We start from the raw sequence: 56,778 nt of genomic DNA on the forward strand, positions 1-56,778 counted from the left end.
GAGTCTTTCGTCTCAACCGAGGCCGCGCATTCTACAGCAGCCTTTCTTTCCGTCAAGCTGTTTTTGAAGATTTTTCGTTTCTTCTCAACTGCTTGCGCCTCGGATCAGATTCTCTTCTCGTCAGCGGGAGGCGAATTCTACAGCGTTCAAAACCGCTGTCAACCACCTCTTTCAACCGCCTTCGATCAAAACCGACCAAAGCACTGACAGAGCAAAACCACCACCCTGCCAGCCCGGCACATTCTATCCGAATCAGCCGCCAGCGCAACCCTTTTATTCATCTAACTCGCTGATTAACAAGGAGTTTTCAGATCAGGCAGCGCTGTAAGAGGCGCGCATTATAGGCCCCAGAACTTACCCGTCAACGGCTTTTTGCGAAGTTTTCACTCCGACTTGATCGAGATACGAGCAAAAGCCTTCTTGCCAGCCTGACACACATGACTGGAGCCCAGCTTGAACATGAAACTGCGATCCACCACCTCGCCATCGACCTTGACGCTGCCAGCGCTAAGCAGATCGCGAGCTGCGGCGGCATTCTTCACCAGACCAGCCTTATTAAGAACAGCGGAAACCGGCATATCCTCAGCCGCAAGCAATTCAACCTCTGGCAGATCATCGGGCAGCTCGCCATCTTTCAAACGATTACCGGCAGAGCGGTGCGCTGTCGCTGCCGCCTCTTCGCCATGGAAACGCGCCACGATCTCTTCGGCCAGCTTGATCTTGATATCGCGCGGATTAGCGCCCTTTTCAACATCCGCCTTGAACTGTTCAATCTCTTCCATGGAGCGGAAGCTAAGCAATTCAAAGTAACGCCACATCAACGAGTCCGGCATGGAGACCAGTTTGTTGTACATGACGCCAGGAGCTTCCTGGATGCCTATATAGTTGCCCAGAGACTTGGACATCTTCTTCACGCCATCCAACCCTTCAAGCAAGGGCATGGTGACGATGCACTGGGACGGCTGGCCATACGAGCGCTGCAGCTCACGCCCCATCAGCAGGTTGAATTTCTGATCCGTACCACCGAGCTCAACATCAGCTCGAAGGGCTACCGAGTCATAGCCCTGCACCAGCGGATAGAGGAACTCATGAATGGCGATCGGCTGATTACCCTCGTAACGCTTCTGGAAGTCATCACGCTCCAGCATGCGCGCCACGGTGTACTGCGAAGATAAGCGAATGAAGTCGGCCGGCGTCAGCTTGTCCATCCAGGTCGAGTTGAAAGCGACCTCGGTCTTGGCCGGATCAAGAATTTTGAACACCTGGGTCTTATAGGTTTCGGCGTTATCGAGTACCTGCTCACGAGTGAGCGGCGGGCGGGTAGCGCTCTTACCGCTAGGGTCGCCAATCATGCCGGTGAAGTCACCAATCAGGAAAATCACCTGATGGCCGAGCTCTTGGAACTGACGCAGCTTATTAATAAGCACTGTGTGCCCCAGGTGCAGGTCCGGCGCAGTCGGATCGAAGCCCGCCTTGATGCGCAGCGGCTCGCCACGCTTGAGCTTCTCAACCAGCTCGGACTCAACCAGAACTTCTTCGGCGCCACGCTTGATCAGCGCCAGCTGCTCTTCAACCGACTTCATGACAGGACTCATGCCACTCGAAACAAAAGGGAGCCAACCATACAAGATCACTGACCAATTACAAGCTCCAGCACAGCGCCAACCACCCAGCCATTAACCCGACTCAAGGGTTGCCTATAGAGAAATTTGATTATATTTTAGACAGTTAATGCACTCTTCCAAGAAACACCCTGAGCCATGACGTATTCTGTACCCAAAGCCACGTCCTATCCGCGGAGCCATCTACTGGCAGCAAGCGGCATTGCGGCGCTGCTGAGCCTGGCCTTGCTGGTGTTCCCAACACGCGAAGTCGAAGCGAAGAAGACCTACCTGAGCCTGGAGCTGGACAACGGGGCCGAGCAGATCCTGCAGGAAAAGGACGATCTCCGACCTGGCCAGCCAGAGGTGGCGCGAGAGGCATCGCCATTCGCCGACACCAGCCTTGCAGACAACAAGAACAGCGCCGAACCAGACGCGGATCATAAGAAAAAAGAAGCATCTCTGAATCCATCTACCGACCCGTTGCAGAAAAGCGTCACCGTCGCCAGCGGCGATACGTTGTCGACTGTTTTTGCTCAGGTGGGTCTGGATGCAAATGCCCTTCATGAGGCATTGAATAGCAGCAAAGATGCAAAACGCTTTGGCCGCCTGCGCGCTGGCCAGGTGCTGGACTTCAAGCTGACCACCGACGGCCGACTGGAGAGGCTGAGCAGCAAGCTCAATGATCTGGAGAGCATCAGCCTCAACCGCTCAGCAAAAGGTTTCGACTTCAAGCGCGAGCTGGTCAAGCCTGATGTGCGTACTGCCTACGCCCACGGTGTTATCGATAGCTCGCTGTTCCTGTCTGCCAAACGTGCTGGTCTTTCGCACAGCTTGACGATGGATCTGGCCAACGTGTTCGGCTACGACATCGACTTCGCTCAAGACATTCGAGGCGGCGACGAATTCGAGCTGATCTACGAAGAGAAGGTCGTCGATGGCAAGCGCGTAGGGAGCGGTAATATTCTTTCTGCCCGCTTCACCAACCGCGGCAAGACCTATACCGCCGTGCGCTATACCAATAAGCAGGGCGTCAGCAGCTATTACAACGCTGACGGCATGAGCATGCGCAAGGCGTTTATCCGCACCCCTGTGGACTTTGCGCGCATCAGCTCACGCTTCTCCATGGGCCGCAAGCATCCGATCCTGAACAAGATCCGCGCACACAAGGGCGTGGACTATGCCGCGCCGCGCGGCACTCCGATCAAGGCGGCGGGCGATGGCAAGGTAATCCTGGCCGGCCGTCGCGGTGGCTACGGCAATGCCGTCATCATCCAGCATGGCAGCAGCTACAAGACGCTTTACGGTCACATGCAAGGCTTCGCCAAAGGCATCCGCACAGGTGTCAGCGTCAAGCAAGGGCAGATCATTGGCTACATCGGCACTACCGGTCTGTCCACCGGGCCGCACCTGCACTATGAGTTCCAGGTCAACGGGCGCCATGTCGATCCGCTCAGTCAGAAACTGCCGATGGCCGATCCGATCCCCAGCAGCGAGAAGCAGCGCTTCCTGCAGCTGAGCAAGCCATTGATGGCGCGCATGGATCAGGAGAAGGCCACCCTGCTGGCCGCCAACAAGCAACCCTGATATGCCGCGCTATCTGGGAGTGATGTCCGGCACCAGCCTCGATGGACTGGACATTGCCTTGATCGAGCAGGACGAGAACATCACGCTGCTCGCCCATCATTACCTCCCCATGCCCGCAGAGCTGCGCAGCGAATTGCTGAGCCTCTGCGCGCCCGGTCAGGACGAAATTGCCCGCGCCGCAATCGCTGAACAGCGCTGGGCAACGCTGGCGGCCCAAGGCATCAATGAGCTATTGCAAAGTCGCGGCATCGGACCGAACGATATCCGTGCCATCGGCAGCCACGGCCAGACCATTCGCCACGAGCCCGCACGCGCTTTCACTGTACAGATCGGCAACCCTGCCGTGCTGGCTGAACTGACCGGCATTGACGTAATTGCCGACTTCCGCCGCCGCGACATGGCTGCGGGCGGGCAAGGCGCGCCCCTGGTACCTGCTTTCCATGAGTCGCTGTTCGGCGCCACTCAAAAGCCTTGTGCCGTTCTCAATATCGGCGGTTTCAGCAATCTGAGCCTGATCAATCCCGACCAGCCAGTTCGAGGCTTCGATTGCGGGCCAGGCAATGCACTGATGGATGCCTGGATTGCACAGCACCAGGGTAAGAGCTTCGATCGCGACGGTGCCTGGGCTGCCAGCGGCACACTGCACGAAGGGCTGCTGAACCGACTGTTGAGCGATCCGTTCTTTGCTGGAAAAGGCCCGAAGAGCACCGGCCGCGAATTGTTCAATCTGCCGTGGCTGGAGCGCCATCTGGCTGCTCTGCCCTTCCTGCAACCTGCCGATGTTCAGCGCACCCTGCTGGAGCTAACGGCACGCAGCATCAGCGAATCGCTGCAACAGGCCCAAGCGCAGACCCAGGAATTGCTGGTTTGCGGAGGCGGCGCGCACAACTCGACACTGATGCAGCGCCTGCAGCAACTACTGCCCGAATGCCAGGTCGACAGCACCGCCAGCCGTGGTGTGCCACCGGACTGGGTTGAGGCCATGGCCTTTGCCTGGCTGGCTCATTGCTGCCTGGAGCGTATTCCAGCCAACCGCCCCAGCGTCAGTGGCGCCAAGGGACTGCGAATCCTCGGCGCCATCTACCCGGCCTGAACACAGAAATGAAAAAGCCGCGCAAATGCGCGGCTTTTTCTTATTCGACCCGCGATCAGATCGAGAACGACGAACCACAGCCGCAGGTCGTGGTGGCATTGGGGTTGTTGATCACGAAGCGTGAACCTTCCAGGCCCTCCTGATAATCGACCTCGGCACCGGCCAGGTACTGGAAGCTCATGGGGTCGACCACCAGGCTGACGCCCTCACGCTCGACGATGGTGTCGTCGTCAGCCACGTCTTCATCGAAGGTAAAACCGTATTGGAAACCGGAACAGCCGCCACCGGTGACGAATACCCGCAGCTTCAGGCGCGGATTGCCTTCTTCATCGACCAGGTTCTTCACCTTGTTCGCCGCACCCTGGGTGAAAATCAGGGGGGTTGGAGTGAAGGTTTCGACGCTCATCTTGCTGCTCTCCCGGCGCCAGGCGCCATGTTACGTACCACGCGGAAGCGGATTATCCGCTTATCCGAGTAAACTGGTCAATTATTGCGCACCAGCAGATACGCATAATCTGCTGGCTGGATGGTGCGTCCGCGGCGAGTTCAAATGTCCGGACGCACGAAGGATCAGGGCAGCAGCGCGGCGTGGGACAGACCCAGGCGCTCGTCCAGACCGAAGAGAATATTCATGTTCTGCAGGGCCTGGCCGGAGGCCCCCTTGACCAGGTTGTCGATGGCTGACAGCACCACCACCAGTTCGCCGCCCTGGGGCCGGTGCACAGCGATGCGGCAGACGTTGGCGCCTCGCACGCTGCGGGTTTCCGGATGGCTACCAGCCGGCATCACATCAACAAAAGGCTCATTTGCGTAGCGCTTCTCGAACAGCGCCTGCAGATCCACGCCACGGTCGGCGACAGTGGCGTACAGGGTCGCATGGATACCGCGAATCATCGGTGCCAGATGCGGCACGAAGGTCAGGCCTACCGGCCCGCCAGCCGCGCGACGCAACCCCTGGCTGATTTCGGGCAAATGACGATGCCCCTTGACTGAGTAGGCCATCATGCTCTCGCTGGCCTCGCACAGCAGCGAACCGACCTTGGCGCCGCGACCGGCACCGCTGACACCGGACGCGCAGTTGGCAATCAGTTGGCTCGGTTCGGCCAGACCGGCCTCCAGCAGCGGGATCAGGCCCAACTGAGTCGCTGTCGGGTAGCAACCGGGCACGGCGATCAGACGCGCGCCCTTGATCGCCTCACGGTTCACTTCCGGCAAGCCATATACGGCCTCAGGCAAAAGCTCAGGGGCGCCATGGGGCTGACCGTACCACTTGGCCCACTCCTCAGCATCCTGCAGACGGAAATCGGCGGACAGGTCGATGACCTTGGTGCCGGCCGCCAGCAGCTCGCCGGCCAGAGCATGAGCCACACCGTGCGGAGTGGCGAAGAACACCACGTCACAGGCGCCCAGAGTCGCCACATCGGGCACGCTGAAAGCCAGGTTGTCGTAGTGCCCGCGCAGGTTGGGGTACATGTCGGCAACCTTGACCCCGGCCTCGGAGCGCGAGGTGATAACAGCCACCTCGGATTGCGGATGCTGCGCCAGCAGGCGTAGCAGTTCCACTCCGGTGTAGCCCGTACCACCGACGATTCCGACCTTGACCATTGCCCGCCCCTCGCTGCGCAGTTGAGAAAGGCGCGATGATAAGCCAACAGCGCAGGTGACGCACGGGCACGGCTTTCTCTACTATCGCGAGTGAATCGTTAGAGGAAAGCCCCAATGCTCTATCTGTGGGTCAAGGCCCTGCACATCATCGCCATCGTCTGCTGGTTCGCCGGCCTGTTCTATCTGCCGCGCCTGTTCGTCTATCACGCGATGGCCGAAGACCAGCCCAGCCGGGAGCGTTTCACGGTGATGGAGCGCAAGCTGTACCGCGGCATCATGAACCCTTCGATGGTCGCTACTCTGCTGCTTGGTGGCTGGCTGCTCTATCTCAATCCGGGCTGGCTGCAGATGGGCTGGCTGCACGCGAAGTTGACCCTGGTAGCCGTGCTGGTCGGCTATCACCATGTCTGCGGCGCCCAGCTGAAACGCTTCGCTCGTGGCGAGAACGTACGCAGCCATGTGTTCTATCGCTGGTTCAACGAAGTGCCGGTGCTGTTCCTGCTGGCCATCGTGATCCTGGTGGTGGTCAAACCCTTCTGACGACGAGAGGAAATCCCATGTCCCTGCCCGCCCTGCTCGACAATCGTCTGCGCCTGCCGATCGTCGCGGCGCCGATGTTTCTGGTATCCGGCCCGCAACTGGTGCTGGCCTGCTGCAATAACGGCGTGATGGGCAGCTTCCCGGCCCTGAACCAGCGCGAGAGCAGTGGTTTCAAGGCCTGGCTGGAGGAGATCGAGACCGGCCTGGCTGCGGACGCCGCGCCCTACGCTGTCAACCTGATCGTGCATAGCAGCAACCCGCGCCTGCAGGCCGACCTGGCCATCTGCGTGGAGCACAAGGTGCCCGTGGTGATCACCAGCCTGGGCGCGGTCAAGGAAGTGGTCGACGCGGTACACAGCTATGGCGGCCTGGTCTTTCACGACGTCACCACACGTCGCCACGCCGAAAAGGCTGCCGAAGCAGGCGTGGACGGCCTGATCGCCGTGGCCGCCGGCGCCGGCGGGCATGCCGGCACCTGGAGCCCTTTCGCCCTGGTCGCCGAGATCCGCCAGTTCTTCGACAAGACCCTGCTGCTATCCGGCTGCCTCAACCACGGCCATGAGGTACTGGCCGCCCAATTACTGGGCGCCGACCTCGCCTACATGGGCACGCGCTTCATCGCCACCCGCGAAAGCAGCGCGGACAGCGATTATAAGCAGATGATCCTTGGCGCCCGCGCCGCCGATATCGTGCATACACCGGCGGTTTCCGGCGTACCGGCCAGCTTCATGCGCCAGAGTCTGGAGCGCGCCGGCTACGACCTGCAGCGCCTGCAGGACAAGGGTGACATCAACTATGGCGAGAAACTCAAGCCGATCAATGACGAAGCCAAGGCCTGGAAAACCGTCTGGTCTGCCGGCCAGGGCGTCGGCGGCATCGACGACCTGCCCAGCACGGCCGAGCTGATCGCCCGCCTGGATGCCGAATACCGGGCCGCCCGTGGGCGAGTCGTGCAATTATCCTGAGCCGCACACCCCCCGAAGAATGCCAACAACAACGACAAGGAAGCACAGATGACAGAGGCCCGCTACAAGATCATCTTCGACGGCCAACTCATGCCGGACATGGCTCTGGAGACCGTCAAGGAAAACCTCGCTCGCCTGTTCAAGAGCGAGCAGAGCCGTATCGACGCGCTGTTCAGCGGCTCCCCCGTGGCGCTCAAGCGCGACCTCGCCGAAGCCGAAGCCGACAAGTACCTGGCCGCGCTGCAACGAGCCGGTGCCCGGGTACGCAAGGAGAGCGAGGGGCCACAGCTCAGCCTGCTCGCCACTGCCGAGCATGACCAGACGGCCCAGCCCAGCGCCGCCGCAACCAGCATGAACTGCCCCAAATGCGGCCACACCCAGCCACAGTCAAGCGAGTGTTCGGCCTGCGGCATCGTCATCGAGAAGTACCTGGCTCGTCAGGCTCAGCTGGCCGCCAGTGCCCCCACAGCCGAAGCACAAGCGCCCGCGAGCGCGCCAGCTTCGCCCTACAGCACGCCCAAGGCAGAGGTAGGCGAAGCCTTGCCGGAGCACGGCCCGCTGAACATCTTCAGCGTACGTGGACGGATCGGCCGACTGCGCTACCTGGGCTGGTCGATGGGCATGATGCTGCTGTTCATGCTCGCCTATGCCATTGCCGCCGGCATCATGGCCGTTGTGCCCATGGTCGGCGGCCTGCTGATGATTCCCGTGGTACTCGGTTCGATCGTGGTCGCGGTGATGATCGGCGTGCAGCGCCTGCACGACATCGGCTGGTCCGGCTGGCTCTGGCTGATCAATCTGGTGCCGCTGGTAGGCTTCGTCTTCTCCCTGCTGATGCTGGTGGTGCCCGGCACTTCCGACGCCAACCGCTACGGCCCGCCGCCGCCGCCCAACAGCCGCGGCGTGATCGCCATGGCCTGGGGCGGACTGCTGCTGTCGATCATCGCGACCGTGGGCATCCTCGCGGCCGTGGCCATTCCGGCCTATCAGGAATACGTGCAGCGCGCACAGGACGCTCAGCAGTTCCAGATGCCGCAGGCCGAGGAGTAAACAGGTGAGCGGTTACGCCCTGATCACCGGCGCCTCCAGCGGTCTCGGTCTGGCCCTGGCCGAAGCGCTGGCACGGCGCGGGCGTAACCTGCTGCTGGTCGCCCGCCAGCGCGACGCGCTGGAAAGCATCGCCTGCGAGCTGAGCCAGCGCTTCGGCGTTGAGGCCCTGTTCCGTGTCTGCGACCTCAGCGAGCCCCTGCAGGTCAGCGGACTGATTCAGGAACTGGAAGACAGCGGCCGACAGATCGATCTGCTGGTGAACAATGCCGGTATCGGCAGCGCCGGCCTGTTCGTCGAGCAGGACTGGAGCCGCGAGCAGGAACTGATCGAGCTCAATGTCCTGGCCCTGTGCCGCCTGTGCCACGCCATTGGCGGGCATATGCAACGGCGTGGTGCGGGACAGATTCTCAATGTCGCGTCCCTGGCCGCCTTCCAGGCGGGGCCGCTGATGAGCAACTACTTCGCCAGCAAGGCCTATGTACTGCATTTCTCCGAGGCGCTGCGCAGTGAGCTGGCGCCTTACGGGGTGAAAGTGTCAGTGCTCTGCCCTGGCCCTGTGGCAACCGCCTTCTTCCGTCGTGCACACCTGCGCAGCGAGGGTTTGGCACGGCGCGAACTGCTGGCCAGCCCGGAGCAGATCGCCCTGCAGGCCGTACGCGGGCTGGAAAAGAACCGCGCCATTATCATTCCCGAATGGCGCCAGCGCCTGCTGCCGCAATTGCTGCGCCTGACCCCGCGGGCCCTGGCCAGACGCATTGCCATGCGCATGGTGCGCCCACTACTGCCCCGCGCGGGCGACGAGCACGCCTGATCAGCCAGCGCTGACCGTTCGCCCGGCTGCCCAGGCACGCAGGGCGGCCAGATCCTCGGCCATCACCACCGACAATGGCGCCGTGCCCTGGATGCAGCTCAGCAGCAAGGCCTGGTCGACCGTCTGTTGTCGCGCCTGCGCGGCATAGAGTGCGCTGACCACCGCCTGCTCGATCTCCGCGCCAGAGAAGCCGTCACTGATATCCGCCAGTTCGGCCAGATCAAAAGCCTCAGGCTGCAACTCGCGACGGCGCAGGTGGATGGCGAAGATGTCCGCACGCACCTGCGCATCCGGCAGGTCGACGAAGAACAGCTCGTCAAAACGCCCCTTGCGCACCAGCTCCGGCGGCAGGCGGTGAATGGCGTTGGCGGTGGCGACCATGAATACCGGTGCCTTGCGCTCGGCCATCCAGGTCAGCAGGGTCCCCAGCACACGCTGACTGACGCCGTCGTCGTTGTCACCGCTGGCCAGACCTTTCTCGATCTCGTCCATCCACAACACGCAGGGCGCCATCTGCTCGGCGAGCTTGAGCGCCTCGCGCAGGTTGCGCTCGGTCTCGCCGAAGAACTTGTTGTACAGGCTGGCGAAATCCAGACGCAGTAGCGGCAACCCCCAGAGCCCCGCGACGGCCTTGGCGGCCAGACTCTTGCCGCCACCCTGCACGCCGACCAGCAGCACGCCACGGGGGACATCTGTGCCCTTGGCATTGATGAACAGCTCCTGACGCTCGCCCAGCCAGCGCTTGAGGTTGGCCAGCCCGCCCACTTCGGCGAAGCGCGCGGTGTCGTACTCGAAACTGAGCACACCCTCCAGATCGAGTAGCTGGAACTTGGCCTTGTTCAGCTCCGGCAGGTCTTCCTGGGTGATGGCGCCGTCATCACAGATGACATTGCGCGCCAGCGCCCGAGCCTCCGCATGACTGGCGCCACGCAGGTTTTTCACCACCTGTTGCAACGTACGATTGTCGGTACGCACCCGCGCGCCGCGATTGCGCTCGCTCCAGCGCGTGGCCTCCTCGCGAACGATGGCCAGCAGCTCTTCTTCCGTGGGCAGCGCCAGGCTGAAGCGCGCGGCATAGCGCTGTACCTCGGCCGGCAGCTTGAAGGCATGGGACACCAGCACCAGGGTCGGCCTGTGCGCCGCCTCGCTCATGGCAATTTCCTTGAGCAGGCGCACCAGCTTGGGATTATCGGCAAGGAAGGGGTGCAAATCGCACATGACATACAGGTTGGGCAGCGGATCGGCCTTGATCAGGCGCAGCGCCTGCTCGGGCTCGCGGCTGTCCAGTTCGCCATTCGGCTCACCGCCAAAGGCCAGGCGCTGCAGCCCCTCGGTCACCGCCCAGGTATAAATACCAAGGCCACGCTTGATCGCCAGCGAGGTCAGGGTCTCCAGCACCCGCGGTTCATCCCAGGACTCGATCACCACCAGCTTGACCCGTGAGTCGAGCACCAGCCCCAGATCGTGGATATCGTTCTTCACACCTGCTCCCTGTGTTGCTCACCCTGTCTGACCTCGCAGAATACCCAAGGACGGAGAGGAAGCCCATGAACAGCCTACGGGCTGGCATGCACTCTTGCTCCCCGGTGGAACAGCGACCTGTTGTCGCCGGTCAAAATTCTGGCCGAACCTTCAGGTAAACTGCACGGCATGCTTTGCATGGAGAAGGCCATGAGCAACCAACGCCAGTTTTCCCCCGTCGACCGCCTGCTGATGCAGGCCGATGCCGCCATGCGCACCCTGCTGCCATTCAGCGGCGCCCCGGCGCGACCCTCGCCAGCCATCGTGCAGAACGAGGGGCAGCTGAGTGACGAGGAGGCCCGTCATGTCGCCGGCCTAATGCGTATCAACCACACCGGCGAGGTCTGCGCCCAGGCGCTCTACCAGGGCCAGGCGCTGACTGCCAGACTGCCTCAGGTACGCCAAGCCATGGAGCATGCCGCCGACGAGGAGATCGACCATCTGGCCTGGTGCGAACAGCGCATTCGCGAGCTCGGCAGCAGCCCGAGTGTGCTCAACCCGCTGTTCTATGGTCTGTCCTTCGGCGTCGGTGCCATGGCTGGACTGATCAGCGACAAGGTCAGCCTGGGCTTCGTCGCCGCCACCGAGGATCAGGTGGTCAAACACCTCGACGAGCACCTGGAGCAAATTCCGGCGGATGACGCCAAGACCCGCGCCATCCTCGAACAGATGCGCGAGGACGAGCAGCAACATTCCACCAGTGCCCTGGAGGCGGGCGGCCTGCGCTTCCCCGCCCCGGTCAAATTCGGCATGAGCCTGCTGTCCAAGGTGATGACCAAGAGCACCTACCGGATCTGAAGCAAAGAAAAAGGCGCCCAAGGGCGCCTTTTTCATATCAGCCGAACTCAGCCGAGTTCGACGATTTCGTAGTCGTGGGTGATCTCCACACCGGCGCGGCCGAGCATGATCGAGGCCGAGCAGTACTTCTCTGCCGACAGCTCCACCGCACGCTTGACCTGTGCCTCCTTCAGCCCGCGGCCCTTGACCACGAAGTGCAGGTGAATCTTGGTGAACACTTTGGGATCCTCGTCGGCACGCTCGGCCTCGAGGAAGGCTTCGCAGCTCTCCACCGGCTGGCGCGACTTCTTGAGGATGCTGACCACGTCGAAGTTGCTGCAGCCGCCGAGGCCCAACAACACCATTTCCATCGGCCGCACGCCCAGATTGCGGCCACCGGCCTCGGGCGGACCGTCCATGACCACGACATGGCCGCTGCCGGACTCGCCAAGGAACATGGCCTCACCGGCCCACTGAATGCGCGCTTTCATCGCCAGACTCCACTACCCGAAAAAATGCGCGCTAGCTTAGCACAGCGTCAAAACCAGCCCCGAGCAGCCGTTTCGTGGGCAGTGGGCCACCCCTAGTGTTAGCCACGTCGCATTTTGGCGTTACCCACTGCACCACGTCTGTTAAGCTGGCGGCGGTTTACTGGCACACTTGTTCGGATAACTAATAAGAAATACGCCTGCTGGACAGAGGCTTACTCACTTTTTCGGGACTCGGGCATGGTCGCTATTACCCTTACACCAAAGATAAAGAATCTCGACAAGCTGCTCGCGCACTGTCACCGCCGCCGTTATACGGCGAAAAGCACCATAATCTATGCAGGGGATCGCTGCGAAACCCTGTTCTTCATCATCAAAGGCTCCGTCACCATCCTGATCGAGGATGATGATGGCCGCGAGATGATCATCGCCTACCTCAACTCTGGGGATTTCTTCGGCGAAATGGGCCTGTTCGAGCGCGAGGGCACCGAGAAAGAGCGCAGCGCCTGGGTTCGCGCCAAGACCGAATGCGAAGTGGCGGAACTGAGCTATGCCAAGTTCCGCGAACTGACCCAGCAGGACCCGGAAATTCTCTACGCCCTGGGCAGCCAGATGGCCGACCGGCTGCGCAACACCACACGCAAGGTAGGTGACCTGGCCTTCCTCGACGTAACCGGCCGCGTGGCCCGTACCCTGCTGGACCTGTGCAAGCAACCGGACGCCATGACCCACCCGGACGGCATGCAGATCAAGATCACCCGCCAGGAAATCGGCCGCATCGTTGGCTGCTCCCGCGAAATGGTCGGTCGCGTGCTCAAGTCCCTGGAGGAACAGGGTCTGGTGCATGTCAAAGGCAAGACCATGGTGGTCTACGGCACTCGCTGACCGGCACCCACCAGAAAAAAGCCCGCCAATCGGCGGGCTTTTTTATTGCTGCAGCATCAGTCCGGGTCAGCGCCCAGCACCACTCGGTTGGAGCTCTGGAAAAACAGACGCTTGAGCTCGGCACCCGGATCCTCGGCACGCATGAAGGCCTCACCTACCAGGAAGGCGTAAACCTCACTGATCTCCATCAGCTCTACGTCAGCACGGGTGAGAATGCCGCTCTCGGTGATCACCAGGCGATCACGCGGAATACGCGGCAGCAGGTCGAGGGTGGTTTCCAGGCTGACCTCGAAGGTGTGCAGGTTACGGTTGTTGATACCCACCAGCGGGGTATCCAGGTGCTTGAGCGCACGCTCCAGCTCGTCGCCGTCGTGCACTTCCACCAGCACGTCCAGACCCTGCTCCTTGGCCACATTGGCCAGCTCGACCATACGCGCATCGTCCAGTGCGGAAACGATCAGCAGCACGCAGTCGGCGCCGAGGGCACGGGCTTCGACGATCTGATAGGGATCGACCATGAAGTCCTTGCGGATCACCGGCAGCGCACAAGCCGCACGCGCCTGCTGCAGGTACTCGTCGGCGCCCTGGAAGAAGTCGATATCGGTCAGTACTGACAGGCAGGCAGCGCCTCCATCCTCGTAGCTCTTGGCGATCTCGGCCGGCACGAAGTGCTCACGCAGCACGCCCTTGCTCGGCGAGGCCTTCTTGATCTCGGCGATCACCGCCGCCTGCTTGTTGGCAGCACGGGTCTGCAGGGCGCGGGCGAAACCGCGCGGGGCATCGGCAGCACGTGCCTGCACTTCAAGCTCGGCCAGGCTAACCCGCGCACTGCGCTCGGCCACTTCCTCGAACTTGCGGGCGATGATCTTCTCCAGCACGGTTGGGATACTCACCCTTCATTCTCCACGCGAAATACAGCGGTAAAGGAAACCAGCTCGTCCAGTTTCTCCCAGGCCAGGCCGGTGTGCAGGGCGTCCTGCGCCAGCTGCATGCCTTCCTTGAGACTAGTCGCCAGGTCGGCGGCGTACAGCGCAGCGCCGGCATTGAGCACGATCATGTCGGCAGCCTTCTGGCCGTTCTCGGTCTTGCGCTTGCCCAGCGCGTCGCGGATCAGCGCCAGCGAACCGGCCGCATCCTCGACGGTCAGGCCGATCAGGCTCTGACTCTTGATGCCGAAGTCCTCGGGTTGGATGCGGTATTCGCTGATCACGCCGTCCTTGAGTTCAGCAACATGGGTCGGCGCGGCCAGGCTGATCTCGTCCAGGCCATCGCTGGCATGCACCACCAGCACGTGCTGGCTACCCAGGCGCTGCAGCACTTCGGCCATCGGCCGGCACAGCGCCTGGCTGAACACACCGATCACCTGGTGCTTGACCCCGGCCGGGTTGGTCATCGGGCCGAGCATGTTGAACACGGTGCGCAGGCCCAGTTCGCGACGCGGGCCGATGGCGTGTTTCATGGCGCCGTGATGAGCCGGGGCGAACATAAAGCCCACACCGACACTCTCCACGCAGCGTGCCACCTGCTCGGGCTTGAGATTCAGATAAACCCCGGCGGCCTCCAGCAGGTCGGCACTGCCGCTCTTGCCGGATACCGCACGGTTGCCGTGCTTGGCCACCCGGCCACCGGCCGCGGCGACCACGAAGGCGGCAGCCGTGGAGACGTTGAACACGTTCATGCCGTCGCCGCCAGTGCCGCAGGTATCGACCAGGCGCTCGGCGTTGATCTGCACCGGCGCGGCCAGCTCACGCATGACGGTGGCGGCGCCGACGATCTCGTCGATGGTCTCGCTCTTCATGCGCATGCCCATGAGGAAGGCGCCGATCTGCGCGTCGGTGCACTGCCCGGTCATGATCAGGCGCATCACGTCCTGCATTTCGGCGGTGGTCAGGTCCAGCTGGTTGACCACCCGGTTGAGGGCTTCCTTGATGTCCATGTCAGCGCACCCCGCCTTGCTGTTTGAGGAAGTTGGCGAACAGTTCGTGGCCCTGTTCGGTGAGGATGGATTCCGGGTGGAACTGCACGCCCTCGATGTTCAGGGTCTTGTGGCGCAGGCCCATGATCTCGTCGACGCTGCCGTCTTCATGCTGAGTCCAGGCGGTCATTTCCAGGCACTCCGGCAGGGTCTCGCGCTTGACCACCAGCGAGTGATAACGGGTCACGGTCAGCGGCTTGTTGAGGCCGGCGAACACGCCCTTGTCCTCGTGGAATACCGGGCTGGTCTTGCCATGCATCACCTGGCGCGCGCGCACCACATCGCCGCCAAACGCCTGGCCGATGCTCTGGTGGCCGAGGCACACGCCGAGGATCGGCAGCTTGCCGGCAAAATGCAGGATGGCCTCGATGGACACACCGGCCTCGGTCGGTGTGCACGGGCCGGGGGAGACCACGATGCGCTCGGGCTTCAGCGCCTCGATCTCGGCGATGCTCAGCTCGTCGTTGCGGATCACGTGGACGTCGGCACCCAGTTCGCCCAGGTACTGCACCACGTTGTAGGTAAAGGAGTCGTAGTTGTCGATCATCAGCAGCATGTTGGCGTCTCCCTTACTGCACGGACTGTTCGGCGAGGCTGACCGCGCGGAACATGGCGCGACGCTTGTTCAGGGTTTCTTCCCACTCCAGCGCCGGCTGCGAGTCGGCAACGATGCCAGCGCCGGCCTGCACATGCAGCTCGCCGTCCTTGATCACCGCGGTACGGATGGCGATGGCGGTGTCCATATTGCCGTTCCACGCCAGGTAGCCCACGGCGCCGCCGTAGACGCCACGCTTGACCGGCTCCAGCTCGTCGATGATCTCCATGGCGCGTACCTTGGGCGCACCGGACAAGGTGCCGGCCGGCAGGATCGCGCGCAGGGCGTCCATGGCCGACAGGTTTTCCTTCAGATGGCCAGTGACGTTGGAGACGATGTGCATGACGTTGGAGTAGCGCTCGATCACCATCTGCTCGGTGACCTTCACCGTGCCGGTGCTGGACACGCGACCGACGTCGTTGCGCCCCAGGTCGATCAGCATCAAGTGCTCGGCAATCTCCTTGGCGTCGGACAGCAGGTCCTTCTCCAGCTCGAGATCGGCTTCCTCGGTGGCGCCGCGCGGGCGGGTACCGGCAATCGGGCGCACGGTGACCAGGTTGTCCTCGACCCGCACCAGCACTTCCGGCGAGCTACCGACCACATGGAAGTCACCGAAGTTGAAGAAGTACATATAGGGCGTCGGGTTGATGCAGCGCAGCGCGCGGTACAGATCGATCGGCGCGGCCTGGAACGGAATCGACATGCGCTGGGAGATCACCACCTGCATGCAGTCGCCGGCGAGGATGTATTCCTTAATCGCACCGACTGCGGCTTCGTAATCGTCACGCTTGAAGCTGGAGACGAAGTCCGGCTCCTGGCCCGCCGATTGGGACAGGTCCACCCCCAGGCGCGGGGTGATCGGCTGGCGCAGTTTGTTCAGCAGCTCGCGCAGTTGCGCCTGGCCCTGCTCGAAGGCGTCGGATTGCGCCGGATCGGCGAGGACGATGGCGTGCATCTTGCCGGCCAGGTTGTCGAACACCACCACGGCATCGGAGACCATCAGCAGGATATCCGGGGTGCCCAGCGGATCGGGATTCGGACACTGCGCCAGCTTCTTCTCCACGTAGCGCACGCTGTCGTAGCCGAAGTAGCCGACCAGGCCGCCGTTGAAACGCGGCAGGCCGGGGATGGTCGGGACCTTGTAGCGCGCCTTGAACTGCTCGACGAACTCCAGCGGGTCTTCGCAGTCGAGGCTCTCAGTCTCGACGCCGTCGACGCTGACACTGACGTGGTGACCATGGGCACGCAGCACGGTGCGCGCCGGCAGGCCGATGATCGAGTAGCGCCCCCACTTCTCGCCGCCTTGCACGGACTCCAGCAGGTAGGAGTTGGGGGTATCGGCCAGCTTGAGGTAGATCGACAGCGGGGTGTCGAAGTCGGCCAGGGTTTCGAAGGCCAGCGGAATGCGGTTGTAGCCTTCAGCGGCCAAACGCAGAAATTCTTCGCGGGTCATGCACACAGCCTCGTGAGGAGGGTAAACGGGAGTTGAGCAAACACGCCGGGGCGACCGGCCGGGAGGAAATCAGGCGCGCCAGCGCCAGCGGGCCAAGGCCTTGACCAGTTTCATCCAGTGTTTGTGGGCAACTACCACGATGCTGTCTCGTGCGAGGGGTAATCAGAGGAGTCCGGGGACATTACCCCAGCGCCCTCGCCCGTGCAACCAGGCAGCAGTTGGCGCAGGTCGTCGATGACCCGCGCCGGGTTTTCTTCGGCAATCGGCCGGCCATGGTTGTAGCCGTAGGACAGCGCCACGCAAGTCACGCCGGCGGCGTGCGCGGCCAGCACATCGTTGCGCGAATCCCCGATGAACAGGGCCTGCTCAGGAGCAACGCCGGCCAGATGCAGTACGTGCAGCAACGCCGCCGGGTCGGGCTTCTGTTGCGGCAGGGTGTCGCCGCCGATGATCCAGCGGAAGTAGCCACCCAGGCCCATCTCGTCGAGCAGCGGCGCAACGAAACGCTCCGGCTTGTTGGTGATCAACGCCAACTCCACGGCGGCGCCGCGCAGCCAGTCGAGCGAGCTGACCACGCCCGGATAGACGCGACTCAGCGCATGACTGCCGGCATAGGCCTCATTGAACAGCTCCAGCGCCTCAAGCGTTTCTGCCTCGCCGATGGCGCAATGCTCGATGTCGCCTGCCAGGGCGCGACGCACCAGCACACGCGCACCGTTGCCGACCCAGTGACGCACGCGCTCGACACCGGCCGGCTCGCGGCCCAGCTGCACCAGCATCTGGTCTACGGCGGCGGCCAGATCAGGCACCGAGTCGACCAGGGTGCCGTCGAGATCGAACATCACCAGACGCGGCAGCTCACCGCGAAACAGCTCCAGTATCACGTGCGCACCTGGGCCAGCTCGGCACGCATGGCGTCGATCACGGCCTTGTAGTCCGGCTGGTTGAAGATCGCCGAGCCGGCGACGAAGGTGTCGGCGCCGGCTTCGGCGATCTCGCGGATGTTCTGTACGTTGACCCCGCCATCGATCTCCAGGCGGATTTCGCGGCCACTGGCATCGATAAGCGCACGCGCCTCACGCAGCTTGTCGAGGGTACCGGGGATGAATTTCTGCCCGCCGAAGCCGGGGTTGACGCTCATCAGCAGGATCATGTCGACCTTGTCCATCACGTACTTGAGCACGTCCAGCGGCGTGGCCGGGTTGAACACCAGGCCGGCCTTGGCGCCGCCGGCCTTGATCAGCTGCAGGGAGCGGTCGATGTGTTCGCTGGCTTCCGGGTGGAAGGTGATGTAGCTGGCGCCCGCCTCGATGAAATCGCCGATGATGCGGTCGACCGGCTTGACCATCAGGTGTGCGTCGATCGGCGCGGTGATGCCGTACTTGCGCAGCGCCGAGCAGACCATCGGGCCGATGGTCAGGTTGGGCACGTAGTGGTTGTCCATCACGTCGAAGTGGACGATGTCGGCGCCAGCGGCGAGGACGTTGTCGACTTCCTCGCCCAGGCGGGCGAAATCGGCGGAGAGAATCGACGGGGCGATGGCGAAGGATTGCATGGTGGCCTCAGGGCTAAATCACGGTGACGCGATTGTAGCCTGAGAGCCTACCCACGATCTCCTGCGCGTCGGAAAAGCTGCGTTGAAAGCCCCTTCGGAATGCTCATTTACCTCTCGTAAACTGCGCTTCCTCAGGCACTTTCGCCTTGCTTTTCTCTAGCGCAGAAGCTCGTGGGCAGACTCTTCGCATCTATCGACTACTCCGGCAGCGACGTACGCATCTTCTCGCTGCGCCCACGCAGCCACTCCAGGGTCAGCAGCAGGACGATGGAGAAACCGATCAGCAGGGTCGCGGCGGCGGCGATGGTCGGCGACAGGTTCTCGCGGATGCCGCTGAACATCTGCCGCGGTAGGGTGGCCTGCTCGGGGCCGGCGAGGAACAGGGTCACTACCACTTCGTCGAAGGAGGTGGCGAAGGCGAACAGCGCACCGGAGATGACCCCGGGCGCGATCAGCGGCAGGGTCACCTTGCGGAAGGTCAGCAGCGGCGAGGCGCCAAGGCTGGCTGCAGCACGTACCAGGTTGTAGTTGAAGCCCTGCAGGGTCGCGGACACGGTGATGATGACGAAGGGTACACCGAGCACCGCGTGCACCAGGATCAACCCGGTGTAGCTGTTGCCCAGGCCCAGCGGGGCGAAGAACAGGTAGCTGGCGACGCCGACGATGACCACCGGGGCGACCATCGGCGAGATCAGCAGGCTCATCACCAGCGCCTTGCCGCGGAACTCGCCGCGGGTCAGGCCGATCGCCGCCAGGGTGCCGAACACCATCGCCAACAGGGTCGCCGCCGGGGCGACGATCAGGCTGTTCTTCAGCGCGCGCATCCATTCGGCGGAGCTGAAGAAGGTTTCGTACCAGCGCAGGGAGAAACCCTGCAGCGGGTAGACCAGGAAGCTGCCGGAGTTGAACGACAGCGGGATGATCACCAGCACCGGCAGGATCAGGAACAGCAGCACCAGCGCGCACAGGCTGCGATGGGTCCAGAACCAGGCGCGTTCGACGGGGGACTTGTAGGGGCTCAGCATATGCACTCTCCAGTCAACTCCCCTCTCCCGTTTGCGGGAGAGGGGCTGGGGGAGAGGGCTGCATAGGCTTCGCCCCTCTCCCGTCCTGCGGGCACCCTCGGCTTCGGCGTCCTGCGTCGCCCTATCTCCTGCATCCTTGCAGTCGTCTCCCCAAAGGGGCGAGGGTCATCAGTTGGCCTGCAACGCAGGCATTTTTTATCCCAGGCGCAGGCGGCTGGCGCCCACCAGCCAGCTGTACACCACGTAGAGCAGCATGGTGGCGAGCAGCAGCAGGCCGCCGAGGGCCGTGGCCATGCCCCAGTTGATGGTGCTGTTGGTGTAGAAGGCGACGAAGTAGCTGATCATCTGGTCGCTCGGGCTGCCCAGCAGCGCCGGGGTGATGTAGTAGCCAATCGACAGGATGAACACCAGCAGACACCCGGCGCCGACCCCGGCCAGGGTCTGCGGGAAGTACACCCGCCAGAAACTGGCGAACGGATGACAGCCGAGGGAAATCGCCGCGCGCATGTAGCTGGGCGAGATGCCCTTCATCACGCTGTAGATCGGCAGGATCATGAACGGCAGCATGATGTGGACCATGGAGATGTACACGCCGACGCGGTTGAACACCAGTTGCAGCGGCTCATCGATGATGCCCATGGCCATCAGCGCGCCGTTGATCAGGCCACCGGATTGCAACAGCACGATCCACGCCGCCACGCGCACCAGAATCGAGGTCCAGAACGGCAGCAGCACCAGGATCATCAGCAGGTTGCTGGTACGGGTCGGCAGGGTCGCCAGCAGGTAGGCCAGGGGATAGGCCAGCAGCAAGCAGATGACCGTGATCACTGCGCCCATCCAGAAAGTACGGGCGAAGATGTCCAGGTAGATGGCCTGGTCCGGGGTGGCAGCCGCCAGCTCACCAAGGTCGTCGATGCGATGGTCGAGGGCGGCCAGCAGGTAATAGGGGGTGAAGGCGGAGCTGTTGCGACGGATCACCTGCCAGTAGGCCGGGTCGCCCCAGCGCTCGTCGAGGTTTTCCAACGCATCCTTGTAGGACTCCGGCGGTTGTTTGAACGGCAGCGCGCGGCCGGTCTTGGCCATCAGACTGCGGTAGCCGGCCAGCTCCATGTTCAGGCGCTTGGACAGATCACCGATGGTCTGTTGCTTGCGCGCTTCAGCCAGGTCGTCGGCCAGGGCGCGATAGACCGGCTCATCGGGCAGACCACGGCCGTCCCAGGCGGATATGGCCTCGACTGTGCGCGGCAGGCTGCCAACCACTTCGGGGTTCTCCACGCTCTTGTACAGCAGGATGCCAATCGGCAGCAGGAACACCGCGAACAGGAACACCAGCAGCGGCAGGATCAGGCCCTGGGCCTTGAGCCGGTTGAGGCGCTCGGCGCGCGCCAGCTTCTGCTTCAGGGTCAGGCCGGAGGCGTCAGTGAGAGTAGCGGTAGTGGCCATCGCAGGCTCCAGAAAACCGGGATAAAGCACCCTCGCCCAAGCGCGGGCGAGGGTTCGAGAGGAACGGGGGAACGTTCCTCCTACCAAACCCCTTCATGCGAAGGGGGCACTGCACGGAAGACTTACTTCGCGGCCCAGGCGTTGAAACGCTGTTCCAGCTGCTCGCCGTAGTCGGCCCAGAAGGTCACGTTCATCGGCACCTGCCCGGCGATGTTTTCCGGGGTGGTCGGCATATCCTTGAGCAGCGCCGGGTCGAGCAGCTCGACCGCCTTCTTGTTGGCCGGGCCGTAGGCGATGTTCGAGGAGTAGACCTTCTGCTGCTCGGGCTGCACGCTGAACGCGGCGAAGGCCTTGGCGGCGTCGGCATCCTTGGCGCCACGCGGGATGGCCCAGGAGTCGAAGTCGTAGATACCGCCGTTCCACACCACCTGCAGGTTGCTTTCCTTCTGCACGGCGGCGATGCGGCCGTTGTAGGCGGAGCTCATGACCACATCACCCGAGGCGAGGAACTGCGGCGGCTGCGCGCCGGCTTCCCACCACTGGATGCTCGGCTTGATCTCGTCGAGCTTCTTGAACGCGCGGTCCTGGCCTTCCTTGGTGGCCAGCACGCTGTAGACGTCCTTGGCCGGTACGCCGTCGGCCATCAGGGCGAATTCCAGGGTGTACTTGGCGCCCTTGCGCAGGCCGCGCTTGCCCGGGAATTTCTGCACATCCCAGAAATCGGCCCAGCCGGTCGGGGCGCTGGCCAGCTTGTCGGCGTTGTAGGCCAGCACGGTGGACCAGACGAAAAAGCCGATGCCGCAGGGCTGGATCGCGCCTTCGATGAAGTCATCGGCATTGCCGAACTGCTCGGGATCGAGCTCCTCGAACAGGCCTTCGTCGCAACCACGGGCCAGCTCCGGCGACTCCACTTCGACCAGGTGCCAGGACACACTGTTGGTATCGACCATGGCTTTCACCTTGGCCATCTCGCCGTTGTACTCGCCCGCGATGATCTTGCCTTTGCCGGCCGCTTCCCACGGCTGGTAGAAGGCCTTTTCCTGGGCGGTCTTGTTGGCGCCACCGAAGGAAATCACCGTCAGATCGGCGGCCATGGCCTGGGTCGCGCCGGCCAGCCCCAGGGCCAGTGCAGTGAGGCGGAAGGTACTGCGAACAGCTGTGCTCATTGTTGTTCTCCAGAGTGCAGGGTTGGTAATGCCTGGCGCGTTATTCCGCGGCTTGCGGGTCAAGCGCCCTGACGTGCTCCACATGCCAGCCGAGCGGCACCACATCGCCCACGCTCAGGGCGGGGTCGAGCTCGGCGATCGGCTGCTTGACGAAGAAACTGGGGTTGCCACAGACCTCCATGCGCACGCGCACGTGGTCACCCAGGTAGATGAACTCGGCCACGCGGCCGCTGAAACGGTTGGCGCAGCTCTCGCTGGCGCCATTGATACGCACCCGCTCGGGGCGAATCGACAGACTCACCGGTTCCCCCGGCTTGCCAACCTTCACCGCCAGCGCCTCGACCTGCTCGCCACGCGCCAGGCGCACGGTGCAGCGCTCGCCATCGCGAGATACCAGCTCGCCGGCCAGGCGGTTGTTCTCGCCAATGAACTGGGCGACGAAGGTGTTGCTCGGTGCCTCGTACAGATCACGCGGCGGGGCGATCTGCTGGATCTCGCCCTGGTGGAACACCGCCACGCGGTCGGACATGGTCAGCGCCTCGCCCTGGTCGTGGGTCACGTAGACCACGGTCACGCCCAGCCGCTGGTGGATGTGCTTGATCTCCATCTGCATGTGCTCGCGCAGCTGTTTGTCCAGCGCGCCGAGTGGCTCGTCCATCAGCACCAGCTGCGGCTCGAACACCAGCGCGCGGGCCAGCGCCACACGCTGCTGCTGACCACCGGAAAGCTGCGCCGGGTAGCGGTTGCGGAAGCTGTCGAGCTGCACCATGGACAGCGCACGCTTGACCCGCTCGGTGACGTCGGTTTTGTTCATGCTACGCACGCTGAGCGGGAAGGCCAGGTTCTCGGCCACCGTCATGTGCGGGAACAGCGCGTAGTTCTGGAACACCATGCCGATGTCGCGCTTGTGCGGCGGCACGTTGTTGATCGAGCGCCCGGCCAGGAGGATCTCCCCGGCGGTGGGCGTCTCGAAACCGGCCAGCATCATCAGGCTGGTAGTCTTGCCGGAACCGGACGGGCCGAGCAGGGTGAGGAACTCGCCCTTGCGGATGTCCAGATTGAGGTCTTTGACGATCAGGCTTTCGCCGTCGTAGCTCTTCTGCACGCCCTTGAAACTGACGAGCACATCGCTGGAAGCATTCTCGGCCATTGCCGCACCCTTGTTCTTGTTGCCGTGCTGTAAGACTAGGAAGTCGTGCAGGCGGCGCAAATCGGGCGCTATGAGAGATTGCTATAAGGCAGCAGGACGACGGGGTGTAGGGATCGCCCTACATGCCTTTTTTGTGGGAGCGGATTCATCCGCGATCAGGGCAAGCGCTCAGTGGCCTGCTTATCGCGGATAAATCCGCTCCTACAACTCAGCTTCAGAGCAGCTTGTGCTCCACCGCGTACTTCACCAGATCCGCCACCGAGTGCACGCCCAGCTTCTGCATCAGGCGCGCCTTGTGGGTGCTGATGGTCTTGCTGCTGACCGACAGGTGCAGGGCGATCTCGTTGACGCCCTCGCCACGCACCAGGCGTTCGAACACCGAGAACTCACGCTCCGAGAGCAGCGCATGCGGCGGCCTTGAGTCGGTCAGGCCCACCTCGAAGACCATGCGGTCGGCCAGCTCCGGATCGATATAGCGACCGCCACCAGCCACCTTGCGGATGGCGGTGAGCAACAACGCCGGATCGCTGTCCTTGGTGGCGTAGCCGGCGGCGCCGATCTTCAGCGCCCGCGCCGCCATCTGCGCCTCGTCGTGCATGGACAGCACCAGCACCGCCGGCGGGTTGGCCAAAGCGCGAATCCGCGGAATCGCCTCCAGGCCGTTGACACCGGGCATGGAGATATCCAGCAGCACCACATCGCAGGGCGTGTGGCGCAGGGTTTCCAGCAGCTGCTCGCCGTTGCACGCCTCGCCCGCCACCTGCAGGTCCTTGGCCAGGCCGATCAGTTGCTTGATGCCCTCGCGGACGATGGTGTGGTCTTCGGCCACCAGTACTCGAATCATGCGATTACCTCTTCTTTCAGCGCCACTCGCACGCTCAGCGTGGTGCCCTCGCCCGGCTGGCTGTCGATGCTCAGGCTGCCGCCGAGCATGAGCACGCGTTCGCGCATGCCGACCAGGCCGAAGGATTGTGCGCGCGGCGCGCGGGTGTCGAAACCCCGACCATCGTCACTGACCCGCAGGCACAGCTCATCACCCTCGACGCTCAGGGCGATCTCGACCGTGTGCGCCTGGGCATGGCGCAGCACATTGGTCAGCGCCTCCTGCAAAACGCGGAACAGGCCCACGGCCTTGGCATCGGCCAGCTTCGGCAACAGTTCAGGCACCTGCACCAGGCAGGCGATGCCGCTGCGCGCCTCGAAGCGCCGCGCCTGCCACTCGATGGCCGAGCCCAGGCCGGCGTCGAGAATCGGCGGGCGCAGTGCGGTGGCCACGTCGCGCACCAGCTGGAACAGGTTGGCGATCAGTTTCTTCATGCTGTCCAGGCGCGCCTGCAGGCCCGGGTCGAGCCCGGCGAACGCCAGCTCGCACATCGAGGTCTCCAGTTTGAGCACGGTCAGCACCTGGCCCAGCTCGTCGTGCACTTCACGGGCGATGCGCGCTTTTTCTTCCTCGCGCACGCTCTCCAGGTGCGCCGACAACTCGCGCAGCTGCGCCCGCGATTCGGCCAGCTCAAGTTCGATGGCCTTGTTCTCGCTGATGTCCCAGACCACGCCGTCCCACACCACATGGCCATCGCCCAGCTGGCGGGCGCTGGCCTTGATGTCCGCCCAGCGCACCCGACCATCACGGGTGAGAATGCGCCCCTGCCACTGCCAGTCGCCGGCCGCGGCGATGGCCGCATCCTGGGTACGGTGGTAGGCCGCACGATCGTCCGGATGGACCAGGCTGCGGATGCCGAAGTCATGGGCCATGATGGCGGCCGGCGGATAGCCCACCAGCTGCTCGCTGCCCTCACTGATAAAGGCGAAGTCCGACGGTGCCTCCGGGCTGGGCCGTTCAAGGCGGAACACCAGACCCGGGACGTTGCCGGCGATGCCCTTCAGCCGCGCCTCGCTTTCCTCCAACGCGGCCCGTGCACGGCGCCGCTCGGTGGCATCGCTGAGGTACACCACCAGGTACTCGGTCTCGCGAAAGCGCAGAAAACCCAGCGTCACATCGACGGGCAGGTCACTGCCATCGGCGCGCTGACAGAAGCTCTCGAAACTCAGGGCGCCATCCACCTGCTGACGCACCCGCCGCCACAGGTTGAGCCAGCGGTCCATGCCCAGCGTGCGTTCGAAGTCCTGCACCGGCCGGTCGACCATGGCGGCCTCGCTGTAACCGAGCATGCCCGCCACCGCCTGGTTGGCATAGCGCACCCGCCCGTCCCAGCTGACCCAGAGGATGCCCACCGTGCTGTGGTCGAGGGAGAACTGCGCCAGACGCAGCGCTTCCTCGGCCACCTCGCGCTGATTGAGGATCTGCCGCGCTTCGAGCAGGCGCTTTTCCAGCTGGCCACGCTGACGACGCAGCACAGCGAGCAATAGCAGGCTGACCAGCAGCATGAGGCCGAGCAGCACACTGAGACTGCGCCAGAAGCGCGGCGAGTCGCCGAGCCCGGGGGTGCGCGCCGTCAGCCAGCGGCGTTGCAGGTTGTCCAGCTCCTCGGCCGGCATCTCGCGCAAGCCCTGCTGCACGATGCTGGCCAGCTCCGGCCAGTCGCGGCGGGTAGCGAAGCGCAACAGCAGCGGCAGGCCGACATCGGCCAGCACGCGCAGGTTGGCAAACTCGCTCTCCTGGGCCAGGCGGCTGAGCTGGGCCTGGTCGATGGCGGCGAAGCGCGCCTTCTGCTCCAGCACCGCACGCAAGGCCTCGCGTTCGGACGGCTCGGCCTGCAACTGCAGGTTGAAGTAGTTGCTGCGCAGGTAGTCGGCCACCGCACTGGGGGTGCGCACGGCAATTACATCCTGTTCACCGAGTTGCTCAAGCTCCAGCCCCACCTCGCCCCCCGGCTCGCCGACCAGCAGATGGGGAATGCGCATGTAGGGGTCGGAGTACTGCCAGAGGCGCAGACCGGCGCGGCTCTGCTGAAGGCCTGGCGCCAAGTCGATACGTCCGGCACGCAGCGCCTCCTGCAGCGCGTCCAGGCTGTCGAAGCTGCGCCAGCTCAGTTCGACGCCGAGACGCTTGGCCAGTTTCTCGGTGAGCTCGATGCTCAGCCCGCTCAACTGCTGCTGACGGCGCCGGTACTCGGCATAGGGGGCCTGCAGCACCACACCCACGCGCAGCCGCGGGTGCTCGGCCAGCCAGGCCTGCTCGGCCGGCGCCAGGCGCAGCGGCGCGGCCTGGACGCTCAGCACACCCAGCAACAGCAGCCCACAGAACACTCGAATCATGCGCACGACAGCGACCTCCGGCCTGCTACCTTACCTGACAAACCTTCACGCAGCGCTTAGGCTGCTAGAACCCTTATCCACGCCGAGCCCCTGAGATGCGCCGTCCAGTCCTCTCGACACTCATCGCCCTGCTGCTGAGCCTTGCACATCCCGCCCTGGCGGAGGAAGAAACCCCCGCCGCCAGTCCAGACACCGCCGTCGCAACGCCGGAAACCGAGGAGGCAACCCGCCAGCCGCTCGAAGAACGTAGCGAGGACAATGCCCAAGCCCTGGAACGGCAACTGCCCAAGGGCGAGCAGCAGATGCTGCAGGCCGATGGCGGCAGCTTTCTGGCCTTGTGGAAACCGGCCAATGCGCCGCAAGCCAAGGGGGTGGTGATCCTCGTCCCCGGCGCCAATGAAAGCGCCGACTGGCCGCAGGCGATCAATCCTCTGCGCAGCAAACTGCCCGATGTCGCCTGGAGCAGCCTGAGCCTGAACCTGCCCGACAGCCCCAACGAACCGCTGCCCGAGGCCGTGCTGCCGCGTACGCCGGAGGCGGTCACGGTCGATACCGCCGACAGCGTCGCCGAGCCCGCAGCAGAGGCGCCAGCCAGTGAGCCCACGGCCGCTGCCCCTGCCCCGGCGCCGGTCGATCCCTCTCAGCGAGTCTTCGCCCGTATCGACGCCGCCATCACCTTTGCCGAGCAACAGGATGCGAGCAACATCGTGCTGCTCGGCCACGGTGACGGCGCCTACTGGGCGGCGCTCTATCTCAAGGAGCGCCAGCCTGCACAGGTCAAGCACCTGGTCACGGTCGCCGCGCAACTGCCTGCCGGGCAGTCCCCCGCGCTGGAAGAGCTGATTCCCGGCCTCAAGCTGGCTACGGGCGACTTCTTCTACAAGGACCAGGCTGCCGATCGCAGCGCCGCCGTGCGCCGCCTGCAGGCCAGCAAGCGCCTGGCTCACGACAGCTACACGCAGGTTGCCCTCAAGGCCTTGCCAGGTAATCAGGATGCCGAGCAGGAGCAGCTGTTCCGCCGCGTCCGGGGTTGGCTGGAGAAGCAATAGGCGTCAGCGGAAACCGTGCCGTCGGCGGATCAGCTCGTAGGCGGCGTGCAATTCACGGGTCTTGTCGGTGGCCGCACGCAGTTGCGCGGCACTGGCGCCGGCACCGGCCAGTTTGTCCGGATGATGACGACTGAGCAGGCGTCGGTAGGTCTGCTTGATCAGCCTGGGCTCGCTGTCGGCGCGCACGCCCAATAGCCGCAAGGCCGCCTGGTAATCCCCCCCAGGCGTGTCCGGCACCGACGGTTGCGGCCGATATTCCTCGGCCATGGCCTGCAAGACCGCACGCGGAAAGCCAAGCCAGCGCGCCCACTGCTCGATCAATAGGCGCTCTGCCTCACTCAGTCGGCCATCGGCCCAGGCCATGCGCCAGCAGGTTCGCAATACCACTTCCGCCCGTTCCGGGCGCGCCTGCAAGGCACGCAGGGGGCCGCGCAACTCCTTGTCCGCCTGCTTGCCGCGCGCGAAGGCCTGCATGGCACGACGACGCGACAGTTCATCCAGCCCCAGCCGCTGCATCTCGCCGGCAGCCATCTGGATATGACTGTCGAGCACACGCCCATCACTCTTGGCCAAGCGCCCGAGCAGCATGAACAGCAGATCCTCGTCGTCCATCTGAGACCGCTGCAGCCCCAGGAGCTGACGCAGGTGCTCCAATGAGCGCAAACGCATGCGCCGGTCGAGCATCTGGCCAAGCAAGCCGCCCAGCAGTGCACCGGGGATGCTGGCCAGGGCCAGCCCCGCCGCAGCGCCAAGCAGGGTCGCCGGCCAGAGCATGTCAGCCCGCTACCTGCAGCAAACGCTCGACCTCGGCCAGGCGCTCGTGAGTGCCGACATCGACCCAGCGACCGGGAAAATGCTCGCCACTGACCTGGCCCTCAGCCATGGCCGCGCGCAGCAAGGGCGCCAGCTTGAAGGCGCCCGGCTGGCAGTCGGCGAACAGGTGCGGATGCAGCACGGAGATACCGCTGTAGGTCAGTGCATCAGCACCGCCGACCACATCACTGACCCGCCCGGCCTCCAGCCGGAAGTCGCCGCCCTGGTGGTGGGCCGGATTGTCCACCAGCACCAGATGGGCCAGACCCGCCAGCGGGCGGCGCAGGGCAGCGAAGTCGAAGTCGGTCCAGATATCGCCGTTGACCACCACGAATGGCGCGGCGCCCAACAAGGGCAGCGCTTTGTAAATGCCGCCGCCGGTTTCCAGCGGCTCGCCCTCGGCCGAGTAGGCGATGCTCACGCCAAAGCGCGAGCCATCACCCAGATAATCCTCGATCTGCTGGCCGAGCCAGGCGTGGTTGATCACCAGCTCGGTGAACCCCGCCGCGGCCAGGGCGCGCACATGAAACTCGATCAGCGGCGTGCCGGCGGCGCGCACCAGCGGCTTCGGTGTATGCAACGTCAGCGGACGCAGACGCTCGCCCTTGCCCGCCGCCAGAATCATCGCCTTCATGCCGGTTGCGCCTCGTGCTGCGGCAGGCTGGCCAGCAGCTCGCCCAGTACAGCCAACTCTGGCCGGCGCGCCAGCACGGCCTCTATATATGTGAAGAAGCGCGGCACATCGCCCAGGTACTTGGGCTTGCCGTCGCGATGGCAGATGCGCGCAAAGATGCCAATCACCTTGAGGTGACGCTGCACACCTATCAGGTCGCTCATGCGGTGGAACTCGGCGAAATCCTCCGGCACGGCGATGCCCGCCTCGCGGGCCAGCTGCCAATAACGCTGCAGCCAAACCTGCACGCGCGCCTCCGGCCAGCTGAGAAAGGCATCCTTGAACAGGCTGGTGACGTCGTAGCTGAGCGGGCCCTGCACCGCATCCTGGAAATCGAGAATGCCGGGGTTGGGCTGGCTGAGCATCAGGTTGCGCGGCATGTAATCGCGGTGCACGAACACCCGCGGCTGGGCCAGGGCGCTGTTCACCAGCAGGTCACAGACCTGTTGCCACTGCGCCTGCTGCACGGCATCCAGCTCGACGCCCAGGTGGCGCTGCAGATACCAGTCGGGGAATAGCTGCAACTCGCGGCGCAGCAGGGCATCGTCATAGGCCGGCAGCTGACCGTCGACCGGCAGCTGCTGGAACCTCACCAGCGCCTGCAGAGCCCGCTCGAACAGCTCGTCAGCATTATCGGCATCGAGCACTTCCAGCCAGGTCTGGTTGCCCAGATCGTCCAGCAGCAGGAAGCCACGCTCCAGGTCCTGGGCCAGAATACGCGGCACATGCACGCCAGCTTCGGCCAGCATAGCCGCGACCTTGACGAAGGGACGGCAGTCTTCCTGGGGCGGCGGCGCGTCCATCAGGATCAGACTGCGACCATCGGCTTGCCAGCGGAAATAACGACGGAAACTGGCATCACTGCTGGCCGGTGTCAGGCCGCCAGAGGGCACCTCACCCCAGCCCTCGCGCTGAAACAACACAGGTAAAGATTCTTCCAACCAGCTCTGCAGGAGCTGAAGACGCACATCTTGATCAGGCATTACAGGGGTCTCCGACGGCGCTAGCCGTTGCGCGGGTCATGCTTTATTATCCAGCATCTTTTTCAGCCCATCGAGAGGCGTGCGGTCCCTGCGGGGCCGGAGGCGCGCAGGAAGCCCGGACTAACAAGATGGCAGTAAAACTCCCCGTATTCCGTAAAAAATTCCCGTTGTTGATGACCAGTGGCCTGCTGGCGCTACAACCTCTTGCCACCTCTTTCGCTGTCGCTGCCGAGCAATTCGACTGTGCCGCCTCCGCTTCCGGCGGTTGGGCCTGTACCCCGAAAGCTGTCACCACCAGCCAACTGCCACGCCCACAGCACACCGCCACAGCGGTCAGCGCCGTGGCCGGCACAGCCGCCGTATCCGGTGAAGCTGAACGCACCACCCTGGTCACCGAAAGCGAGGGCCTTGGCCTGCAGAGCCGCAGCGCTGATTTCAGCCATCTGGACTGGGTGCCGCGCGAACAACTCACCGAGGCCCAGCTGGCCGAAGTCGGTCCTTACTGCGCCGGCTCCTACGTCGAGCCGCTGCGACCGGGCATGAGCGACGACACACCGATGGACGAAGCGCCACTGTTCGTCTCGGCCAAAGCCTCACGTTATGAGCAGGACAAGGAAGCCGCCACCCTCGCCGGTGATGTGGTGCTGCGCCAGTCCAGCATGCAGGTCGAGGCCGACGAAGCCACCCTGCACCAGGCCGAAAACCGCGGTGAGCTGAAAGGCAATGTCCGCATCCGTGACAACGGCATGCTGGTGGTTGGCGACCGCGCCGAGATCCAGCTGGACAATGGCGAAGCCAAGGTCGAGAACGCCGAGTACGTGATCCACAAAGGTCACGTGCGCGGCAGTGCACTGTATGCCAAGCGCGAGGAAAGCGCGGTCGTCCGCCTCAAGGACGGCACCTACACCCGCTGCGAGCCGGGCAGCAACGCCTGGCACCTGAAGGGCAACAACGTCAAGCTGGACCCGGCCACCGGCTTCGGCACCGCGACCAACGTGACCCTGCGGGTGAAGGACATTCCTGTGTTCTACACCCCCTACATCTACTTCCCGATCGACGACCGTCGCCAGTCCGGTTTCCTCGCGCCCAGCCTGAGCTCGTCGAGCGACAACGGCTTCACCCTGTCGACACCCTATTACTTCAACCTGGCGCCGAACTACGATGCCACCCTCTACCCGACCTACATGGCCAAACGCGGCATGCTGCTCGAGGGTGAGTTCCGCTACCTGACCAAGGGCAGCGAAGGCCAGGTCGGCGCAGCCTGGCTGGACGACCAGAACGACGACCGCGAACTGCAGTCCGAGTATGAAGACCAGCGCTGGATGTACAACTGGCAGCACAAAGGCGGCCTCGACGAGCGCCTGCTGGCCGAGGTGGACTACACCGACATCAGCGACCCCTACTACTTCCAGGACCTCGACAGCGACCTGGAGAGACTCGAAACGCCTGACTTCCTCAACCAGCGTGGCACCCTGACCTGGCGTGGCGACAGCTACACCGCCCGCCTCAACGCCCATGCCTATGAGCCGACCAGCGTCATCGATATCACGCCCTACGACCGCCTGCCGCAGCTGACGCTGGATGGCCAGCTGCCGTTCCAGCCCGGCGGGCTGAACATGTTCTACAGCACCGAATACGTCAGCTTCGACCGCGACCTGCGCAGCGGCAACTTCGTCGATGAGGATGGCAATCCCGAGCCGTGGTATGACAACAACGTCTTCGGCCTTGACCGTGCCACGGGCGACCGCGTTCATGTCGAGCCGGGCATCAGCCTGCCGGTCGAGCGCACCTGGGGCTATCTCAAGCCCAGCCTGAAGTACGCCTACACCCAGTACGATCTGGATCTGGACTCCAAGGGCAAGACCCAGATTGGCAGTGACTTCGAAGACTCGCCGGATCGTGGCGTGGCCATCGCCAGCGTTGACAGCGGCCTGTACTTCGACCGTAACACCACTTGGTTCGGCAACAACTACCGGCAGACCCTGGAACCGCGCGCCTTCTACCTCTATGTACCGGAGGAAGACCAGGACGACATCCCGGTGTTCAACACCAGCGAGCCAAGCTTCAGCTATTCCTCGCTGTGGCGCGACAACCGCTTCAGCGGCCGCGACCGCTTCGGCGACGAGAACAAACTGTCCCTCGGCGTGACCAGCCGCTGGATCGAGAGCAACGGCTTCGAGCGCCAGCGCTTCAGCATTGGCCAGGCCGTGTACTTCGCCGACCGCAAGGTCACCATGCCGGATCGTACCGGCACCCTGAAGGATCGCGACGACTATCAGTCGGACGTTTCGCCCTACGCCCTACAGTATCTCTACCGCTTCAACCGCGACTGGCGCCTGAGCTCGGACTTCAACTGGGATCCGGACAGCCACCAGACCCGCTCCGGCAGCATGATGTTCCACTACCAGCCGGAAGACGAACCGAACAAGGTGGTCAACCTGGGCTATCGCTATCGCAACGACACCATGCGTTACGACCAGGCGACCGGTAGCTGGGTATATGGCAGCGACTTCGGCGTCGAAGGCCAGCCGAACTACGTCGAGGACTACTACAAGATCCAGCAGCACGATTTCTCGGTGATCTGGCCGATCGTGCCGCAATGGAGCGTGATTGCCCGTTGGCAGCATGACTATGCACAGAGCCGCACCCTGGAAGCCTTCGGCGGCTTCGAGTACGACAGCTGCTGCTGGAAACTGCGCCTGATCAACCGCTACTGGGTCGACTACGACGAGACCACCCTCAACCCTGATCTCAACGAGGAAGGCGATCGCGGAATTTTCCTGCAGATCGTCCTCAAGGGCCTCGGCAATGTGCTGGGCGGCTCGACCGAGACTTTCCTCGACCAAGGCATTCAAGGTTACCGTGAACGTGAAGAACAAGCTTTCTGATTGCCTGCGCCCGCTGTTGTTGGGCGCAGTTTTCCTCGGCTCGGCCGCACAGGCACAAGTACAGTCTCTTGATCGCGTCGTCGCCATCGTCGACAACGACGTGATCATGTACAGCCAGCTGGATCAGCGCCTCAACGAAGTCGAAAAGACCCTGAACAAGCGCGGCGGCCAGCTGCCGCCGCAGGACGTTCTGCAACAGCAGGTGCTGGAGCGCCTGATCGTCGAGAACCTGCAGCTGCAGATCGGTGATCGCTCGGGCATCCGCATCACCGACGAAGAACTGAACCAAGCCATGGCCAGTATTGCCCAGCGCAATAACCTGACCCTGGATCAGTTCCGTGCCGCACTGGCCCGCGATGGTTTGTCCTACGAGCAGGCTCGCGAGCAGATCCGCCGCGAAATGGTGATCAGCCGTGTGCGCCAACGCCGCGTGGCCGAGCGCATCCAGGTCACCGACCAGGAAGTGAACAACTTCCTCGCCTCCGACCTGGGCCAGATGCAGCTGGCGGAGGAATACCGCTTGGCCAACATCCTGATCCCGGTGCCCGATGCGGCTTCGCCGGATCAGATCCGTGCCGCCGCACAGAAAACTGCCGAGGTCTACGACAAGCTGCGCGCTGGCGCCGACTTCGCCCAAATGGCCATCGCCAACTCCGGCAGTGAGAACGCCCTGGAAGGCGGCGACATCGGCTGGCGCAAAGGCGCCCAGCTGCCGCCGGCCTTCGCCGAACTGATTCGCAGCCTGTCCGTTGGCGACATCACCGAACCGCTGCGCACTCCAGGCGGCTTCATGATCGTCAAGCTGCAGGAAAAACGCGGCGGCGATACCCAGATGCGCGACGAAGTGCATGTGCGCCACATCCTGATCAAGCCCAACGCCATCCGCAGCGAAGCAGAAACCCAGCGCCTGGTCGAACGCCTTCACCAGCGCATCCTGGCCGGTGAAGATTTCGCTGAGTTGGCAAAGAGCTTCTCCGAAGACCCGGGTTCGGCCCTCCACGGCGGCGACCTCAACTGGATCGACCCGAACAGTCTGGTGCCGGAGTTCCGCGAGGTGATGGCGAAGACCCCCAGCGGCCAGCTGTCCGAGCCGTTCAAGAGCCCCTATGGTTGGCACGTGCTGGAAGTCCTCGGCCGCCGCGCCACCGACAGCAGCGATCAGTTCCGCAAGCAGCAGGCCATGAATGCCCTGCGCAACCGCAAATACGACGAAGAGCTGCAGGCCTGGCTACGCCAGATCCGCGACGAGGCCTACGTCGAGATCAAGCTGTAAGCACTGCCGCATGAAGAGCCCGGCCTGGCGCCGGGCTTTTTTTCGCCCGTAAACTGAGCATTCCGCACCAAGAGAATCTGCCCCATGAGCCTGTTCGCCCTGACCCCTGGAGAGCCCGCCGGCATTGGCCCGGATCTGTGTCTGCTGCTAGCCCAGGAGGCCCAGCCGGCAGCGCTGGTCGCCATCGCCAGCCACCAGCTGCTGGGCGAGCGCAGTCAGCAACTGGGGCTGGGCATCACTCTATTGAGTGTCGGCCCAGACAGCTGGCCTAACACGCCTGCACCTGCCGGCAGCCTGTACGTCTGGGATACCCCGCTAACAGCAGAGGTGCAACCCGGCCAACTGAACCAGGACAACGCGGCCTACGTGCTACAAACCCTGACCCGCGCCGGGCAGGGCTGCCTCGACGGCACCTTCGCCGGGATGATCACCGCCCCGGTGCACAAGGGGGTGATCAACGAGGCTGGCATCCCCTTCTCCGGTCACACCGAGTTTCTCGCCGAGCTGACCGCCACCGAGCAAGTGGTAATGATGCTGGCCACCCACGGCCTGCGCGTGGCACTGGTGACTACACACCTGCCGCTCAAGGACGTCGCCACGGCCATCACAACCGATCGCCTGACGCGGGTGACCCGCATCCTGCATGCGGACCTGGTGGAGAAGTTCGGCATCGCCCGGCCGCGCATTCTGGTCTGCGGCCTCAACCCGCATGCGGGCGAAGGCGGTCATCTGGGCCGAGAGGAAATCGAGGTGATCGCGCCGACGCTAGACCAATTGCGCACAGAAGGGCTGAACCTGATCGGCCCGCTGCCAGCCGACACCCTGTTCACCCCCAAGCACCTGGAACACTGCGACGCCGTGCTGGCCATGTATCACGACCAGGGCCTGCCGGTGCTCAAATACAAGGGGTTCGGCGCGGCGGTCAACATCACCCTGGGCCTGCCGATCATTCGCACATCGGTCGATCATGGCACCGCACTGGACCTGGCCGGTACCGGCAAGGTCGATACCGGCAGCCTGCGCGTCGCCCTGGAAACGGCCTACCAGATGGCTGCCGCGCGCAGCGCGTAGGCTGGGGAGGCGCAGCGAAACCCAGCAGCGCCATGAACAAGACGCAGGGTTTCGGCGCCAGGCGCCTCTGCCCAACCTACGGCTGGCGTCGGCGATGCTGTTAAACTGCCGTTCTTTAGCATTGCGCTTTAAGCTTGTGGCTTGAAGCTTGGAGCCGTACCCATGAGTGACTACCAACACCGCGCGCGCAAGCGCTTTGGCCAGAACTTCCTGCACGATGCCGGCGTAATCCACCGCATTCTGCGCGCCATCCACGCCAAGGAAGGCGAGCGCCTGCTGGAGATCGGTCCGGGCCAGGGCGCCCTGACCGAAGGCCTGTTGAATAGCGGTGCCCAGCTCGATGTGATCGAACTGGATCTCGACCTGATCCCTATCCTGCAGGCCAAGTTCGGCGACAATCCGCGCTTCAAGCTCAACCAGGGTGACGCCCTGAAGTTCGACTTCAGCCGCCTGGATGCCGCGCCGCGTAGCCTGCGCGTCGTCGGCAATCTGCCGTACAACATCTCCACCCCGCTGATCTTTCACCTGCTGGACAACGCCCCGCTGATCCGTGACATGCACTTCATGCTGCAGAAGGAAGTGGTCGAACGCCTGGCTGCCGAGCCGGGCGGCGGTGACTGGGGCCGCCTGTCGATCATGGTGCAATACCACTGCCGGGTGGAGCATCTGTTCAACGTCGGCCCAGGCGCCTTCAACCCGCCGCCCAAGGTCGACTCGGCCATCGTTCGCCTGGTGCCGCACGAAGTGCTGCCGCACCCGGCCAAGGATCACCGCCTGCTCGAACGTGTGGTGCGCGAGGCCTTCAACATGCGCCGCAAGACACTGCGCAACACGCTCAAGCAACTGCTGCCAGCCGAAGCCATCGAGGCCGCCGGCGTGGATGGCGGTCTGCGCCCGGAGCAACTGGACCTGGCCGCCTTCGTGCGCCTGGCCGATCAGCTGGCCGAACGCCAGCCCGCCAGCCAAGCCGACTAAACTGTCTATCCAGCCAATCGAGTTCATCCAGATGGCCGCCTCGCCCTATCAGATCGACGTCAGCGTCGAGACCCGCTACCTGCCGGAGCAGTCCACTCCGGAGCAAAACCGCTACGCCTTCGCCTACACCGTGACCCTGCACAACAGCGGCGCGGTGGCCGCCAAACTACTGAGCCGCCACTGGATCATCACCGACGGCGACGGCCGCGTGCAGGAAGTGCGCGGCGCTGGCGTGGTCGGTCAGCAGCCACACCTGGAGCCCGGCCAGAGCCACACCTACAGCAGCGGCACGGTGATGGCGACCAAGGTGGGTAACATGCACGGCAGCTACCAGATGGTCGCCGACGACGGCACCCGCTTCGACGCCCCCATCGCCCCCTTCCGTCTGGCCATGCCCGGATCCCTGCACTGATGGCCACCTATGCCGTCGGTGACCTGCAAGGCTGCCTGCAACCTCTGCAATGTCTGCTAGATCGGGTCACCTTCGACCCCGCCCGGGACAAGCTGTGGCTGGTTGGCGACCTGGTCAACCGCGGCCCGGCATCGCTGGAAACCCTGCGCTTTCTCTACGCCATGCGCGATTCGCTGGTCTGCGTGCTGGGCAATCATGACCTGCACCTGATCGCCGTCGCGCACAACATCGAGCGCCTGAAGAAAAACGACACCCTGCGCGAAATCATCGAGGCGCCAGACTGCGCCGAGCTGATCGACTGGCTGCGCCAGCAGAAGCTGATGCACTACGACGAACAACGTGACATCGCCCTGGTGCACGCCGGCATCGCCCCGCAGTGGACCGTCAAGAAAGCCCTCAAGCGCGCCGCCGAAGTCGAGGAAGTACTGCGTGACGATGCGCGCCTGCCGCTGTTCCTCGACGGCATGTACGGCAACGAACCGGCCTGCTGGGACGGCGAACTGCACGGCGTCACCCGCCTGCGGGTGATCACCAACTACTTCACCCGTATGCGTTTCTGCCGTGCAGACGGCAGCCTGGATCTGAAGAGCAAGGAGGGTGTCGGCAGCGCCCCCCCCGGCTATGCCCCCTGGTTCAGCTGGCCGCAGCGCAAGACCCGCGGCCAGAAGATCATCTTTGGTCACTGGGCGGCCCTGGAAGGCAAGTGCGAAGAACCCGGCCTGTTCGCCCTCGACAGTGGCTGTGTCTGGGGCGGCGCCATGACCCTGATGAATATCGACAGCGGCGAACTGTACCGCTGCAGCTGTGAGGACCTGAAATGAGCGAATTCAAACGCATTCCCCCGGAGCAGGCTCAGGCGCTGCGCGAGCAGGGCGCCGTGGTCGTCGACATTCGCGATCCACAGAGCTTCGCCAATGGCCATATCAGCGGCTCCACGCACCTGGACAACCACAGCCTGGCAGGCTTCATCGCCGCCGCCGACTTCGACCAGCCGCTGATCGTCACCTGCTACCACGGCAACTCCAGCCAGAGCGCGGCAGCCTACCTGGCCCATCAGGGCTTCGCCGAGGTCTATAGCCTGGACGGTGGCTTCGAACTGTGGCGTAACCAGTACCCGGACCAGGTGGCCGCCAGCGACGCCGAATAAAAAATTTCTGCGCGGTGCAAAGCCGCGCCGCATACCGCCTGCAGAGAAATAACCGACCAGCGGCAACATACTGTCACCTGTTTGCAGCCCTTGCGCCGGACGAAAGCGAACTACGCTTAGGACGAGGCCGTCCAAAAGGAGAACCGGTCCACCGGTTCCGGGCCATCGGTAGCGTCTCTTGGTGTTCTGGGGGTTGTTCCACGGCGTTTACGCCGCCTTCCCATGCACCCGCCCGAATGCCCCGCGCCGACTCCACGTAAGCCAGCGAGGTGCAGTCATGAGCATATTCAGCCACTTCCAGCAAAGGTTCGAAGCTACTCGCCAGGAGGAGTACTCCCTGCAGGAGTACCTGGAGCTGTGCAAGACGGACCCCAGCGCCTATGCCACCGCGGCAGAGCGCCTGTTGCTGGCCATCGGCTCGCCGGAACTGGTGGATACCTCGTCCGACTCGCGGCTGTCACGGATCTTCTCCAACAAGGTCATTCGCCGCTATCCGGCTTTTGCCGACTTCCACGGCATGGAAGAGTGCATCGACCAGATCGTGTCCTACTTCCGCCACGCCGCGCAGGGCCTGGAGGAGAAGAAACAGATCCTCTACCTGCTCGGCCCGGTGGGTGGCGGCAAGTCGTCCCTGGCCGAGAAGCTCAAGCACCTGATGGAAAAGGTGCCCTTCTATGCCATCAAGGGCTCGCCGGTGTTCGAGTCGCCGCTGGGCCTGTTCAATGACGCCGAGGACGGCGCCATCCTCGAGGAGGACTACGGCATTCCGCGGCGCTACCTGAACAGCATCATGTCGCCCTGGGCGACCAAGCGCCTGCAGGAGTTCGGCGGCGACATCAGCCAGTTCCGCGTGGTCAAACTCTACCCCTCGATCCTCAACCAGATCGCTGTGGCCAAGACCGAGCCGGGCGACGAGAACAACCAGGACATCTCCGCCCTGGTCGGCAAGGTGGATATCCGCAAGCTGGAAGAATTCCCGCAGAACGACGCCGATGCCTACAGCTACTCCGGCGCGCTGTGCCGGGCCAACCAGGGCCTGATGGAGTTCGTCGAGATGTTCAAGGCACCGATCAAGGTGCTGCACCCGCTGCTGACCGCCACCCAGGAGGGCAACTACAACAGCACCGAGGGGCTCGGCGCGATTCCCTACAGCGGCATCCTGCTGGCCCACTCCAACGAGTCCGAGTGGCACAGCTTCCGCAACAACAAGAACAACGAGGCGTTCATCGATCGTATCTACATCGTCAAGGTGCCCTACTGCCTGCGCGTGTCGGACGAGATCAAGATCTACGACAAGTTGCTGGTCAACAGCTCACTGGCCAAGGCGCATTGCGCCCCCGACACCCTGAAGATGCTCGCCCAGTTCTCCGTCCTGAGCCGCCTGAAGGAGCCGGAAAACTCCAACGTTTATTCGAAGATGCGTGTCTACGACGGCGAGAACCTCAAGGATACCGACCCCAAGGCCAAGTCGATCCAGGAATACCGCGACGCGGCCGGCGTCGACGAGGGCATGAACGGTCTGTCGACCCGTTTCGCCTTCAAGATCCTGTCCAAGGTCTTCAACTTCGACCCCCACGAGGTCGCCGCCAACCCGGTGCACTTGCTCTACGTGCTGGAACAGCAGATCGAACAGGAGCAGTTCCCGGCCGAAGTGCGCGAGCGTTACCTGCGTTTCATCAAGGAATACCTGGCGCCGCGCTACATCGAGTTCATCGGCAAGGAAATCCAGACCGCCTACCTGGAGTCCTACAGCGAATACGGGCAGAACATCTTCGACCGCTACGTGCTGTACGCCGACTTCTGGATCCAGGATCAGGAGTACCGCGACCCGGAGACCGGCGAGATCCTCAACCGCGTGGCCCTCAACGAGGAACTGGAGAAGATCGAGAAGCCGGCCGGCATCAGCAACCCGAAGGACTTCCGCAACGAGATCGTCAACTTCGTGCTGCGTGCCCGCGCCAACAACAACGGCAAGAACCCCACTTGGCTCAGCTACGAGAAGCTGCGGGTGGTCATCGAGAAGAAGATGTTCTCCAACACCGAGGACCTGCTGCCGGTCATCAGCTTCAACGCCAAGGCCAGCAAGGAGGATCAACAGAAGCACAACGACTTCGTCAAGCGCATGGTCGAGCGCGGCTATACCGACAAACAGGTGCGCTTGCTCTCCGAGTGGTATCTGCGGGTTCGCAAATCGCAATAAGGTGGCCTGACGCGACCGGCCACAGGCACGGGTTGAGCGCCGCCAAAGCGCTTGGTCCTGGCCTGCGGCCGATGCCTGCAGCGCACGGAGGGCAGTTATGAGTCATGTGATCGACCGACGCCTGAACGGCAAGAACAAGAGCACGGTGAACCGCCAGCGTTTTCTGCGGCGCTACCGTGACCACATCAAGAAGGCGGTCGAGGAGGCCGTCAGCCGCCGTTCCATTACCGACATGGAGCACGGCGAGCAGATCAGCATTCCCGGCCGCGACATCGACGAGCCGGTGCTGCACCACGGCCGAGGCGGCCGGCAGACCACCGTGCACCCGGGCAACAAGGAGTTCAACGCCGGTGACCATGTGCAGCGGCCGCAAGGCGGTGGCGGCGGCCGCGGCGCCGGCAAGGCGAGCAACTCCGGCGAAGGCATGGACGAGTTCGTGTTCCAGATCACCCAGGAAGAGTTCCTCGATTTCATGTTCGAGGACCTGGAACTGCCCAACCTGGTCAAGCGCCACCTGACCGGCACCGATACCTTCAAGACGGTGCGCGCCGGCATCAGCAACGAAGGCAACCCTTCACGCATCAATATCGTCCGCACCCTGCGCTCGGCCCATGCCCGACGCATCGCCCTGTCCGGCACAAGCCGGAGAAAGCTGCGCGAGGCCAAGGCCGAGCTCGACAGACTCAGGCGCGAAGAGCCAGACAACTTCGGCGATATTCAGGAAATCGAGGCGGAAATCGAACGACTCAGCGCGCGCATCCATCGCGTGCCTTTCCTCGACACCTTCGACCTCAAGTACAACCTGCTGGTCAAACACCCCAACCCCAGCTCCAAGGCGGTGATGTTCTGCCTGATGGACGTGTCCGGCTCCATGACCCAGGCCACCAAGGACGTGGCCAAGCGCTTCTTCATCCTCCTGTACCTGTTCCTCAAGCGGAACTACGAACGCATCGAGGTGGTGTTCATCCGCCACCACACCAGCGCCAAGGAAGTGGACGAAGAGGAGTTCTTCTACTCCCGCGAAACCGGCGGCACCATCGTTTCCAGTGCACTCAAGCTGATGCAGGAGATCATGGCCGAGCGCTACCCGACCAACGAATGGAACATCTACGGCGCCCAGGCCTCGGACGGCGACAACTGGAACGATGATTCACCGGTGTGCCGCGATATTCTGATCAACCAGATCATGCCGTTCGTGCAGTACTTCACCTACGTCGAGATCACCCCGCGCGAGCACCAGGCGCTGTGGTTCGAATACGAACAGGTCAGCGAGAGCTTCGCCGAGAGTTTCGCCCAGCAGCAGCTGGTCTCCGCCGCAGACATCTACCCGGTGTTCCGCGAGCTGTTCCAGCGCCGCATGGTCACCTGAGGGTCACCGTATGAATGCCCCCGCCAAGAAACGCCAACCCATCTCCACAGGCTCGGAATGGACCTTCGAGCTGATCCGCACCTACGACCGCGAAATCGCGCGCATCGCCGAGCGCTATGCGCTGGACACCTACCCCAACCAGATCGAGGTGATCACCGCCGAGCAGATGATGGACGCCTACGCCTCGGTCGGCATGCCGCTGGGCTATCACCACTGGTCCTACGGCAAGCACTTCCTGGCTACCGAGAAGGGCTACTCGCGCGGGCAGATGGGCCTGGCCTACGAGATCGTGATCAACTCTGACCCCTGCATCGCCTACCTGATGGAGGAAAACACCATCTGCATGCAGGCGCTGGTGATCGCCCATGCCTGCTACGGCCACAACAGCTTCTTCAAGGGCAACTACCTGTTCCGCACCTGGACCGACGCCAGCTCGATCATCGATTACCTGGTGTTCGCCAAGCAGTACATCATGCAGTGCGAGGAGCGCCACGGGATCGACGCCGTAGAAGATCTGCTCGACTCCTGCCACGCCCTGATGAACTACGGCGTCGACCGCTACAAACGGCCCTACCCGATCTCCGCCGAGGAGGAGCAGCGCCGACAGAAGGATCGCGAGGAGCACCTGCAGCGGCAGATCAACGACCTTTGGCGCACCATTCCCAAAGGCAGCGGCAAGGACCGCGAGCACGACAGCAAGCGTTGGCCCGCCGAGCCCCAGGAAAACATCCTGTACTTCCTGGAGAAGCACGCGCCGCTGCTGGAGCCCTGGCAGCGCGAGGTGGTGCGCATCGTGCGCAAGATCGCCCAGTACTTCTACCCGCAGCGTCAGACCCAGGTGATGAACGAAGGCTGGGCCACCTTCTGGCACTACACCCTGATGAACGACCTGTACGACGAAGGCCTGGTCACCGACGGCTTCATGCTGGAATTCCTGCAGTCGCATACCAGCGTGATCTACCAGCCGAGCTTCGACAGCCCCTACTACAGCGGCATCAACCCCTACACCCTGGGCTTCGCCATCTACAGCGACATCCGCCGCATGTGCGAACACCCGACCGAAGAGGACAAGCGCTGGTTCCCGGACATCGCCGGCGGCGACTGGCTGTCCACCCTCAAGTTCGCCATGGCCAACTTCAAGGACGAGAGCTTCATCCTGCAGTTCCTCTCACCCAAGGTGATCCGCGACCTCAAGCTGTTCAGCGTGCTCGACGACGACCTGCAGGACGACCTGGTCATCCCCGCCATCCACGACGAGTTCGGCTACCGGCAGATCCGCGAAACCCTGGCCGCCCAGTACAACCTGGGCAACCGCGAACCCAACGTACAGATCTGGAGTGTCGACCGCCGTGGCGACCGCTCCCTGACCCTGCGCCACCAGCAACACGAGCGCAAACCGCTGGGCGACTCCACCGCCGAAGTGCTCAAGCACCTGCACCGCCTGTGGGGCTTCGACATTCACCTGGAAAGCATGCGCGGCGACCAGGTGGTCGGCATACAGCACGTTCCGCCCAAGCGTGAAGCGGAGAGCGAGAACGAATATCCGCGCCTGGATCTGGTGATACCACCGATCTAGGGCGAGCGCTCGGAGACGAGGAGCGCCAGACGGCGCTTTTCGCTTATCCTCCGCCGCAACGGAGGAATCGACATGCAGATCTACAAGGTTGGCGGTGCCGTGCGCGACCGCCTGCTCGGCCGCCCGGTGGCAGACATCGACTGGGTGGTGGTGGGCGCCAGCGCCGAAGCCATGCAGGCTCAGGGCTTTCGTCCGGTCGGCAGCGACTTTCCGGTGTTTCTCCATCCGCAGAGCGGCGAGGAATACGCCCTGGCGCGCACCGAGCGCAAATCCGGCCAGGGCTACGGCGGCTTCATCTTCCACGCCAGCCCGGACGTCACCCTGGAAGAAGACCTGATCCGCCGCGACCTGACCGTCAACGCCATGGCCGAGGACGAGCACGGCAATGTGATCGACCCCTATGGCGGCCTGCAGGATCTCGAAGCACGTCTGCTGCGCCATGTTTCTCCCGCCTTCGCCGAAGACCCGCTGCGCGTGCTGCGCGTGGCGCGCTTTGCTGCTCGCTACGCACCACTGGGCTTCCGGGTTGCTGAAGAAACCCTGGCGCTGATGCGCCAACTGGCCGAGTCCGGCGAACTCAAGACCCTGACCGCCGAGCGCAGCTGGAAGGAAATCTCCCGCGCCCTGCTGGAGCCGCGCCCGGACGTGTTCATCCAGGTGCTGCGCGTTTGCGGCGCCCTGGCGGAGCTGCTGCCGGAGCTCGATGCCCTGTTCGGCGTACCGCAAACCGCCAGCCATCACCCGGAAGTCGATACCGGCGTGCACTGCCTGATGGTGCTGCAGCAGTGCGCCCAGCACGAACAGCCGCTGACCGTGCGCTGGGCCTGCCTGCTGCATGACCTGGGCAAAGGCCGCACTCCGGAAAGCGAATGGCCACGCCATATAGCCCACGAAAAACGCGGCCTGAAGCTGATCGATGCGGTCAACCAGCGCTGCAAGGCTCCCCGGGACTGCGCCGAGTTGGCCCTGCTGGTCGGCGAATACCACACCCACGGCCACCGAGCCCTGGAGCTGCGCGCCGATACCCTACTGGACCTGCTGCAAGCCTTCGACGTGTACCGCCGCCCGCAGCGCTTCGAGGAATTCATCGCAGCCTGCGAAATGGACGCACGCGGCCGCCTGGGTTTCGAGGAGCGCGACTATCCACAGGCCACTTACCTGCGCGGCGCCATGCAGGCGGCACGCGCGGTAGCCGTACAGCCCCTGCTGGAACAGGGTTTCAAAGGTGCCGAGCTGGGCGAAGCACTCAAACGCGAGCGCCTCAAAGCCCTCAAGGCCTATAAGGAGTGCGCTGCGCCAAAGTAGCCTCGACCATCGGACTACCGCGAGGGCGTCGTAGGCTGGATAGAGGCGCTATGCGCCGAAACCCAGCATGGGCCGTGCGCTGGGCTTCGCAGCACATTAAAGAGCAGTAGGCTGGGTCGGGCCGCGCAGGTTGAGCGCAGCGAAGCCCAACAAGCTAGCCCTCAGAAAACTTCGCTGTTGGGCTTCGCTGCGCTCAACCCAACCTACATGCATGCAGGCTATTACCCCTAAGAAGAGATAGGAAAAGCCTGCATCAGCTCGGCCGGGGTCAGCTCTACGCCACGCCACTGGAAAGCCACGGGCCATAGCTGCTGATCAATGCGCGCCTCACGCCAAAGCTCGGCGAACGGCTTTCCTACCTCAGGATGCGCTACCGCGGGCGCGAGCAGCGCCAGCGGCCAGAGCACAAAAGCGTTTTTAAGAATTTCCGCGCGCGGCAGCACCAAGCCATCGAAGCGGCCAACCTGCTGGCCATACAACAGCACGTCGATATCCAGTGGCAACCCAGTACGCTCCGGCGCATAGCGGCCATTGTCAGCCTCAATGCACTTGAGCCGACGATCCAGCTCAGCCAACGGTAGGTCGGTGTGCGCACTGATGACCAGGTTATAGAAGTGGGCACTCTTGATCCCCACCGGTGCACTCTCGAACACCGGGGAGCAGCGCAGATCCTGCAGGAAGCTGGCAAGCGCATCGAGACCGGCACGCAGGCGCACGTCCCGCTCGGTATTGCTGCCCAGCCCGAGAAATATCCTGGTCATCGCGAGCGCTCGATTTCCACACCCACACTGCGGGCCAGAGGATTGGCGCCCGGCTTGGTCACCCGCAGGCGCAGCCAGGGCGCGCCAAACTGGGCCAGCAGGCTCTCGGCAAGACGCTCGGCGAAGGTTTCCACCAGCTCGAAGCGAGCCACCGCGGCAAAGGCCTGGATGTGCTGATTGACCGCCGCGTAGTCGAGCGCCTTGGCCAGGTCATCGTCCACCGCAGCCGGGCGGATGTCCCAGGCGAAGGTCAGATCCAGGCGCAAGCACTGGCGAATACCGCGCTCCCAGTCGTAGGCGCCGATCAGGGTATCGACCTCCAGCCCCTCGATGAAAACCTTATCCACCTGTTCACTCCACTCGTCACGCCGCTAGAATCGGGACTCCCTCGCCCCGGAATGGACACCATGTTCTGGCTGTTGGTCCCACTCGCCTACCTGCTTGGCTCGCTGTCCTTCGCCATCCTGCTCAGCCGCCTTGCCGGCGGGCCAGACCCACGCGCCAGTGGCTCGGGCAACCCCGGCGCCACCAACATGCTGCGCGTCGCCGGCAAGAAGCTGGCCATCCTCACCCTGCTTGGCGATCTGGGCAAGGGTCTGCTGCCGGTACTGGTCGCCGATCTGCTCGGCCTCGGCATTCAACAGCAGGCCTGGATCGGCCTGGCCGCCGTCGTCGGCCATCTCTACCCAGTCTACTTTCGCTTTCGCGGCGGCAAGGGCGTGGCGACGGCAGCCGGCATGCTGTTGGGGCTCTATCCACCAGCAGCCCTGCTGGCCCTCGGCGCCTGGGCTTTAGTGTTCTTCCTGACCCGCACCAGTTCACTGGCATCGCTGATCGCTACGCCGCTGACCCTACCCTTGCTGGCCTGGCAGCAACCCGGCGCGCTGCTGCCGATGTGCGTGCTGACCGGACTGATCGTCTGGCGCCATCGCGGCAATCTACGCGACCTGCTCGGCGGGCGCGAACGGCATTTCTAATCCGTCACCTGAGCCCGGCTCATATGGCCGGCAGTTGCTCCATCGGCCAGCGCGCCTGCACCTTGATCTGCGGGCCCTCGTGCTGGCCGGCCAACAGCCGTTGAGTCCCCGCATAAGCGATCATCGCGCCGTTATCCGTGCAGAAGCGCGGGCGCGCATAGAACACCTTGCCTTTCAGGCCGGCCAGCATGCTCTCCAGCGAGCGGCGCAAAGCCTGGTTGGCACTGACACCACCGGCGATCACCAGGCTGTTCAGGCCGGTCTGCTTGAGCGCGCGTTTGCATTTGATCGTCAGCGTATCGACCACTGCATCCTGGAAGGCGCGAGCGATATCGGCGCGGGTCTGCTCGCTGGCATCGCCGGCATCGCGGCACTGTTGCCAGGTATTGAGGGTGAAGGTCTTAAGGCCGCTGAAGCTGAAATCCAGGCCTGGTCGATCGGTCATCGGCCGCGGGAAGATAAAGCGCCCAGCCACACCCTGTTCCGCTAGCCGCGCGATTTCCGGACCACCGGGGTAGTTCAGGCCCATCAGCTTGGCCGTCTTGTCGAAGGCCTCACCAGCGGCATCGTCCAGCGACTCACCGAGCAGCTGGTACTGGCCGATGCCGTCGACCCGCACCAGCTGGGTGTGGCCGCCGGAGACCAGCAAGGCAACGAACGGAAAGGCCGGCGGCTGCTCTTCCAGCATCGGCGCCAGCAGATGACCTTCCATATGGTGCACACCTACGGCCGGAATGCCCCAGGCAAACGCCAGCGCCTGGGCGCAGGAGGCACCGACCAGCAGCGCCCCGACCAGCCCTGGGCCGGAGGTATAAGCAATGGCTTCAATCTGCTCGCGCTCGACACCCGCTTCGGCCAGCACTTCGCGAATCAGCGGCAGCATACGCTTGACGTGATCACGCGAGGCCAACTCGGGCACTACGCCGCCAAACACCCGATGCTGCTCGATCTGACTGAACAGCGCATCAGCCAGCAAGCCGCGCTCGCTGTCGTAGAGGGCGACACCAGTTTCGTCGCAGGAGGTTTCCAGTCCCAGCACCAGCATGGCGTGTGGCCTATAGAAGGGGGTCGATTCGAAGGCGCGGATAATAATCGCCGTCCGGCGGCCGGGCCAGCGCTTTTCGATCAGAGGCTTTGCATTCCGTAGCATGAGGCGTTAATATCCGCAGCCCTTGAAAACCGACGTACTCCCGTGCCCTTGCCGGATCGCGTCGTCCATTCGGTAAAACAGTGAAGGTACGACCTGGATGCCAGCCGTCAAAGTTAAAGAGAACGAACCCTTCGACGTAGCTCTGCGTCGCTTCAAGCGCTCCTGCGAAAAGGCCGGTGTACTGGCCGAAGTGCGCAGCCGCGAGTTCTACGAGAAGCCCACCACCGAGCGTAAGCGCAAGGCAGCTGCTGCTGTTAAGCGTCACGCCAAGAAAGTGCAGCGCGAACAGCGCCGCCGCGAGCGCCTGTACTGAGTTATCAGTCGCGCCGCTAAAGGCTTGCGCACTACCCGGCTTCGGCCGGGTTTTGCATTTCTGACTCCGCTTCGCCGGCCGGCGATGATCGGAGTTTTTTCGTTTATGCTGCCGCCCTTATCCCCCTGACGCTGACGAACCATGGCTGGCCTGATTCCGCAGTCCTTCATCGATGACCTGCTCAACCGCACCGACATAGTCGAGGTGGTGAGTTCGCGCATCCAACTGAAGAAGGCCGGCAAGAACTACACGGCCTGCTGCCCTTTCCATAAGGAGAAGACCCCCTCCTTCAGCGTCAGCCCGGACAAACAGTTCTATTACTGCTTCGGCTGCGGCGCCGGCGGAAACGCACTCGGCTTCATCATGGATCACGACAGCCTGGAGTTCCCCCAGGCCGTCGAGGAGCTGGCCAAGCGCGCCGGCATGGATATCCCCCGCGAGGAAGGCGGCCGCGGGCGCACGCCGCGCCAGCCGGTCGACTCGCCACTCTACCCACTGCTCACCGCCGCCGCCGACTATTACCGCCAAGCCCTGAAGAGCCACCCGACGCGCAAATCGGCCGTGGATTACCTCAAGGGCCGGGGCCTCTCCGGGGAGATCGCCCGTGACTTCGGCCTGGGTTTCGCCCCGCCGGGCTGGGACAACCTGCACAAGCACCTGGCTGGCGACAAGCTGCAGCAAAAGGCCATGATCGACGCCGGCCTGCTGATCGAAAACGCCGAGAACGGACGCATCTACGACCGCTTCCGCGACCGCGTAATGTTCCCCATCCGCGACAGCCGCGGCCGCGTCATCGCCTTCGGCGGCCGGGTACTGGGTGACGACAAGCCCAAGTACCTGAACTCGCCGGAAACCCCGGTATTCCATAAAGGCCAGGAGCTCTACGGCCTCTACGAAGCACGCAAAAGCAACCGCGATCTCGACGAGATCATGGTGGTCGAAGGCTACATGGACGTCATCGCCCTGGCCCAGCAAGGCCTGCGCAACGCTGTAGCGACCCTCGGCACGGCGACCAGCGAGGAGCACCTCAAACGCCTGTTCCGCCTGGTACCCAGCGTCCTGTTCTGCTTCGACGGCGACGGCGCCGGACGCAAGGCCGCCTGGCGCGCCCTGGAAGCCACCCTGCCCAACCTGCAGGACGGCCGCCGCGCTCGCTTCCTGTTCCTGCCCGAAGGCGAAGACCCGGACACCCTGGTGCGCAGCGAAGGCACCGACGCCTTCCGCGCGCGCATCAACCAGCACGCTCAACCGCTGGCCGACTACTTCTTCCAGCAGCTTTCGGAAGAGGCCGACCCGCGCTCGCTCGAGGGCAAGGCCCACCTGGTGACCCTGGCCGCACCGCTGATCGACAAGATCCCCGGTAATCACCTGCGCGCCCTGATGCGCCAGCGCCTGTCGGAGATCACCGGCCTGTCCGGCGAGATGCTGCAACAGGTCGCGCAAAGCGCGCCACCGGCGCCCTCTGCGAGCCAAAGCCATGAGCCGCCAGCCGACTACGGTCATTATTACGACGCCCAGCCGGAATACGGCGATATCGCCGACTATGCCGACCATATCGAGCCACCCGCCGAAGCCTACGAACAGAGAAAAAACTGGCAGAAAGGCCAAGGCAAACCCTGGAAGAAGGATGGCGACTGGAAGAAAGGCGGCGACTGGCGCAAAGGCTCGCGAGATAACGCCCCGCCGCGCAAGCCGGTCAATGTCGAATCACCGACCCTGACCGCCCTGCGAACCCTGCTGCACCATCCAGAGCTTGCACAAGGCGTGGAAGATGTCAGCCATTTCGCCGACGAAGGCGACACTTATGCCCAGCTCCTGGTCGCCCTGGTCGGCACCCTGCAGAAAAGCCCCAAGCTGCGCTCACTGCAACTCATCGCCCGCTGGCACGGCACCGATCAGGGTCGCCTGCTGCGCGCACTGGCCGAGAAGGAGTGGCTGATCGAAGGCGGCAATCTTGAAAAGCAGTTCTTCGACACCATTACTACACTTGCCACTAATCAGCTGCAAAAGCGCCGCGATCAACTGCTACGCAGCGTCATGCACAAAAGCCCCAGCGAACTCAGCGACGAAGAAAAGACTCTACTGAGAGAACACTTCAGCCAGAGCCTCTCGACCGGCGACAAGAGCCAAACTGGCGCCTGAGCCCCAAATTCAGGTATAATCCTCGGCTTATTTTTTAGCCCGCCAAGACCTTCAGTGGATAGGGTGTTATGTCCGGAAAAGCGCAACAGCAATCTCGTTTGAAAGAGTTGATCAGCCGTGGTCGTGAGCAGGGTTACCTGACTTACGCCGAGGTCAACGACCACCTGCCGGAGGATATTTCCGATCCGGAACAGGTGGAAGACATCATCCGCATGATCAACGACATGGGGATCAACGTATTCGAGAGCGCTCCGGATGCGGATGCCCTGTTGCTGGCCGAAGCTGACACCGACGAAGCCGCAGCCGAAGAAGCTGCCGCTGCGCTGGCTGCGGTAGAGACCGATATCGGCCGCACCACCGACCCGGTGCGCATGTACATGCGCGAAATGGGCACTGTGGAGCTGCTGACCCGCGAAGGCGAAATCGAAATCGCCAAGCGCATTGAGGAAGGCATCCGCGAAGTCATGGGCGCCATCGCCCACTTCCCCGGTACCGTCGACAGCATCCTGGCCGAATACCAGCGCGTTACCAGTGAAGGCGGCCGCCTGTCCGACATCTTCAACGGCTACATCGACCCGGATGACGGCAACCTGCCGGCCGAGGAAGTCGAGCCCGAGCTCAAGGAAGCTGCCGCCGAAGAAAAGGACGACGAGGAAGAGGACGAAGACGGCGATAGCGATTCCGATGACGAAGGCGATGGCGGCCCGGACCCGGAAGAAGCCGCTCGCCGCTTCGGCGCCGTAGCCGAGCAGCTGGAAAAGACTCTCAAGGCCCTGAAAAAACATGGCCGCGGCAGCAAACAGGCAACCCAGGAGCAACTGACCCTGGCCGAACTGTTCATGCCGATCAAACTGATCCCCAAACAGTTCGAAGCCCTGGTCGACCGCGTACGCGGCTCGCTGGAGCAGGTTCGCGCCCAGGAACGCGCCATCATGCAGCTGTGCGTGCGTGATGCCCGCATGCCGCGCGCCGACTTCCTCAAGTTGTTCCCCGGCAACGAAGTGGATACCACCTGGGCCGCCGGCCTGGCCAAAGGCAAGGCCAAGTACGCCGAGGCCATCGCCAATGTGCAGGCCGATATCCAGCGCTGTCAGGAAAAGATGATCGCCATCGAAGCCGACGCCGGCCTGGTGATTGCCGAGATCAAGGACATCAACCGTCGCATGTCCATCGGTGAAGCCAAGGCTCGCCGCGCCAAGAAGGAAATGGTCGAGGCCAACCTGCGCCTGGTGATCTCCATCGCCAAGAAGTACACCAACCGCGGCCTGCAGTTCCTCGACCTGATCCAGGAAGGCAACATCGGCCTGATGAAGGCGGTGGACAAGTTCGAATACCGTCGCGGCTACAAGTTCTCGACCTACGCCACCTGGTGGATTCGCCAGGCGATCACCCGCTCGATCGCCGACCAGGCGCGCACCATCCGTATTCCGGTGCACATGATCGAGACCATCAACAAGCTCAACCGCATCTCCCGTCAAATGCTCCAGGAAATGGGTCGCGAACCCACTCCGGAAGAGCTGGGCGAGCGCATGGAGATGCCCGAGGACAAGATCCGCAAGGTACTGAAGATCGCCAAAGAGCCGATCTCCATGGAGACGCCGATCGGCGACGACGAAGACTCGCACCTGGGCGACTTCATCGAGGACTCCACCATGCAGTCGCCGATCGAGGTGGCTACCGTGGAAAGCCTCAAGGAAGCCACCCGCGAGGTCCTGGCCGGGCTCACCGCCCGCGAGGCCAAGGTCCTGCGCATGCGCTTCGGCATCGACATGAACACCGACCACACCCTCGAGGAAGTCGGCAAGCAGTTCGATGTCACCCGTGAGCGCATCCGCCAGATCGAGGCCAAGGCGCTGCGCAAGTTGCGCCATCCGACGCGCAGTGAGCACTTACGCTCCTTCCTCGACGAGTGATAACGAAAACCCCGACAAATTGTCGGGGTTTTTTGTTTTCCTGCGGGCTACACTGCAAGCAGTCAATGGCGTTCCCGGAATCACCGCATGTCGCGTCTGCTAGCCATTCTTCTGTCGTGTCTGGCGTACTGGATGCAGCCTGCGGCGGCGCTTGAGCTAAGCCCAGAGGAAGAAGCCTGGCTCGCCGAAAATCACCGGATTCGCCTTGGCATAGACGCATCCTGGCCACCCTTCGAGTTTCGTGACGCCAACGGCCGCTACAGCGGCCTCAGCGCCGGCTACGTCCAGCTGATCGAAGAGCGACTCAAGCTCAGCCTGACGCCTGTTGAACCCAAGAACTGGAGCGAAGTGCTCGCCAGTGCCAGGAGCGGCAAGCTGGATCTGCTGCCAGGTGTGATGTCGACCCCGGAACGACAGCGCGACCTGATCTTCACACGCCCCTACCTGGATTTCCCGATTGTCATCCTGGCCCACCGGGACGGCCCGCAGCCAAGCAACATGCAGGACCTTTACGGCCTGAAGATTGCGGTCGTCAAGGACTATGCCCCCCACGAACTGCTGCGCAACCGCCACCCGGACCTCAGCCTGCTGCCCCTGCCCAGTGTCAATGCCGCGCTACAAGCGCTGGCTTCCGGCCAAACCGACGCCATGGTCGGCGACCTCGCCTCCAGCGTCTGGAGCATGCGCCAGCTGAAGCTGGAAGGTGTGCAGATCAGCGGCGAAACACCCTACCGCTACCAGCTAGCCATGGCGGCGCCGAAGAGCCAGGCCGTGCTGATCGGCATACTCGACAAGCTGTTCGCCGACCTCAGCACGCAAGAAATCGAGGCACTGCAGGAGCCCTGGATAGGCGGCGTGCTGGATCGCCGCCAAGTCTGGCGTCAAGCCCTGCTATATGGGCTCCCCGCACTACTGCTAGTGCTGGCCGTGCTGGCGATCGTGCTGCGCATCAACCAACGCCTACGCCAGGAAATGCAGGAGCGCCAGGCGCTGGAAGAGCTATTGCGCACCAGCGAACAGCATTACCGAGGCTTGATCGAGAGCCTCTCGGCCATTGCCTGGGAAGCCAACCCTGAGAACTTCCAGTTCTCCTATGTATCGCCGCACGCCGTGAAACTGCTCGGCTACCCGCTGACTGACTGGCTCCAGCCTGGTTTCTGGCAGCGCACGGTACACCCTGATGACCTGCCCACCGCGCTGGCCAGCTGCGGACGCCTGCAGGAACAAGTACCTGACCATGAAATCGAGTACCGCATGCTCGACAGTCAAGGCAAGACTGTCTGGGTCCGCGACATCGTCACCCTGTTCCGGCGCGACGGACGCCTGGTCGCACGCGGCCTGATGATCGACATCAGCGCCGCCAAACAGGCCGAGCAGGCGCAGCGACTGTCCGAGGAGAAGTTCGCCTCGGTGTTCCACAACTGCCCCGACATTCTGGTCATCGCCCGCCGAACCGACGGCGTGCTGCTGAGCGTCAACCATACCTTCGAGCAGCAACTCGGCATCCCCGCCGCCGAGGCCATCGGCAAAACTGCAACACAGCTCGATATCTGGGGCCATGCCGGCATCGGCCCTCTGCTGCTCGACCGTCTGCAAGAGCAAGCCTTGAACAATATCGAAATGCCGTTTCGCCGACGCAACGGCGAACCCTTCACGGCGCTGATCTCGGCCCAGCACATCGTACTGGATGACCAGCCGGCACTGGTCGTGGCCGTACGCGACATCACGCAGCTCAAGCAAACCCAACGGCAACTCAAGGTGTCCGAGGAAAAATTCGCCAAGGCCTTCCATGCCTCTCCGGACGGCATGCTGATCACCCGCCTCAGCGATGGACAGGTGCTGGAGGCCAACGAGGGTTTCAGCCGCATTACAGGCCACGATTATCAGCATGCAATTGGCCGCACCACCGCAGAACTGGGTATCTGGGTAGACCCCAACGACCGCCTGCGCCTGATCGACCACGTCAGCCGCCAGGGCATGACCCGGGATTTTCGCGCCTGGATCTACAACAACCGGGGCCAGCGCCGCCTGGGCGAGCTGGCAGCGCAGCCAATCACCATCGACGACGAACCCTGCATGCTGACTATCGCTCGTGACATCACCGAGCGCGAGCAGATGCAGGAGCGTCTGCACCAGGCCGCGACCGTATTCGAAAGTACCGCCGAGGGGGTCATGATCACCGACCTCGAACAACGCATCACCGCCGTCAACCGCGCCTTTACCGATATAACCGGCTTTACCGAAGCCGAAGCCCTGGGCCAGACCCCACGCCTGCTCGCCTCCGGCAAGCACGACAGCGCCTTCTACGCGGCCATGTGGCACCAGCTGGCTGCCGAGGGGCACTGGCAGGGAGAAGTGTGCAACAAGCGCAAGAATGGCGAGCTCTATCCGGAGTGGCTGACCATCAGCGCCGTACGTGACCAGAGCGGCCAGATCACCCACTTCGTCGGCGTGTTTGCTGACATCAGCTCACTCAAGCAGGCTCAGGACAGGCTCGACTACCAGGCCCACCATGATCCGCTGACGGGCCTCCCCAACCGCATGCTGTTCGAAAACCGCCTGGACAACGCGCTCAAGGACGCCCGCGCCGACAACCAGTGTGGCGCCGTACTCTTCCTCGATCTGGATCGTTTCAAGCACATCAACGACAGCCTCGGCCATCCGGTTGGCGACCAACTGCTCAAGGCCATCGCCCTGCGCCTGCGCGAACAGCTACGCGACATCGACACCGTAGCCCGCCTGGGCGGCGATGAATTCATCGTACTTCTTCCCGGCCTGCACCAGCCGCGTGATGCCGAGCGCGTCGCCACCAAACTACTGGCCTGCTTCGGCGCCCCCTTCCAAGCCGAGGGCCATGAATTCTTCACCAGCGCCAGCATCGGCATCAGCCTGTTCCCCCAAGACGGCAACGACGTGCCTACCCTGATCAAGAATGCTGACGCGGCCATGTACAGCTCCAAGGCCAAAGGCCGCAACCGCAGCGAGTTCTATACCCGCAAACTGACCTTCCAGGCCACCGAGCGCATGACCCTGGAGCTTGAGCTGCGCCGCGCCATCGAACGTGACGAGCTGAGCCTGTATTACCAACCCAAGCTGTGCCTGCGCAGCGGCCACCTGGTTGGCGCCGAGGCCCTGTTACGCTGGCACCATCCGGTGTTCGGCGAAGTCCCACCGGACCGCTTCATCCCCCTGGCCGAAGACAACGGCATGATTCTGCAACTGGGCGACTGGGTGATGCAGGAGGCCTGCCGCCAGATGCGCCAATGGCAGGACAGCCACGCGCCCTTTGGCCCGCTCTCGGTCAACCTCGCCGGCAGCCAGCTGCGCCAGCCACAGCTGACCGAGCGCATCACCGGCATGCTCGACGACTTTGGCCTGACCGCCGACAAGCTCCAGCTGGAGATCACCGAAAGCTTCATCATGAACCAGGCCGAAGAAGCCCTGGCGATCCTGCACGAACTGAAAGCCCTCGGCCTGCAGCTGGCCATCGACGACTTCGGCACCGGCTACTCTTCACTCAGCTACCTAAAGCGCCTGCCGCTCGACATCCTCAAAATCGACAAGTCCTTCGTCCACGGCTTACCCGGTGACCCCGATGACGCCGCGATCACCCGCGCCATCCTCGCCCTGGGCCGCAGCCTGCAAATGACCGTGATCGCCGAAGGCGTGGAAACCAAAGCCCAGGAGCTGTTTCTGACCAGCGAAGGCTGCGAGCATATCCAGGGCTACGTGGTCAGCCGCCCCCTGCCCGCCGAATCCTTCGCCAGCAACTTTCTTGGCCCCTTGCCGATTGGCAGCGCAGAAAACGCGCCGGTATAATCCGCCGCTCCTTCTGAGGGCCTATAGCTCAGTTGGTTAGAGCACTCGACTCATAATCGATTGGTCGCAGGTTCAAGTCCTGCTGGGCCCACCATCTATATAGAAAGCCGCGCACTGCGCGGCTTTTTTCATTCTGCGCCAGAGAGCCCCACATGGCTGCGTGGGTTAGACACTGAGCCGAATAGCCGGCATTATCGGCTCACTATATGAGCCGAATAGACTCGCTAATCGGCTCACAGGCGAGCAGCCCTCATGAATGACCCGCTCTGGATCTGGCAGCAGCCCGATTGGCCGCACTTCAGTTGGCAAGCCGATGCGCTTGCACCGCTGCTGCGCGCGTGCGGCCAGGCGCAGGGCCGTTTGCTCGGGATGCTCGGTGCTGTAGGTGGCGACACTGAAGTGCAGAGCAGCCTGGATGCCATGCTGCAGAACATCGTCACCTCATCAGCCATCGAGGGTGAGCAGCTGAATGTCGGCTCGGTGCGTTCATCACTGGCACGGCGCCTGGGGCTGAACGAAGAAGGCCGCACCACCTCTCGATCCGAAGGCCTGGCGGAACTGATGCTCGATGCCACCCGCGCCTATCAGCAGCCGCTTGATCTGCAGCGGTTGTACACATGGCATGGTTGGTTATTCCCCAGCGATGACCACCTGCTGGCCCGTCCGCTACGCATCGGCATGCTGCGCGGCGAAGAGCCTATGCAGGTAGTTTCCGGCCGGCTCGACCGCCCTACCGTGCATTTCGAGGCCCCACCCCGTGCAGGGCTGGAAGCGCAACTGAACGACTTCATCGCCTGGTTCGAGAGCAGCCGTAGCGATACCGGCCTCGACCCGTTTCTGCGTGCCGGCATAGCGCACTTCTGGTTCGTTACCCTGCACCCCTTCGATGACGGCAACGGTCGCCTTACACGCGCCATCACCGACCTGGCACTGGCCCAGGGCGAACAGCAGGCCATCCGCTTTTACGCCATGTCGGCGAGCATCCTTGATGACCGGGCCGGCTATTACCGCATCCTGGAAGCGAGCCAGAAAGGTACGCTGGATATCACCGCCTGGCTGCAATGGTTCCTCGCAACGCTGCTCAAGAGCCTGGAGCAGGCCCTTGCTCGTATCGACCGCGTGCTGGTCAAGGCGCGCTTCTGGCAGGCTCACCGCAGCCAAGCCTTATCTGCCGAGCAGATCAAAGTGCTTAACCGCCTGCTCGATGGCGGCGAGAAAGGTTTCGAGAACGGCATCAGCGCCGCGCAATACCAGGCCGTGGCCAAGGTCTCGAAAGCCACCGCCACGCGCCATCTGAGCGATCTTGTCGAGAAGGGCTGCCTGGCCCGGCTACCGGGTGGAGGGCGCAGCACGCGCTACCAGATACAGCATTAGGTTACGCCCGGCTTTAGTGGGCTTGCAGCGTTTCCAGGCGACTCATAATCCTTTGGTCCACGGTTCGAGTCCGTGTGGGCCCACCAAATAG

48 protein-coding genes, 1 tRNA gene and 2 pseudogenes are annotated in these 56,778 nt (G+C 63.4%); 28 read left to right on the forward strand and 23 right to left on the reverse strand.

The window, feature by feature from the left end; translation table 11 throughout:
- Nucleotides 1-207, forward strand: a pseudogene (locus ACF8C6_RS12245) (hypothetical protein); the annotation flags it as partial.
- A 176-nt stretch (nt 208-383) separates the two neighbouring features.
- Here ACF8C6_RS12245 and tyrS read toward each other — a convergent pair.
- Nucleotides 384-1,583 carry a tyrosine--tRNA ligase gene (gene tyrS, locus ACF8C6_RS12250; RefSeq protein WP_392499548.1) on the reverse strand — a complete coding sequence of 400 codons (1,200 nt, stop codon included), beginning with the start codon at nt 1,581-1,583 and terminating at the stop codon, nt 384-386.
- Between the two features lie 177 nt (nt 1,584-1,760).
- On the opposite strand from tyrS, the gene ACF8C6_RS12255 reads away from it, so the two are divergent.
- Both ACF8C6_RS12255 and ACF8C6_RS12260 read left to right on the forward strand, forming a co-directional pair.
- Entirely contained in the window at nt 1,761-3,188 is a 1,428-nt protein-coding gene (locus ACF8C6_RS12255; RefSeq protein ID WP_392499549.1) for a peptidoglycan DD-metalloendopeptidase family protein, read from the forward strand.
- Nucleotide 3,189: 1 nt separating this feature from the next.
- On the forward strand, nt 3,190-4,281 hold the full coding sequence (locus tag ACF8C6_RS12260; protein WP_392499550.1) for an anhydro-N-acetylmuramic acid kinase: 1,092 nt from the start codon (nt 3,190-3,192) through the stop codon (nt 4,279-4,281).
- Between the two features lie 55 nt (nt 4,282-4,336).
- Here ACF8C6_RS12260 and erpA read toward each other — a convergent pair whose 3' ends face one another.
- Both erpA and argC read right to left on the reverse strand, forming a co-directional pair.
- Nucleotides 4,337-4,687, reverse strand: a complete 351-nt coding sequence (erpA, locus tag ACF8C6_RS12265) for an iron-sulfur cluster insertion protein ErpA (protein WP_277689546.1) — start codon at nt 4,685-4,687, stop codon at nt 4,337-4,339.
- Nucleotides 4,688-4,851: 164 nt separating this feature from the next.
- On the reverse strand, nt 4,852-5,886 hold the full coding sequence (argC, locus tag ACF8C6_RS12270) for an N-acetyl-gamma-glutamyl-phosphate reductase (protein ID WP_392499551.1): 1,035 nt from the start codon (nt 5,884-5,886) through the stop codon (nt 4,852-4,854).
- A 114-nt stretch (nt 5,887-6,000) separates the two neighbouring features.
- Here argC and hemJ point away from each other — a divergent pair, with 114 nt between their 5' ends.
- From hemJ to ACF8C6_RS12290, 4 genes are read left to right on the forward strand one after another with little or no spacing between them, the layout of a single operon-like run.
- Nucleotides 6,001-6,426 (forward strand): protoporphyrinogen oxidase HemJ, encoded by a 426-nt coding sequence (gene hemJ, locus ACF8C6_RS12275; RefSeq protein WP_392499552.1) that lies wholly within the window; start codon nt 6,001-6,003, stop codon nt 6,424-6,426.
- A gap of 17 nt (nt 6,427-6,443) precedes the next feature.
- Nucleotides 6,444-7,391 (forward strand): NAD(P)H-dependent flavin oxidoreductase, encoded by a 948-nt coding sequence (locus ACF8C6_RS12280; RefSeq protein ID WP_392499553.1) that lies wholly within the window; start codon nt 6,444-6,446, stop codon nt 7,389-7,391.
- 48 nt (nt 7,392-7,439) lie between these two features.
- Nucleotides 7,440-8,441 carry a DUF805 domain-containing protein gene (locus tag ACF8C6_RS12285; protein ID WP_392499554.1) on the forward strand — a complete coding sequence of 334 codons (1,002 nt, stop codon included), beginning with the start codon at nt 7,440-7,442 and terminating at the stop codon, nt 8,439-8,441.
- Nucleotides 8,442-8,445: 4 nt separating this feature from the next.
- Entirely contained in the window at nt 8,446-9,252 is an 807-nt protein-coding gene (locus tag ACF8C6_RS12290; RefSeq protein WP_392499555.1) for an SDR family NAD(P)-dependent oxidoreductase, read from the forward strand.
- Here ACF8C6_RS12290 and ACF8C6_RS12295 read toward each other — a convergent pair whose 3' ends face one another.
- Complete coding sequence (locus ACF8C6_RS12295) at nt 9,253-10,734, reverse strand: AAA family ATPase (RefSeq protein WP_392499556.1); 1,482 nt, start codon at nt 10,732-10,734, stop codon at nt 9,253-9,255. It abuts the gene before it with no gap.
- 189 nt (nt 10,735-10,923) lie between these two features.
- Here ACF8C6_RS12295 and coq7 point away from each other — a divergent pair, with 189 nt between their 5' ends.
- The gene (gene coq7, locus ACF8C6_RS12300) at nt 10,924-11,571 is read left to right on the forward strand and encodes a 2-polyprenyl-3-methyl-6-methoxy-1,4-benzoquinone monooxygenase (protein ID WP_392499557.1); all 648 of its coding nucleotides are present in this window, start codon (nt 10,924-10,926) and stop codon (nt 11,569-11,571) included.
- A gap of 47 nt (nt 11,572-11,618) precedes the next feature.
- Here coq7 and ACF8C6_RS12305 read toward each other — a convergent pair whose 3' ends face one another.
- Nucleotides 11,619-12,041, reverse strand: coding sequence for an OsmC family protein (locus ACF8C6_RS12305; RefSeq protein ID WP_277689554.1), 423 nt, complete (start codon nt 12,039-12,041; stop codon nt 11,619-11,621).
- Between the two features lie 237 nt (nt 12,042-12,278).
- Here ACF8C6_RS12305 and crp point away from each other — a divergent pair, with 237 nt between their 5' ends.
- A complete protein-coding gene (gene crp, locus ACF8C6_RS12310; protein ID WP_277689555.1) occupies nt 12,279-12,923 on the forward strand; it encodes a cAMP-activated global transcriptional regulator CRP in 645 nt (214 codons plus the stop codon).
- Nucleotides 12,924-12,979: 56 nt separating this feature from the next.
- On the opposite strand, the gene trpC is transcribed toward crp, so the two are convergent.
- The 12 genes and pseudogenes from trpC to ACF8C6_RS12370 form a co-directional block, all read right to left on the reverse strand.
- Nucleotides 12,980-13,816, reverse strand: a complete 837-nt coding sequence (gene trpC, locus ACF8C6_RS12315) for an indole-3-glycerol phosphate synthase TrpC (protein ID WP_392499558.1) — start codon at nt 13,814-13,816, stop codon at nt 12,980-12,982.
- Nucleotides 13,813-14,859 (reverse strand): anthranilate phosphoribosyltransferase, encoded by a 1,047-nt coding sequence (gene trpD, locus ACF8C6_RS12320; protein ID WP_392499559.1) that lies wholly within the window; start codon nt 14,857-14,859, stop codon nt 13,813-13,815. The genes trpC and trpD overlap by 4 nt, the downstream gene beginning before the upstream one ends.
- A gap of 1 nt (nt 14,860) precedes the next feature.
- Nucleotides 14,861-15,454, reverse strand: coding sequence for an aminodeoxychorismate/anthranilate synthase component II (locus tag ACF8C6_RS12325; RefSeq protein ID WP_277689558.1), 594 nt, complete (start codon nt 15,452-15,454; stop codon nt 14,861-14,863).
- Between the two features lie 13 nt (nt 15,455-15,467).
- Nucleotides 15,468-16,946 carry an anthranilate synthase component I gene (gene trpE / locus ACF8C6_RS12330; RefSeq protein WP_392499560.1) on the reverse strand — a complete coding sequence of 493 codons (1,479 nt, stop codon included), beginning with the start codon at nt 16,944-16,946 and terminating at the stop codon, nt 15,468-15,470.
- 69 nt (nt 16,947-17,015) lie between these two features.
- Nucleotides 17,016-17,788: pseudogene (locus ACF8C6_RS12335) on the reverse strand (phosphoglycolate phosphatase).
- A 38-nt stretch (nt 17,789-17,826) separates the two neighbouring features.
- Complete coding sequence (rpe, locus tag ACF8C6_RS12340; RefSeq protein ID WP_277689560.1) at nt 17,827-18,501, reverse strand: ribulose-phosphate 3-epimerase; 675 nt, start codon at nt 18,499-18,501, stop codon at nt 17,827-17,829.
- A 197-nt stretch (nt 18,502-18,698) separates the two neighbouring features.
- A complete protein-coding gene (locus tag ACF8C6_RS12345; RefSeq protein ID WP_392499561.1) occupies nt 18,699-19,526 on the reverse strand; it encodes an ABC transporter permease in 828 nt (275 codons plus the stop codon).
- Nucleotides 19,527-19,721: 195 nt separating this feature from the next.
- Entirely contained in the window at nt 19,722-20,969 is a 1,248-nt protein-coding gene (locus tag ACF8C6_RS12350; RefSeq protein ID WP_392499562.1) for an ABC transporter permease, read from the reverse strand.
- A 122-nt stretch (nt 20,970-21,091) separates the two neighbouring features.
- A complete protein-coding gene (locus tag ACF8C6_RS12355) occupies nt 21,092-22,135 on the reverse strand; it encodes an ABC transporter substrate-binding protein (RefSeq protein ID WP_392499563.1) in 1,044 nt (347 codons plus the stop codon).
- 40 nt (nt 22,136-22,175) lie between these two features.
- Nucleotides 22,176-23,285 (reverse strand): ABC transporter ATP-binding protein, encoded by a 1,110-nt coding sequence (locus tag ACF8C6_RS12360; protein WP_392499564.1) that lies wholly within the window; start codon nt 23,283-23,285, stop codon nt 22,176-22,178.
- A gap of 214 nt (nt 23,286-23,499) precedes the next feature.
- A complete protein-coding gene (locus tag ACF8C6_RS12365; protein ID WP_392499565.1) occupies nt 23,500-24,129 on the reverse strand; it encodes a response regulator in 630 nt (209 codons plus the stop codon).
- Complete coding sequence (locus tag ACF8C6_RS12370) at nt 24,126-26,504, reverse strand: PAS domain S-box protein (protein WP_392499614.1); 2,379 nt, start codon at nt 26,502-26,504, stop codon at nt 24,126-24,128. The genes ACF8C6_RS12365 and ACF8C6_RS12370 overlap by 4 nt, the downstream gene beginning before the upstream one ends.
- A 95-nt stretch (nt 26,505-26,599) precedes the next feature.
- Here ACF8C6_RS12370 and ACF8C6_RS12375 point away from each other — a divergent pair, with 95 nt between their 5' ends.
- Nucleotides 26,600-27,553: an alpha/beta hydrolase family protein gene (locus ACF8C6_RS12375; RefSeq protein ID WP_392499566.1), complete on the forward strand. Its 954-nt coding sequence runs from the start codon at nt 26,600-26,602 to the stop codon at nt 27,551-27,553.
- A gap of 3 nt (nt 27,554-27,556) precedes the next feature.
- On the opposite strand, the gene ACF8C6_RS12380 is transcribed toward ACF8C6_RS12375, so the two are convergent.
- From ACF8C6_RS12380 to ACF8C6_RS12390, 3 genes are read right to left on the reverse strand one after another with little or no spacing between them, the layout of a single operon-like run.
- Nucleotides 27,557-28,327, reverse strand: a complete 771-nt coding sequence (locus ACF8C6_RS12380; protein ID WP_392499567.1) for a TerB family tellurite resistance protein — start codon at nt 28,325-28,327, stop codon at nt 27,557-27,559.
- Between the two features lies 1 nt (nt 28,328).
- Nucleotides 28,329-29,000 carry an N-acetylmuramate alpha-1-phosphate uridylyltransferase MurU gene (gene murU, locus ACF8C6_RS12385; protein ID WP_392499568.1) on the reverse strand — a complete coding sequence of 224 codons (672 nt, stop codon included), beginning with the start codon at nt 28,998-29,000 and terminating at the stop codon, nt 28,329-28,331.
- The gene (locus tag ACF8C6_RS12390) at nt 28,997-30,022 is read right to left on the reverse strand and encodes an aminoglycoside phosphotransferase family protein (RefSeq protein ID WP_392499569.1); all 1,026 of its coding nucleotides are present in this window, start codon (nt 30,020-30,022) and stop codon (nt 28,997-28,999) included. The genes murU and ACF8C6_RS12390 overlap by 4 nt, the downstream gene beginning before the upstream one ends.
- A gap of 128 nt (nt 30,023-30,150) precedes the next feature.
- Here ACF8C6_RS12390 and ACF8C6_RS12395 point away from each other — a divergent pair, with 128 nt between their 5' ends.
- The 11 genes from ACF8C6_RS12395 (at nt 30,151) to ACF8C6_RS12445 (ending at nt 44,238) form a co-directional block, all read left to right on the forward strand.
- Complete coding sequence (locus ACF8C6_RS12395; protein ID WP_392499570.1) at nt 30,151-32,910, forward strand: LPS-assembly protein LptD; 2,760 nt, start codon at nt 30,151-30,153, stop codon at nt 32,908-32,910.
- Complete coding sequence (locus ACF8C6_RS12400) at nt 32,891-34,183, forward strand: peptidylprolyl isomerase (protein ID WP_392499571.1); 1,293 nt, start codon at nt 32,891-32,893, stop codon at nt 34,181-34,183. The genes ACF8C6_RS12395 and ACF8C6_RS12400 overlap by 20 nt, the downstream gene beginning before the upstream one ends.
- Nucleotides 34,184-34,267: 84 nt before the next feature.
- Complete coding sequence (gene pdxA, locus ACF8C6_RS12405) at nt 34,268-35,254, forward strand: 4-hydroxythreonine-4-phosphate dehydrogenase PdxA (protein ID WP_392499572.1); 987 nt, start codon at nt 34,268-34,270, stop codon at nt 35,252-35,254.
- 162 nt (nt 35,255-35,416) lie between these two features.
- Nucleotides 35,417-36,229: a 16S rRNA (adenine(1518)-N(6)/adenine(1519)-N(6))-dimethyltransferase RsmA gene (gene rsmA, locus ACF8C6_RS12410; RefSeq protein ID WP_392499574.1), complete on the forward strand. Its 813-nt coding sequence runs from the start codon at nt 35,417-35,419 to the stop codon at nt 36,227-36,229.
- A gap of 31 nt (nt 36,230-36,260) precedes the next feature.
- The gene (gene apaG / locus ACF8C6_RS12415; protein WP_392499576.1) at nt 36,261-36,641 is read left to right on the forward strand and encodes a Co2+/Mg2+ efflux protein ApaG; all 381 of its coding nucleotides are present in this window, start codon (nt 36,261-36,263) and stop codon (nt 36,639-36,641) included.
- Nucleotides 36,641-37,462: a symmetrical bis(5'-nucleosyl)-tetraphosphatase gene (locus tag ACF8C6_RS12420; protein WP_392499577.1), complete on the forward strand. Its 822-nt coding sequence runs from the start codon at nt 36,641-36,643 to the stop codon at nt 37,460-37,462. The genes apaG and ACF8C6_RS12420 overlap by 1 nt, the downstream gene beginning before the upstream one ends.
- Nucleotides 37,459-37,788: a thiosulfate sulfurtransferase GlpE gene (glpE, locus tag ACF8C6_RS12425; protein WP_392499578.1), complete on the forward strand. Its 330-nt coding sequence runs from the start codon at nt 37,459-37,461 to the stop codon at nt 37,786-37,788. The genes ACF8C6_RS12420 and glpE overlap by 4 nt, the downstream gene beginning before the upstream one ends.
- A 277-nt stretch (nt 37,789-38,065) precedes the next feature.
- Entirely contained in the window at nt 38,066-39,988 is a 1,923-nt protein-coding gene (locus tag ACF8C6_RS12430) for a PrkA family serine protein kinase (RefSeq protein ID WP_277689577.1), read from the forward strand.
- A 97-nt stretch (nt 39,989-40,085) separates the two neighbouring features.
- Nucleotides 40,086-41,357 (forward strand): YeaH/YhbH family protein, encoded by a 1,272-nt coding sequence (locus ACF8C6_RS12435; protein ID WP_392499579.1) that lies wholly within the window; start codon nt 40,086-40,088, stop codon nt 41,355-41,357.
- Between the two features lie 10 nt (nt 41,358-41,367).
- Nucleotides 41,368-42,933 carry a SpoVR family protein gene (locus ACF8C6_RS12440; RefSeq protein WP_392499580.1) on the forward strand — a complete coding sequence of 522 codons (1,566 nt, stop codon included), beginning with the start codon at nt 41,368-41,370 and terminating at the stop codon, nt 42,931-42,933.
- Nucleotides 42,934-43,005: 72 nt separating this feature from the next.
- Nucleotides 43,006-44,238, forward strand: coding sequence for a multifunctional CCA addition/repair protein (locus tag ACF8C6_RS12445; RefSeq protein ID WP_392499581.1), 1,233 nt, complete (start codon nt 43,006-43,008; stop codon nt 44,236-44,238).
- 227 nt (nt 44,239-44,465) lie between these two features.
- Here the strand turns inward: ACF8C6_RS12445 and folK are convergent, their stop codons facing one another.
- Nucleotides 44,466-44,999, reverse strand: a complete 534-nt coding sequence (gene folK / locus ACF8C6_RS12450) for a 2-amino-4-hydroxy-6-hydroxymethyldihydropteridine diphosphokinase (RefSeq protein ID WP_392499582.1) — start codon at nt 44,997-44,999, stop codon at nt 44,466-44,468.
- Nucleotides 44,996-45,346 carry a dihydroneopterin aldolase gene (gene folB / locus ACF8C6_RS12455; protein WP_392499583.1) on the reverse strand — a complete coding sequence of 117 codons (351 nt, stop codon included), beginning with the start codon at nt 45,344-45,346 and terminating at the stop codon, nt 44,996-44,998. Before folB ends, folK begins: the two co-directional genes overlap by 4 nt.
- Before the next feature lie 60 nt (nt 45,347-45,406).
- Here folB and plsY point away from each other — a divergent pair, with 60 nt between their 5' ends.
- Nucleotides 45,407-45,976, forward strand: a complete 570-nt coding sequence (gene plsY / locus ACF8C6_RS12460) for a glycerol-3-phosphate 1-O-acyltransferase PlsY (protein ID WP_277689583.1) — start codon at nt 45,407-45,409, stop codon at nt 45,974-45,976.
- 19 nt (nt 45,977-45,995) lie between these two features.
- On the opposite strand, the gene tsaD is transcribed toward plsY, so the two are convergent.
- A complete protein-coding gene (tsaD, locus tag ACF8C6_RS12465; protein ID WP_392499584.1) occupies nt 45,996-47,021 on the reverse strand; it encodes a tRNA (adenosine(37)-N6)-threonylcarbamoyltransferase complex transferase subunit TsaD in 1,026 nt (341 codons plus the stop codon).
- 202 nt (nt 47,022-47,223) lie between these two features.
- On the opposite strand from tsaD, the gene rpsU reads away from it, so the two are divergent.
- The 6 genes from rpsU to ACF8C6_RS12495 all read left to right on the forward strand — a co-directional run bounded on the left by rpsU (nt 47,224) and on the right by ACF8C6_RS12495 (nt 56,687).
- Nucleotides 47,224-47,439 (forward strand): 30S ribosomal protein S21, encoded by a 216-nt coding sequence (gene rpsU, locus ACF8C6_RS12470; RefSeq protein WP_021702507.1) that lies wholly within the window; start codon nt 47,224-47,226, stop codon nt 47,437-47,439.
- A gap of 141 nt (nt 47,440-47,580) precedes the next feature.
- On the forward strand, nt 47,581-49,581 hold the full coding sequence (gene dnaG, locus ACF8C6_RS12475) for a DNA primase (protein WP_392499585.1): 2,001 nt from the start codon (nt 47,581-47,583) through the stop codon (nt 49,579-49,581).
- Between the two features lie 68 nt (nt 49,582-49,649).
- Complete coding sequence (rpoD, locus tag ACF8C6_RS12480) at nt 49,650-51,494, forward strand: RNA polymerase sigma factor RpoD (protein WP_277689586.1); 1,845 nt, start codon at nt 49,650-49,652, stop codon at nt 51,492-51,494.
- A gap of 87 nt (nt 51,495-51,581) precedes the next feature.
- Nucleotides 51,582-55,313: a bifunctional diguanylate cyclase/phosphodiesterase gene (locus tag ACF8C6_RS12485; RefSeq protein WP_392499586.1), complete on the forward strand. Its 3,732-nt coding sequence runs from the start codon at nt 51,582-51,584 to the stop codon at nt 55,311-55,313.
- 17 nt (nt 55,314-55,330) lie between these two features.
- Nucleotides 55,331-55,407, forward strand: a tRNA-Ile gene (locus ACF8C6_RS12490).
- A 158-nt stretch (nt 55,408-55,565) separates the two neighbouring features.
- Nucleotides 55,566-56,687 (forward strand): Fic family protein, encoded by a 1,122-nt coding sequence (locus ACF8C6_RS12495; protein ID WP_392499587.1) that lies wholly within the window; start codon nt 55,566-55,568, stop codon nt 56,685-56,687.
- Nucleotides 56,688-56,778 lie beyond the last annotated feature (91 nt).

The sequence above is a fragment of the Pseudomonas sp. zbq_18 genome, assembly GCF_043102245.1.
GTDB lineage: Bacteria > Pseudomonadota > Gammaproteobacteria > Pseudomonadales > Pseudomonadaceae > Aquipseudomonas.

What these genes read in the sequence shown, in the direction of transcription:
- glpE (WP_392499578.1), top strand. Translation starts at nt 37,459, where the DNA reads ATGAGCGAATTCAAACGCATTCCCCCGGAGCAGGCTCAGGCGCTGCGC.
- pdxA (WP_392499572.1), top strand. Translation starts at nt 34,268, where the DNA reads ATGAGCCTGTTCGCCCTGACCCCTGGAGAGCCCGCCGGCATTGGCCCG.
- ACF8C6_RS12485 (WP_392499586.1), top strand. Translation starts at nt 51,582, where the DNA reads ATGTCGCGTCTGCTAGCCATTCTTCTGTCGTGTCTGGCGTACTGGATG.
- ACF8C6_RS12345 (WP_392499561.1), bottom strand. Translation starts at nt 19,526, where the DNA reads ATGCTGAGCCCCTACAAGTCCCCCGTCGAACGCGCCTGGTTCTGGACC.
- plsY (WP_277689583.1), top strand. Translation starts at nt 45,407, where the DNA reads ATGTTCTGGCTGTTGGTCCCACTCGCCTACCTGCTTGGCTCGCTGTCC.
- erpA (WP_277689546.1), bottom strand. Translation starts at nt 4,687, where the DNA reads ATGAGCGTCGAAACCTTCACTCCAACCCCCCTGATTTTCACCCAGGGT.
- ACF8C6_RS12430 (WP_277689577.1), top strand. Translation starts at nt 38,066, where the DNA reads ATGAGCATATTCAGCCACTTCCAGCAAAGGTTCGAAGCTACTCGCCAG.
- ACF8C6_RS12395 (WP_392499570.1), top strand. Translation starts at nt 30,151, where the DNA reads ATGGCAGTAAAACTCCCCGTATTCCGTAAAAAATTCCCGTTGTTGATG.
- dnaG (WP_392499585.1), top strand. Translation starts at nt 47,581, where the DNA reads ATGGCTGGCCTGATTCCGCAGTCCTTCATCGATGACCTGCTCAACCGC.
- ACF8C6_RS12260 (WP_392499550.1), top strand. Translation starts at nt 3,190, where the DNA reads ATGCCGCGCTATCTGGGAGTGATGTCCGGCACCAGCCTCGATGGACTG.
- ACF8C6_RS12370 (WP_392499614.1), bottom strand. Translation starts at nt 26,504, where the DNA reads ATGATTCGAGTGTTCTGTGGGCTGCTGTTGCTGGGTGTGCTGAGCGTC.
- apaG (WP_392499576.1), top strand. Translation starts at nt 36,261, where the DNA reads ATGGCCGCCTCGCCCTATCAGATCGACGTCAGCGTCGAGACCCGCTAC.
- ACF8C6_RS12375 (WP_392499566.1), top strand. Translation starts at nt 26,600, where the DNA reads ATGCGCCGTCCAGTCCTCTCGACACTCATCGCCCTGCTGCTGAGCCTT.
- argC (WP_392499551.1), bottom strand. Translation starts at nt 5,886, where the DNA reads ATGGTCAAGGTCGGAATCGTCGGTGGTACGGGCTACACCGGAGTGGAA.
- ACF8C6_RS12325 (WP_277689558.1), bottom strand. Translation starts at nt 15,454, where the DNA reads ATGCTGCTGATGATCGACAACTACGACTCCTTTACCTACAACGTGGTG.
- crp (WP_277689555.1), top strand. Translation starts at nt 12,279, where the DNA reads ATGGTCGCTATTACCCTTACACCAAAGATAAAGAATCTCGACAAGCTG.
- ACF8C6_RS12390 (WP_392499569.1), bottom strand. Translation starts at nt 30,022, where the DNA reads ATGCCTGATCAAGATGTGCGTCTTCAGCTCCTGCAGAGCTGGTTGGAA.
- rpsU (WP_021702507.1), top strand. Translation starts at nt 47,224, where the DNA reads ATGCCAGCCGTCAAAGTTAAAGAGAACGAACCCTTCGACGTAGCTCTG.
- ACF8C6_RS12380 (WP_392499567.1), bottom strand. Translation starts at nt 28,327, where the DNA reads ATGCTCTGGCCGGCGACCCTGCTTGGCGCTGCGGCGGGGCTGGCCCTG.
- trpD (WP_392499559.1), bottom strand. Translation starts at nt 14,859, where the DNA reads ATGGACATCAAGGAAGCCCTCAACCGGGTGGTCAACCAGCTGGACCTG.
- ACF8C6_RS12495 (WP_392499587.1), top strand. Translation starts at nt 55,566, where the DNA reads ATGAATGACCCGCTCTGGATCTGGCAGCAGCCCGATTGGCCGCACTTC.
- ACF8C6_RS12355 (WP_392499563.1), bottom strand. Translation starts at nt 22,135, where the DNA reads ATGAGCACAGCTGTTCGCAGTACCTTCCGCCTCACTGCACTGGCCCTG.
- trpE (WP_392499560.1), bottom strand. Translation starts at nt 16,946, where the DNA reads ATGACCCGCGAAGAATTTCTGCGTTTGGCCGCTGAAGGCTACAACCGC.
- ACF8C6_RS12420 (WP_392499577.1), top strand. Translation starts at nt 36,641, where the DNA reads ATGGCCACCTATGCCGTCGGTGACCTGCAAGGCTGCCTGCAACCTCTG.
- ACF8C6_RS12280 (WP_392499553.1), top strand. Translation starts at nt 6,444, where the DNA reads ATGTCCCTGCCCGCCCTGCTCGACAATCGTCTGCGCCTGCCGATCGTC.
- rsmA (WP_392499574.1), top strand. Translation starts at nt 35,417, where the DNA reads ATGAGTGACTACCAACACCGCGCGCGCAAGCGCTTTGGCCAGAACTTC.
- tsaD (WP_392499584.1), bottom strand. Translation starts at nt 47,021, where the DNA reads ATGCTGGTGCTGGGACTGGAAACCTCCTGCGACGAAACTGGTGTCGCC.
- tyrS (WP_392499548.1), bottom strand. Translation starts at nt 1,583, where the DNA reads ATGAAGTCGGTTGAAGAGCAGCTGGCGCTGATCAAGCGTGGCGCCGAA.
- murU (WP_392499568.1), bottom strand. Translation starts at nt 29,000, where the DNA reads ATGAAGGCGATGATTCTGGCGGCGGGCAAGGGCGAGCGTCTGCGTCCG.
- coq7 (WP_392499557.1), top strand. Translation starts at nt 10,924, where the DNA reads ATGAGCAACCAACGCCAGTTTTCCCCCGTCGACCGCCTGCTGATGCAG.
- rpe (WP_277689560.1), bottom strand. Translation starts at nt 18,501, where the DNA reads ATGCAATCCTTCGCCATCGCCCCGTCGATTCTCTCCGCCGATTTCGCC.
- rpoD (WP_277689586.1), top strand. Translation starts at nt 49,650, where the DNA reads ATGTCCGGAAAAGCGCAACAGCAATCTCGTTTGAAAGAGTTGATCAGC.
- ACF8C6_RS12285 (WP_392499554.1), top strand. Translation starts at nt 7,440, where the DNA reads ATGACAGAGGCCCGCTACAAGATCATCTTCGACGGCCAACTCATGCCG.
- ACF8C6_RS12255 (WP_392499549.1), top strand. Translation starts at nt 1,761, where the DNA reads ATGACGTATTCTGTACCCAAAGCCACGTCCTATCCGCGGAGCCATCTA.
- ACF8C6_RS12365 (WP_392499565.1), bottom strand. Translation starts at nt 24,129, where the DNA reads ATGATTCGAGTACTGGTGGCCGAAGACCACACCATCGTCCGCGAGGGC.
- hemJ (WP_392499552.1), top strand. Translation starts at nt 6,001, where the DNA reads ATGCTCTATCTGTGGGTCAAGGCCCTGCACATCATCGCCATCGTCTGC.
- ACF8C6_RS12350 (WP_392499562.1), bottom strand. Translation starts at nt 20,969, where the DNA reads ATGGCCACTACCGCTACTCTCACTGACGCCTCCGGCCTGACCCTGAAG.
- folK (WP_392499582.1), bottom strand. Translation starts at nt 44,999, where the DNA reads ATGACCAGGATATTTCTCGGGCTGGGCAGCAATACCGAGCGGGACGTG.
- ACF8C6_RS12305 (WP_277689554.1), bottom strand. Translation starts at nt 12,041, where the DNA reads ATGAAAGCGCGCATTCAGTGGGCCGGTGAGGCCATGTTCCTTGGCGAG.
- ACF8C6_RS12440 (WP_392499580.1), top strand. Translation starts at nt 41,368, where the DNA reads ATGAATGCCCCCGCCAAGAAACGCCAACCCATCTCCACAGGCTCGGAA.
- ACF8C6_RS12435 (WP_392499579.1), top strand. Translation starts at nt 40,086, where the DNA reads ATGAGTCATGTGATCGACCGACGCCTGAACGGCAAGAACAAGAGCACG.
- ACF8C6_RS12360 (WP_392499564.1), bottom strand. Translation starts at nt 23,285, where the DNA reads ATGGCCGAGAATGCTTCCAGCGATGTGCTCGTCAGTTTCAAGGGCGTG.
- ACF8C6_RS12445 (WP_392499581.1), top strand. Translation starts at nt 43,006, where the DNA reads ATGCAGATCTACAAGGTTGGCGGTGCCGTGCGCGACCGCCTGCTCGGC.